Raw genomic sequence first — 56775 nt, 5'->3', positions numbered from 1 at the left:
CGTTAATCCGGACTTCCCTATGCTCGTGACGTCATACGATTCATTTACGGTTATCGTTTCAATTATTGTGGCCATGCTGGCCTCATTTACTGCGCTGGATATGGCCGGCCGGGTAGCTTCCTCGTCAGGTCGCGTCGCGCTCATCTGGCTGCTGGGCGGCGGTTTTGCCATGGGCGTAGGCATTTGGGCGATGCACTTTATCGGCATGCTCTCCATGAACCTCGATATGGAGATGAGCTACGATCCCGTACTCACTGCAGCATCGATGCTGGTCGCCATTCTGGCTTCAATTTTTGCCCTGCGGCTGGTTTGCGTGGGAGAACTGCCGTGGCAGCGGCTGGCAGGCGGAGCGCTGGTCCTGGGGTCGGGTGTGGTAGCCATGCACTATACCGGCATGGCAGCGCTGATGTTTATGCCGGGTATTATCTGGAACCGGGGCTGGATCGCAATTTCTGTGCTGATTGCGCTGCTCGCGTCAGGGGCCGCGCTCTGGCTGGCCTTTCACCTGCGCCACAGCTATGGCCGGGTAACGCTGTTGCGTTTTGGCGCCTCTATTGTCATGGGGTGTGCCATTGCCGGCATGCACTACACCGGTATGGCCGCGGCCAGTTTTCCGGCGAGCAGCCACGTCACACACCACGGGGTAAACAGCGACTGGCTGGCGATGATTGTTACCGTTGTGACGCTGGCGATACTCGGCATTACGCTGCTGGTGTCTATGCTGGATGCGCGTATGCAGGCGCGCACGTCAATCCTGGCGCGTTCGCTGGCAGAGGCGAACCGTGAACTGGCTCAGCTGGCGCTGCATGACAATCTGACCCGGCTGCCCAATCGCATTTTGCTGGAGGATCGGCTCGATCAGGCTATCAGTAAAGCCAATCGTGAGAAGTCGCAGTTTGCACTGATGTTTATGGATCTTGATGGTTTTAAAGCCATTAACGATGCTTTTGGGCATCATACCGGTGACAAGCTGCTGGTCAGCGTGACGGAACGCATGATGGGTCAGATGCAGGGGCACTATACGCTGGCGCGAATGGGCGGAGATGAGTTTGTGCTGCTGCTGGAGATTGACGATCCTAACGACGCCGCCTCGGTGGCAGATATGCTGGTTAAGGCCGTCGATCGGCCATTCGCCATATCGCGTTATGAATTAATGGTCTCTTTAAGTCTCGGGATTGCTGTTTATCCCGGCGACGGCAGAGATGAGCGTGAGCTGATGTTTAACGCCGATGCGGCGATGTACCACACCAAACACAATGGTCGCAACGGGTACACCTTCTTCCAGCCCTCAATGAATATTCTGGCGCAGTCGCAGCTGCAGCTTAACAACGATCTCTGGCATGCGCTGGAGAATAATGAACTGCGGCTGTTTTACCAGCCGAAATATTGCGCACCCGGCGGGCCGATTCTCGGGTTTGAAGCGCTGCTGCGCTGGCAGCACCCGCAGCGTGGGCTGCTCACGCCTGATATGTTCCTGCCGGGGGCGGAAAAAACCGGGTTGATCATCAATATAGGCAACTGGGTGATCAACGAAGCGTGTCGCCAGCTGCACTGCTGGCATCAGGAGGGGCATATCAACTGGTCAGTTGCGGTTAACCTTTCTGCGCTGCAGTTTGAACAGTGCAGCCTGATTACCACCGTAACGCAGGCGCTGAAAACGCATCAGATCCCGCCAGAGCAGCTGACGCTGGAGGTGACTGAGACCACGGCGATGCGCGATCCGGAAGAGAGCGTGCGTATCCTGACTGAACTTACCAGCATGGGCGTAAAGGCGTCGATTGACGACTTCGGGACCGGCTACTCGAGCCTGCTCTATCTGAAGCGGCTGCCCGCCAGTGAACTGAAGATCGATCGCGCATTCGTGAACGAGCTGCAGGCACATTCTGAGGATGCCACTATTGTGGCCGCTATTGTCGCGCTGGCACAGTCGCTGGATCTCAAAGTGGTGGCTGAAGGGGTGGAGACGCCCGATCAGCAGGCTTTTCTGACCAGCCTCGGCTGCGACACGCTGCAGGGCTACCTGCTCGGCAGGCCGCTGCCACCTGAACGTGTGAATGAGCTACCCGATTTTGTGAGCGTGCGGTGTGAGCTGGATAAAACGGCCTGAATGCACATCCGCAACTTCCTTTCCGGATCGGGATCGCCATCACAAAGCGGTAAAACCGGAACGAAAAATTTGGCTTAAGTTACTAAGCACCTAATTAACAGAGACTTTTTCAGATATTGCCACATTGCATTGCCGCCTGAACTTGCCACAATTAATTAACATTATTTGTCGGAGCACGTTCATGGCGTCCTGTTCTTCCAGCCTGCTGTTATCGATGTCGTTTGCTGCCGGCACTTTTTCAGCAGGCGCCTCTTTTAACCCGCAGTATCTTCGTCTGTCCCACGCCAGCGGCGGCGTGCCGAACAGTCCGCTGCCGCTGATTATCTGGCCGCGCGTGGTGCCGGATGAAACTGAGGATAGCGCACGCTGGTTTGAAACGACGTTCACCGCCAGCGGCTGGCCTGCCGCATGGCGTGCACCGGTATTTCCTTATACGCACTATCACCCGAACACCCATGAAGTGCTGGGTGTCGGGGCGGGCTGGGCAGAGATTCTGCTGGGCGGCGACAGCGGCCGTATGGTGGTGCTGCGTGAAGGCGATGCGGTACTGATCCCGGCTGGCGTCGGACATAAACAGGTTTACGCATCAGAAGACTTTTTCATGGTGGGAGCCTATCCGGAAGGAATGACGCCTGAGACGATACGCGATGAGCCCTCGCGGCTGCGTGCGGCCAGAGAGCAAATTCAGCGCGTGCCCATGCCCCCGCGCGACCCGCTTACCGGCGGCAACGGGATGATGACCGATTTGTGGCTGCCGGTAATGCAGCAGCTGGCAGCCCGCTAGACCAGCGACAGCGTATTTCCTCTCTCTCCATGCCGGCTTTTCCGGCATGCTGTTTTTCTGCACACCCCTGTACGGCTGACCTGCCATAAATAGCAGGTAGCCACAGTGAATGATGCATTTCTCTGAACGTTTTCTCGCCACTGCCGATAACACCACTACCAGATTTCGTCTGAAATCGATTAGCGCTTGTCAGCGCTGCACTTTTGCGTTTAAGTCTGAAATAATTAAGAATCTTCTGAAAAGCCGATGCTGTATCAGGCCAGAACAGGCACAAAATATGAACAATAACTCTGACGTCATGTATCGGTTGCTGGTACAGAGCGTCGTAGATTACGCCATTTACATGCTCAAACCTGACGGTACCGTTACTAACTGGAATCCCGGTGCCCAGCGCGCCAAAGGGTATACGCCAGAGGAGATCGTGGGTAAAAATTTTGCGCTGTTTTATAGCGAAGAGGATCGTAAAAACGGCGCGCCGCAGCGCGGTCTCTCTGTTGCCGCCACCGTGGGTAAATTTGAAACCGAAGGCTGGCGCTATCGCAAAGATGGCAGCGCGTTCTGGGCACACGTCGTGATCGACGCCATCCGGGATGAGCAGGGTGAGTTACTGGGCTTTGCCAAAATTACCCGCGACTGTACGCAGCAGCAGACGCAGCAGCGCAGGCAGCGTGAACAGGAGCAGCGCTTTCGTTTGCTGGTAGAGGGCGTGACCGATTATGCGATTTATATGCTGGACCTGGAGGGTAACGTTGAAAACTGGAATGCCGGCGCTCAGCGGACAAAAGGTTACGTGGCGGAGGAGATTGTCGGACAACACTTTTCCCGTTTTTACAGCGCGCAGGATCGTCTGAAGCATATTCCGGAAAAGAATCTGGCGACCGCGTTTAAAACCGGACGTTTTGAGGACGAGGGGTGGCGCTACCGTAAAGATGGTTCCGCGTTCTGGGCGCACGTTATCATCGACGCAATTCGTGACGATGCCGGCAAACTGATTGGCTATGCGAAAATTACGCGCGACTGCACTGAACAGCAGGCGCTGCTGCGCCAGCAGCGCGAACATGAAAAAACGTTTCGGCTGCTGGTGGAAGGCGTCACCGATTACGCTATCTACATGCTGGACCTGAAAGGGCGGGTTGTTAACTGGAACGCCGGGGCGCAGCGCGCTAAAGGATACCGCGCAGATGAGATTGTGGGACAGCACTTTTCACTCTTTTACAGCGCGCACGATCGCCAGCTCCATCTGCCGGATGCAAACCTGGGCATTGCGTTAAAAACCGGGCGGTTCGAGGATGAGGGATGGCGCTACCGAAAGGATGGATCGGCCTTCTGGGCGCATGTGGTTATTGACGCAATTCATGATGAGAGTGGACACCTGATCGGGTTTGCCAAAATCACGCGCGATGTCACTGAACGACGTGAAAATGAGCAGCAACTTTTGCGCGCGCGCGATCTGGCGCAGGCGCAGAGTACCAGAATGTCCGAGCTGTCGACCTTTCTCGACACCATCATCAGCAACATTCCCTCCTGCGTGATCGTGGAGGATGCCATCAGCCGCGAAATTCTGATGGTTAACGCCAAGGCCGAGCAGCTGTTTGGGCTTAGCCGTTCGCTGCTCATGCATAAGCGTCCGCATGAGTGCATGTCTGCCGAACTGAGCGACTACTTTAATAGTCTGGCAGATATTGCGCTGCGCAGTGAAGGCATTCACGCCCGCGAGCAGCTGCTGCTGACCGCCAGCGGTGAGCGGGTACTGCATACCCGCGCCACCACCATCACCGGCAAAGATATGCGGCAAAATTATGTCATGCTGATTGTTGAAGATGTGACCGACCAGCGTGAAGCGGATGCACGTATTCATCACATGGCGCATCATGACAACCTGACCAGTCTGCCTAACCGGATTCTGTTCCGGCAAAAACTCAGCGAAGCGCTGCGTAACGGTACGGCACAGAACCAGATCAGCGCCACGCTTTGTCTCGACCTCGACAATTTTAAAAATGTGAATGATGCGCTGGGTCACCAGATTGGTGACGATCTGCTGCGCGTGGTGGCTAAGCGGCTGCGCAGCGTACTGCGTGAGCGTGATACGCTGGCACGCATCGGCGGCGATGAATTTGCTATTGTGCTGCCCGATATCCATAACGCCGGCGAAGCGGCCACAGTGGCCCGGCGTCTGATCGAGGCGATCCAGCCGCCAATGAATGTCGAAGGGCATAACCTTGCCGTGGGCCTGAGCGTGGGCATCGCGCTGACGACCCAGGCCATCAACACACCGGAACATATGCTGCGCTGCGCCGATATGGCGCTCTATGAAGCGAAGCGCAACGGCCGTAACCGCTATGAACACTTTACGGCAGAGATGGACGATCAGGCACGCAGCCGGCGCATCATTGAAAACGATCTGCGCGACGCCATTACCGGGCGGCAGCTCCGGCTCTACTATCAGCCTATTACCAGTCAGAACGGCATTATCGGTTATGAAGCGCTGATGCGCTGGCATCACCCGGTAAAAGGATTGATTATGCCGGTCGATTTTATCCCGATAGCTGAAGAGACCGGGCTTATTCATATGCTGGGTGCCTATGCGCTGTATGAGGCGTGTCGTGAGGCGCAGAGCTGGAACACTGAACAGTCCGTTTCGGTAAACCTCTCACCGCTGCAGTTTAAAAACAGCTCGCTGGTATCGGTAGTCGAAGGAGCGCTGCAGGAGTCCGGGCTGGCACCGCATCGTCTGGAAATGGAGATCACGGAGTCGGTCCTGCTGGATGATACGCTGGGCAATATCCGTACGCTGCAGAATCTTAAAGCGCTGGGCGTACAGATTGCGCTGGATGATTTTGGCACCGGTTACTCTTCGCTGAGCTATCTGCGCTCTTTCCCGTTCGATAAGATCAAAATCGATAAGTCCTTTATCAATGACATGGCCGACAGCCGCGAAGCGCTGGCGATTATCCGGGCAATAACCGGCATGAGTCGCAGTCTGGATATTCAGATCACCGCAGAAGGCGTGGAAAACAATGAGCAGTTTGTAAAGCTACAAGAAGAGGGCTGTACGCTGTTTCAGGGCTATCTGTTTGGCCGCCCGCAGCCTTCAGAGCTGCGGCTGAAAGCGCTGGAATAAGCCCATAAAAAAACGCCCGGCAAAACCGGGCGCTGCTGCTTGCTGTATGTCATCTTTTTTATGACTGACCGTGACCTTCGACGTTCATGCGGCCCAGATCTTTGTCCACCAGGAACAGACCTTCACCTTTATTACCCACCAGCGCCAGCTTATCCAGTACGGTTTTAAACAATTTCTCTTCTTCATGCTGCTCAGCAACATACCACTGCAGGAAATTAAACGTGGAGTAGTCCTGCGATGTCAGCGCGGTGTGCACCAGTTCGTTGATTTTCTTTGTGATCAGCTGCTCATGCTTCAGCGCTTCGCTCAGCACATCGCTCAGTGAATTCCAGCTGATGGCCGGTGCCGCTATGCTTCCCAGCACCGGCATTGAACCCGCGTCGCTGACGTAATCGAACAGGCGCTGCATATGCTCTATCTCTTCACGCGAATGCATTTTCAGGAAAGAGGCGGCCCCTTCGAATCCTTTATCGCTGCACCAGGCACTCATCTGCAGATAGAGGTTGGCAGAAAAGAATTCCAGATTGAGCTGGTCGTTCAGGCGAGAGGTCATTTCAGCAGTTAGCATCGCTGCGTCCTTATTAAGCAGTCAGAAAAATTACGGTGAATTATGCAGCAATGTCAGCTTTTTTGTGAAGGGTTTTTTGCACTAAATTTTAATTTATGCCATTGAATATAAATGGAATTATTCAACATGCTGAATGCGACGGATTCGCATTGTGAACTGATTGCCATTCGCCCCGGAACCTCCGGGCACAGCCGGGGCCGCACGGGGGCCTGCCCGGTACAGTCGTGATTTCCCCGCCTGCTGAAATATTGTATGCTATGCCGCCTCAACGCTGACCGGATAACCGGAGCACCGCCAGCGCAGCCGCGAACAGGCTGCTGTGCAGTGACGCCGCGGCGTTGCCACTGGCACTGTTACCCACCGGACAGGTTCCGGAACGATTTATCTGCCGCGCGTTACAGACGCGCCGCCCTGAAGAAGAACGCACTCATGTCTAATGCTCCCTTTTTAGAAGAAGTGGCGCGCCGCCGTACCTTTGCGATCATCTCGCATCCGGACGCCGGTAAAACCACAATCACCGAAAAAGTCCTGCTGTTCGGACAGGCTATCCAGACCGCCGGTACCGTTAAAGGTCGCGGCTCCAGCCAGCATGCTAAATCAGACTGGATGGAAATGGAGAAGCAGCGTGGTATTTCAATCACCACCTCGGTCATGCAGTTTCCCTATCGTGAAAGCCTGGTCAACCTGCTGGATACGCCGGGACATGAAGACTTCTCGGAAGATACCTATCGCACGCTGACGGCGGTTGACTGCTGTCTGATGGTTATCGATGCGGCGAAAGGGGTCGAGGATCGTACCCGTAAGCTGATGGAAGTGACCCGCCTGCGCGATACGCCTATCATCACCTTTATGAACAAGCTGGACCGCGACATCCGCGATCCGATGGAGCTGCTGGATGAGGTCGAAAGCGAGCTGAAGATCGCCTGCGCGCCCATCACCTGGCCAATCGGCTGCGGCAAGCTGTTTAAAGGGGTTTACCACCTTTATAAAGATGAAACCTATCTCTATCAGAGCGGTAAAGGCCATACCATTCAGGACGTGCGCATTGTAAAAGGACTGGCTAATCCCGATCTCGATGCGGCGGTAGGCGAAGAGCTGGCACAGCAGCTGCGTGATGAGCTGGAGCTGGTGCAGGGCGCCTCACACGAATTTGAGCAGTCGCTGTTTCTGAACGGCGAACTGACGCCGGTGTTCTTCGGGACTGCGCTGGGTAACTTTGGGGTCGATCACATGCTGGATGGCCTGGTCTCCTGGGCGCCTGCGCCGATGCCGCGCAAAACGGACTCCCGCATCGTGGAAGCCCGCGAAGAGAAGTTCAGTGGTTTTGTCTTCAAGATTCAGGCGAATATGGATCCCAAACACCGCGACCGCGTGGCGTTCATGCGTGTGGTATCGGGCCGTTATGAAAAGGGCATGAAACTGCGGCAGGTGCGTACCGGGAAAGATGTGGTGATTTCTGATGCGCTGACCTTTATGGCCGGCGATCGCTCGCATGTTGAAGAGGCGTTCCCCGGCGATATCATTGGTCTGCATAACCACGGTACTATTCAGATCGGTGACACCTTTACTCAGGGTGAGACGATGAAGTTCACCGGCATTCCGAACTTTGCGCCAGAGCTGTTCCGCCGCATCCGCCTGCGCGATCCGCTCAAGCAGAAGCAGCTGCTGAAAGGCCTGGTTCAGCTCTCTGAAGAGGGCGCGGTGCAGGTGTTCCGCCCGGTTCACAACAACGATCTGATTGTAGGTGCCGTCGGCGTGCTGCAGTTTGACGTGGTGGTAGCCCGCCTCAAGAGCGAATATAACGTTGAAGCTATCTATGAAGCGATCAACGTTTCCACCGCCCGCTGGGTCGAGTGCAGCGACGCGAAGAAGTTTGATGACTTCCAGCGTAAAAATGAAGTTAACCTGGCGCTGGATGGGGGAGATAACCTCACCTATATTGCGCCCACGATGGTTAACCTGAATATTACACAGGAACGCTATCCTGATGTGATATTCCGTAAAACCCGCGAACACTGATTCCCCTCTTATTATCAGGACCAGTCATTACTGGTCCTGTTTTTTTGGTTACAGACTCCTCTTAATTACGCTGCAATCCTGACTTTCTGGCGAGATATCAACCACAAAAGCCAGCAAAAGCTGTAATCCCTACTATGATTGTTCTGTCGGACGAAAAAACAGGCCTGCGAGTCTGGTTACGTCCATCTAAGCAACGGCGCCGTTAGCTGTTGTGCATTCGCGCTTGCGGGTGAATTAACTGATAGAAGGATCATATCGATGAATAAGACTAAGATTGCCAAGACCCTGATTGCTGCACTGGCCGGTACGGCGCTGTTAAGCGGTGCAGCATTCGCTGCTGATACCAGCTCGACGGGTTCCAAAATCGATAGTTCTATGAAAAAAGTCGATGGTTTTATGGATGACAGCGGCATTACAGCTAAAGCCAAAGCGGCACTGGTTGATGATGACGCAATTAAAAGCACGGATATCTCCGTCAAAACGCAGCAGGGTGTGGTGACATTAAGCGGTTTTGTTGCCTCGCAGGATCAGGCTGAAAAGGCTGTCGCCCTGGTGCAGAAAGTTGAAGGAGTGAAATCCGTCAGTGACAAACTACACGTCAGAGACAATAAAGAAGGCTCGCTGAAAGGTTATGCCGGTGATGCCGCCACAACCAGCGAAATTAAAGCTAAGCTGTTAGCAGACGACATCGTTCCATCGCGCAATGTGAAGGTGGAAACCACCGATGGCGTGGTTCAGCTGTCAGGAGAAGTGGCGAATCAGGCACAGTCTGAGCGTGCTGAGAAGATCGCAAAAGCCATTGAAGGCGTGAAAAGCGTGAAGAATGACCTCAAGGTGAAATCTTAACGCAGACGGAACGGCATCATTCCGATGCTGTTCCGTATTACAACAGTGAAGTGAAGAATAAGCAGTTCGATTTCTACTATGGTAAAGGAGAGGCTTATGTTTCGTTGGGGTATTATCTTTCTGGTCATTGCACTGATCGCGGCAGCTTTAGGATTCGGCGGTCTGGCAGGCACGGCAGCATGGGCAGCTAAAATTGTCTTTATTGTCGGTATTATTCTGTTCCTGGTTAGCCTGTTTACCGGGCGCAAAAAACTCTGACCAGACACATCAATTGCAGTAACCCGCTAGTGATGTAAAGCGGAGGCCAGTCATTGATGGCAGGGTCTGCCGTCGCAACTGCCCGTGCAGTGGGTCAGGGAATGACAATGACTGGTTCTCCGGGATGCCGCTCTGGCCTCCCTCAGAGCAGCAACGACTGAGGGCACATCATTGGGTATACGCATTCCGGTGTCACTGGGTTCATTCGAACCGCTGGCGCTTCAGCCTTTTAAATCCCGTAAAATTGCACTCGTATGCGAAGGTGGCGGCCAGCGCGGTGTGTTTACCGCAGGCGTACTGGACGAATTTCAGCGGGCAGGCTTCAATCCCTTTCATCTGCTGCTGGGCACGTCAGCTGGCGCACAGAACCTCTCTGCCTTTGTCTGCGCCCAGCCGGGCTATGCACGGCGTGTTATTACGCGTTATACCACCAGCAAACAGTTTTTTGATCCGCTGCGCTTTGTGCGTGGTGGCCATCTGATCGATCTCGACTGGCTCATCGATATCACCCGCAGTGAATTTCCGCTGGCACTCAGCAGCGCGCAGAAACTGTTTGCTGGCGGCAGCGAATTTTATATGTGTGCCTGCCGCAGTGACGATTACCAGGCGCACTATTTCAGCCCGGACGACCTGACCTGGCATGACATTATTAAAGCGTCCAGCGCTATCCCGGGCTTTTATCGCAGCGGCGTGCTGATGGATGGCGTCAGCTATCTGGATGGCGGCATCAGCGATGCGATTCCGGTGCGCGAAGCCGCGCGGCGCGGCGCGGATACCGTTGTGGTGATCCGGACAACGCCTTCACAGATGTTCTACACGCCGAAATGGTTTCAGCGGATGGAGCGCTGGCTGGGTGACAGTGCGCTGCAGCCGATGATCAACATCCTGCATCATCATGAAGCGAGCTATCGCGAGATCCAGCAGTTCATTGAACAGCCGCCGGGTAACCTGCGTGTTGTGGAAATTTGCCCACCGCGCCCGCTGGCCAGCATGGCGCTCGGCAGCCGCGTTGCCGCGCTGAATCAGGATTATCATCTTGGCCGGCGCAGCGGACGCTACTTTCTGGCTACGCTGGGGCAGTGGTTGAGTGATGCAGAGCCGGCACGCCGATCGCTGCCGATCGCGCCGCCCGCCGCGGCTGCAAACGCGCCGGACGCGCGGCCGTTACACACGCCGCCGCTGGCAGGGAATGATGCTGCATGGGATGAAGGATCGCTGGCATGAAATTTATCGACACGCACTGCCACTTTGATTTCCCGCCGTTTACTGACGATCCGGCTGCAAGCATTGCGCAGGCCGCCGCAGCCGGCGTGGAGCGCATTATTGTGCCCTCCACAGACGCAAGCCGTTTCGCACGCGTGATGCAGCTGGCAAAAAATTATCCGGCGCTTTATGCGGCGCTGGGGCTGCATCCGATCAATATAGTCCGTCATCATGACGATCATCTGGATCTGCTCGCTGAGTATCTGCAACAGGCAGACAAAGACTGTATAGCGATCGGTGAGATCGGGCTGGATCTCTATATGAGCGATCCCGATTTTGCAAAGCAGACGCGACTGCTGAACGCGCAGTTCACGCTGGCAAAACGCTTTGATCTGCCGGTGATCCTGCACTCGCGTCGTACTCACGATCAACTGGCGATGCTGCTGCGGCGACACAACCTGCCGCGGCGTGGCGTTGTGCATGGCTTCGCCGGCAGCCAGCAGCAGGCAGAGCGCTTTATTCAGCTCGGTTATGCCATTGGCGTGGGAGGCACCATTACCTATGAGCGCGCCAGTAAAACCCGCCATACCATTGCCAGCCTGCCGCTGGCGTCACTGCTGCTGGAGACTGACGCCCCCGATATGCCACTGCAGGGTTTTCAGGGTCAGCCTAACCGGCCAGAGCGGGCGCGTAATGTGTTTGAAGTCTTGTGCACACTGCGTCCTGAACCGGCTGATGTGATTGCCGATGCGCTGTGGCAGAACAGCCTGCGTATTTTTGCGTTTTCTTCCTGATCAGCCCTCTGTTGTTTATCAGGTGATACCATTCAGCGCTCTATTTTGTGATAATAATTACATCTGCATTGTGCGTCGTTTCGCCTTTTCTAAGCCTAAAAAAGCGACTTATGACGACATTTTCATGTAATGAGTGAATGATATCTCTTTTTTATGTGATCTGATTCGCAATGACAGTTCAGCAAAATTGTTAAAATAATCACATTACCCGGCAGCTTGCTGCTGGCCTGACCTCCGGAGCCTGTTATGACCGACCTTAATGCTGCTGCGCAGCGCGCGCTGCAACTGATGGATCTTACTACCCTGAATGACGATGACACTGATGAAAAAGTCATTGCGCTGTGTCATCAGGCAAAATCACCTGCGGGCAATACTGCGGCTATCTGTATCTATCCACGCTTTATTCCAATCGCGCGTAAAACGCTGCGCGAGCAGGGCACGCCTGAGGTGCGTATTGCGACCGTGACCAACTTCCCGCACGGTAATGCAGACGTTGAGATCGCACTGGCGGAAACGCGCGCGGCGATTGCTTACGGTGCTGATGAAGTGGATGTGGTGTTTCCCTATCGCACCCTTATGGCAGGCGATCGCGATACCGGCTTTACGCTGGTGAAAGCGTGCAAAGAAGCATGTGCGGCAGCGGGCGTACTGCTGAAAGTTATTATTGAGACCGGCGAGCTGAAAGAAGAGGCGCTGATCCGTGCGGCATCAGAAATTGCGATTGATGCCGGGGCTGATTTTATTAAAACCTCAACCGGTAAAGTGCCGGTGAATGCCACGCCGGACGTTGCCGCTATCATGCTGCAGGTTATTCGCGATAAAGGCGTGCAGCAGCAGGTTGGGTTTAAACCGGCCGGCGGTGTACGTACTGCAGAAGATGCCGCTCTTTACCTGAAGCTGGCCGACGATACCCTCGGTGAAGGCTGGGCGGATGCCCGTCACTTCCGCTTCGGCGCCTCCAGCCTGCTGGCAAATCTGCTCAACACGCTGGGCCACGCCACCAGCGGCAGCAAAGCGGGTTACTGATAGCGCCCGGGTTAAATCCCGTCGCGGCATCCGGCCAGGGGCGCATGAATGCGCCCCCTACGGGGTACGGAATCCAATATTTCCGTAGGGGCCGCATTTATGCGCCGCGTACATACCACCAATCACGGGAGGCAATCTTGTTCCTGCCACAGGAAATCATTCGTAAAAAACGTGACGGACAGCCGCTGAGCGAGGCGGAGATCCGCTTTTTCATCAATGGTGTGCGCGACGAAACCGTTTCGGAAGGACAAATCGCTGCGCTGGCGATGACCATCTATTTTAATGATATGAACCTGCAGGAACGCGTTGCGCTTACCATGGCGATGCGCGACTCAGGATCGGTCCTGAACTGGCAGTCACTGCAGCTCAACGGCCCGGTAGTGGATAAACACTCAACCGGTGGTGTAGGCGATGTGACCTCTCTGATGCTGGGCCCAATGGTCGCCGCCTGCGGTGGATATGTGCCGATGATCTCCGGACGCGGCCTCGGCCATACCGGCGGCACGCTGGATAAGCTTGAGGCCATTCCGGGCTTTGATATCTATCCCAGCGACGATCGTTTCCGCGACATAATCAAACAGGTGGGTGTGGCAATTATCGGCCAGACCCGCTCGCTGGCACCCGCGGACAAACGCTTTTACGCCACGCGCGATATTACCGCCACGGTTGACTCCATACCGCTGATTACCGCTTCAATCCTCGCGAAAAAACTCGCAGAAGGGCTGGATGCGCTGGTGATGGATGTCAAAGTAGGCTCGGGCGCCTTTATGCCCACCTTTGCCGCGTCGGAACAACTGGCGCAGGCGATTGTGCGGGTAGCGAACGGCGCGGGATGCAAAACCACTGCGCTGCTTACTGATATGAATCAGGTTCTGGCATCCACCGCCGGTAACGCGCTGGAGGTGCGCGAGGCCGTGCAGTTCCTGACCGGCGAGGCGCGTAATCCGCGTCTGTATGAGGTCACTATGGCGCTTTGCGCCGACATGCTGATTTCCGGCCAGCTGGCAGCGAATGACACGGAAGCGCGGCAGAAACTGCAGCAGGTGCTGGATAACGGTAAAGCTGCCGAGGTATTCGCACGCATGGTGGCGGCCCAGAACGGGCCGGCAGATTTTGTCGAGCGTATGGATCACTACCTGCCGGCACCGGCTTTCAGCAGACCGCTCTATGCAGAAAAAGCAGGGATAGTCAGCGCCATGGATACGCGGGCGCTGGGCATGGCGGTGGTGGCGCTGGGCGGCGGGCGGCGGCAGGCCAGTGATGCAATCGACTACAGCGTAGGTCTGAGCAATATGATCGCACTGGGCAGCCGTGCGGATACGCAGCGGCCGCTGGCAGTGATCCATGCCGCCTCGGAAGCGCAGTGGCAGGAAGCCGCGCAGGCGGTCAGAACCGCCATCGTATTGAGCGACCAGGCGCCTGAAACCACGCCCGTGGTGTATCGCCGCATCAGTGAATAGTGGCGTTACTGCGTGCCAGACAGCAGCCATTCAGGTATACTGATCTGATCGCTTTTTTTTGACTTGTCATCGCGCCTGGCGCGCAGGAGACTTGCATGAAACGTGCTTTTATTATGGTTCTCGACTCCTTCGGCATCGGTTCCAGTAAAGATGCTGATAAATTTGGTGATGCCGGATCGGATACGCTGGGTCACATCGCTGAAGCCTGTTTTGAAGGTCGCGCAAATGAAGGGCGGGAAGGCCCGTTACATCTGCCAAACATGACCGCGCTCGGTCTTGGCAAAGCGGCAGAGCTCTCGACCGGCCGCTTTCCGCTAGGGCTGGATCCAAATGCTGAAATTATCGGCGCTTACGCTTACGCCAGCGAACTCTCTTCCGGGAAAGATACCCCTTCCGGCCACTGGGAAATTGCCGGTGTACCGGTCCTGTTCGACTGGGGCTACTTTAGCGATAAAGAGAACAGCTTTCCGCAGGCGCTGCTGGATAAGCTGGTAGAGCGCGCCGGTCTGCCGGGCTATCTCGGTAACTGCCACTCTTCCGGTACAGTGATCCTCGATCAGCTGGGTGAAGAGCATATGAAAACCGGAAAACCGATTTTCTATACTTCAGCAGACTCAGTGTTCCAGATTGCCTGCCACGAAGAGACGTTCGGTCTTGAGCGGCTGTATGAACTGTGTGAAATTGCCCGTGAAGAGCTGACGGAAGGCGGCTACAACATTGGTCGCGTGATTGCCCGTCCGTTTGTGGGTGATAAAGCGGGCAGCTTTGAGCGCACCGGCAACCGTCACGATCTGGCCGTTGAGCCGCCATCACCGACCATGCTGAAAAAGCTGGTTGATGAGAAGGGCGGGGAAGTGATCTCGGTAGGCAAAATTGCCGATATCTACGCCCATCAGGGTATCACGCAGAAAGTGAAAGCCACCGGGCTCGACGCGCTGTTTGACGCCACGATTGAGCAGATGAAAAAGGCGCCTGACACCTCTATCGTCTTTACCAACTTTGTTGATTTCGACTCAACCTGGGGTCATCGCCGCGATATCGCAGGCTATGCCGGCGGACTGGAACTGTTTGACCGCCGTCTGCCAGAGCTGATGGCGCTAGTGCAGGAGGGCGACATCCTGATTCTGACCGCTGACCACGGCTGCGATCCCAGCTGGGAAGGCACCGAGCATACGCGTGAGCATATCCCCATCCTGATTTACGGTCCGGGCGTTAAGCCGGGGTCGCTGGGCTATCGCGACACCTTTGCTGATATCGGCCAGACCATTGCCGCGTACTTTGGCCTCTCCAGCATGGACTATGGCAAAAGCATGCTGTAAAACAGCGCACAATTTTTTGAAAAGGAATAAGAACCATGGCAACGCCACATATTAATGCAGAAATGGGTGATTTCGCGGACGTCGTACTGATGCCTGGCGACCCGCTGCGTGCAAAGCACATCGCTGAGACCTTCCTGGACGATGTTGTGGAAGTTAACAATGTACGCGGTATGCTTGGTTTCACCGGCACCTATAAAGGCCGTAAGATTTCGGTAATGGGCCACGGTATGGGGATCCCATCCTGCTCAATCTATACCAAAGAGCTGATTACCGATTTCGGCGTGAAGAAAATCATCCGTGTCGGCTCCTGCGGCGCGGTCCGCTCTGATGTGAAACTGCGTGATGTGGTAATTGGTCTGGGTGCCTGCACCGACTCCAAAGTAAACCGTATGCGTTTTAAAGATCACGATTTTGCAGCGATTGCTGACTTTGACATGGTACGTAATGCCGTTGACGCAGCAAAAGCGCTGGGCGTTGACGCACGTGTCGGCAACATCTTCTCTGCGGATCTGTTCTACACGCCCGATCCGCAGATGTTTGATGTCATGGAGAAGTACGGCATCCTCGGCGTTGAGATGGAAGCCGCAGGGATCTACGGCGTGGCGGCAGAGTTTGGTGCGAAAGCGCTGACCATCTGCACCGTCTCTGACCATATCCGCACGCACGAACAGACCAGTGCGGCAGAGCGTCAGACCACCTTCAACGACATGATCAAAATTGCACTGGAATCGGTGCTGCTGGGCGACTAAATTCGCCTGTGTCCGGGTGCGCCTAAAGGCGCGCCCGGCCCTCCCGCCGTAAACATCTGACACACTTTTACCCAGGCTTGTGCATCTTCAGGCTGGCTCTGACGCTCACGCTGTTTATCATTAGCGCGATAATAAAGAGATCCTATCCTGATGAATTTTCGTAATTTCGAAGCTGAAGAAAAACTGTTTGCCCGGCGGGCGCTGGTGGCCTTTGCGCTGGTGGTCACCTGCTTTATCGTTCTGGGCATCAATCTCTATCGTCTGCAGGTCCGTCAGCACCGCTACTATCAGACGCGATCCAACGAAAACGACATCAAAATGATCCCTGTCGCCCCCACGCGCGGGCTGATTTACGATCGCAACGGCATCTCGCTGGTACGCAATGTCACCTGGTATGACGTACTGGTCACGCCTTATAAAGTCAGCGATATGGCGGCAACCCTCCGCGCCCTGACGCCGCTGCTTGATCTGACACCCGATGACATTGATGCCTTCCGGCATGCGCTGCAGCACAGCAGCCGCTATAAGCCGGTCGAGCTGAAAGCAGAGCTTACCGATCGTCAGGTGGCGCGCTTTGCCGTGAACCAGTTTCGCTTTACCGGCGTCAGCGTGGCCACTTATCAGGATCGTGAATACCCCTATGGCGCCGACCTGGCGCACGTGGTGGGCTACGTCTCCAAAATCAACGACGGTGACTACAGGCGGCTGAATGAGGCGGGCACGGGCGAGAACTACGCCGCTGACCATAACATCGGCAAGCAGGGTATTGAAGGCTACTATGAATCTTTGCTGCACGGCAAAACCGGCTACCAGGAAGTTGAAGTCGACAACCATGGCCGCATCGTGCGCGTGCTGAAAGAGGTCCCGCCGGTGGCAGGTAAAAATATTTACCTGACCCTCGATCTGCATCTGCAGCAGTATGTTGAGCAGCAGCTGGCTGGCCAGCGCGCGGCGGTACTGATTGAAGATCCGCACGACGGCAGCGTGCTGGCGATGGTCTCCAGTCCCAGCTACGATCCCAACCCGTTTGTAAAAGGTATCAGCTATAAAGCCTACAAAGCGCTGCTGCAGAATAAAGATTTGCCGCTTATCAACCGCGTTACCCAGGGTCTCTATCCGCCCGCTTCCACGGTAAAGCCTTATATGGCGATCTCTGCGCTGATGACCCACACCATTACGCCCGCGACCACCTTTTTTGGTGCGCCCACCTGGACCCTGCCCGGCACGCACCGTACCTGGCGCGACTGGAAAAAATCGGGCCACGGTATGCTGGACGTGACCAAAGCGATTGAGGAGTCGGCAGACACCTTTTTCTATCAGGTGGCCTTTATGATGGGTATCGACCGCATTCACACCATGCTGAGCCAGTTTGGCTATGGCAAGTCAACCGGTATCGATCTCAACGAAGAGTACGCCGGTTTGCTGCCCGACCGCGCCTGGAAACAGAAGGTGCATAAACGAGCGTGGTATCAGGGCGATACGGTGTCGGTCGGGATCGGGCAGGGCTACTGGATCGCCACCCCGATTCAGATGGTCAAGGCGATGGTGGCGCTGATCAATAACGGCAAAGTGATCGCGCCGCATCTGCTGGCAAAAGCGCAGCGTGGCCACTGGCAGCAGCGTTATCAGCCCGTCAGGCCGCAGCCGCAGATTGGCGAGGCGACCTCACCCTACTGGGGGCTGGTGCGCCGGGCGATGTTTGGTATGGCTAACGCCCCTAACGGCACCGGTTATAAATATTTCCATACTGCGCCATACGGCATTGCGGCCAAGTCCGGGACGTCACAGGTGTTCAGCCTGAAGCAGAACCAGACCTATAATGCGAAAACGATCCCGATCCGGCTGCGCGATCATATTTTTTATACCGCCTTTGCGCCGTTCAGCGATCCTAAAGTGGCGATTGCGCTGATTCTGGAAAACGGCGGCAATGAGAACGTGACCGCCGCGCCGGTAATGCGCAATATTCTCGATCATATCTTCCTGCCGCCGGCGTCAGCCACGCCGCTGCAGACAGCAGGCCAGTAGCGGCTACTCCTCTTTCAGCGTCGCGGTGACGTGGCCGATCGCGCGGACCACCTCACCAGAGCTGTCGCGGATCTCCGCCATCATGTCGCCCGCCTCCTGAGCAAGCTGCACGCCCTGATCGGCACGCTTCAGATTAGATGCGATGCCCTGCAGCGCTTTCTCCGCCAGCAGATGGTTGTCGCGTACCCGGTTTTCGATTTCGGTGGTGGCGCGATTGATATTTTCCGCCAGCGCACGGACCTCATTCGCCACCACGGCAAAGCTGCGTCCATGCTGTCCGGCACGCGCCGCCTCAACCGCCGCGTTCAGCGCCAGCAGGTTGGTCTGTTCGGCAATACGGCGAATACTCTCCACAATTGCGCCAATGCGATCGGAGGAGTCGCTGAGGTTATTAATATCCCCGGAGATATCATGCAGTTCACCTGCCAGCGCATTGATGGTCTGCACGCTGTTCTCCAGTACCGTAGCGCCCAGCCGGGTGCTTTCGCTGGTCTGCAGTGCCGTCTGGTACGCCTGCTGTGCGGCGTCGCGCTCCTGCTGACTCTTCTCCACCTGCGAGGTCACATCGGTGGCGAATTTGACGATTTTATAGAGCGTGCCCGTTTCATTAAAAACCGGATTGTAAGTAGCACGCAGCCAGACGGTGCGGCCCTGTTTATCCACGCGCTGAAACTGTCCGGAAATGTATTCGCCCTGATTAAGCTTCTGCCAGAAGCGACGATAGGTGTTACTTTGCTGCATTTCCGGGGGACAGAACTGACTGTGGTGCCGGCCAAGGATCTCCTGCTCCCGGTAGCCCATGGTTTTAAGAAAATTATCATTTGCCATCAGCACTTCGCCCTGCAGATTAAAGGCGATGACTGCCATTGAGCGATCGATAGCCGCCGTCATGGCCCGCTGCTCCTGCGTATCCAGAATATGTGCCGTAATGTCACTCGCCAGCTTGACGATTTTTATCACCCGGCCGCTGCGGTCCTGCACCGGCACATAATTGGCTTCCAGCCAGACCGGACGGCTGTGTTTAGCCACGCGCAGAAATTTATCGCTGAACCCCTCGCCGCGGTTGAGCCGCTGCCAGAAATCGCGGTACTGGGGCGAATGCACCATGTCAGGTGTACAGAACAGTGCGTGATGCTGACCGGCAATCTCCGGCAGGGTATAGCCCATACGCTCCAGAAACAGATCGTTGGCGGTAATGATTTTGCCATCCGGCGTAAACTCAATTATGGCAATCACATCCTGCAATGAACTGAGCGTTGCGCGGCTGCGCTTTTGCCACGCAAGGCGTGACATAATACCTGATGCAATAGTGCTGAACATGGCGGACCTTTTTATGTTTATTGGATGTCAGCACGGTTATCGGCACCCGGCCGCAAAAATCCATCGCAGCAGCGCAGCAGAGTGTGTCAAAATTTAAGCAGCACGCACCGCGGCTGCTCTAAAAGTCATCAGTCAGCGCGTATTTGCTGAAAAGCGTTTGACGCTGCGGCCGGCGTAGGGTTTAATGCGCCCCGTTGCCCGAATAGCTCAGTCGGTAGAGCAGCGGATTGAAAATCCGCGTGTCCCTGGTTCGATTCCGGGTTCGGGCACCAAAATTCAGAAAACCCGGCCTTATGGCCGGGTTTTTGCTTTTCAGCACGCTCATACTTCGCTCTGCGCTTCAGCATATATCCTTCGCTCAACCCTCTGACGCTGTCAGCCTACGCTTACCTGCAGCTGCATAATTGCATGCAGACACAGGCAGCCCGGATGGCTGCGCATATTGCTTTCATTTGGTTACTTTTACGTTTCGTGACTTTTCCTGAATTTTTGCCATTACTTAACAGGCTGACTCTCACTAAAAAATCAGGAACACGAGCAATGCCGATACGATCGCTGCAGGCGCTTTGTCTGGTGAGCTTTTTTCTCGCTGACGTGCGAGACGGGCTGGGCCCTTTTCTGGGGATCTTTTTAACGCAGCGTGACTGGCAGCCAAACGACGTCGGTCTGGTGATGACAGCGGGCGGCCTGGCCGGGCTTATCGCCACGCTGCCGGCCGGTATTATTACGGATGCGACGCGCTACAAACGTCTGCTGCTGCTGTGCGGCTGCGCGCTGATCACCGTTGCCACGCTGTGGCTCTGGTACTCACAGCAAACCTGGGTGGTGGCCACTACGCAGATTATCAGCGGGGTTTCTGCCGCGTTTATTGCACCGGTGCTGGCAGGGATCACGCTGGGTCTGGCCGGGCAGCGCGGCTTTAACCGGCAGATGGGGCGAAACGAAGCGTTTAATCACGCCGGAAACATGAGCGCGGCGCTGATTGCCGGTGCAGCGACCTGGTACTGGGGTACCGGTTCGGTGTTTATTCTGATGACAGCAATGGCGCTGCTGACCTCACTGGCTATCCTGGCTATCCGCGGAAACGATATTGATCATCAGGCGGCGCGCGGTCTGGATGCATCTGCAGGCAGCGCAGTTCCGCGCCTCTCCGACCTGACGCGCAACGCGCCGCTGATGACCACAGGTATCACGCTGCTGCTGTTTCACCTGGCGAATGCAGCCCTGCTGCCGATGCTCAGTATGCGTGTGGCCGCTTCACCGGGTGGCATGAACCCCGGTGTCTACGCTGCGGCGACCGTGATTATCTCGCAGGCGGTGATGATCCCGGTGGCGCTGTGGACGGCCGCGCGCGCTGAGACGCTGGGGTATCAGCGTCTCATTATGCTGGCACTGCTGCTGCTGCCGGTACGCGCGATGCTCGCCGCCAGTTTTACCGATCCCTGGCTGATGATCCCGGTTCAGATACTGGACGGCATTGCAGCCGGTACGCTGGGCGTTGCGGTGCCAGGCTACATTGTGCAGCTGCTGCGCGGCAGCGGACACGTTAATGCCGGGCAGAGTGCGGTGATGCTGATGCAGGGCGCAGGTGCCGCATTGAGTCCGGCGCTGACCGGCATGATTGTCAGGCACTACTCCTATAGCGTGGCGTTTAGCACGCTGAGCGTGATTGCGCTGACAGCGCTGCTGATCTGGTGGCAGGGAAGACGATTAGCACTGGCCAATGAGGCATAAAAAAAGCCAGCACAGAAGCAACATTACTGTGCTGGCTGGCCAGCTGGCCGATAGATAATATGCAATGTCAAAGTCTGGGGAAGAAAATCAAAGCGCAGCTAACGCTATTTCTTTGCTTCTACGCCCGGTGTACTGGAGCGGATAAGAAACTGTTTTGTAACGTCGCCTAAGTGGTTGGCAGTCCAGTCGGCCATCGCCTGTTCCTGCTCGCGAATGCGGGTAAAAATTGACACGCTTTCACTGTCGTTAAGCTGTTCCGCCGCCGCGATCAGCGCGGTGTAATTCGCGATCTCAAAGTTCTCAAAAACGTTGCCGCTGATAGCGCCTTTAACCACCTCATCTTCAGTCATCATGCCACCGACTGCCTGGCCAAACGCCGACAATTTTCCTGCGGCATCTTTGATCACTGAACGGGACGTGTCATAACGGTCGATTACGCTCTGCACCAGCTGCTGCTGCTCACGTGTTTCATCGATATGCTGCTCAATACGCGCTTTAAGATCGGGATAGTGCTCGAGCCGGGCTGCCATTTTTTCCAGCATGCTCTCAGCCTGCTTCTCCATAGCGTGTGCATCTCTGACCCAGTCAATAAAGTGTTCTTCGTAAGTCATTAGATTCTCCCGTTAATGTTAAGCCTGTGCACTCTGTGCAGCGTCTTTATCTGTGGTACGACGACTTTTCTTACCCCCCTTGCGGCCCGCTTCAATTGCGCGCTCAGGGTTATTGCGAAAGTTACCGCCGCTGACCTGACCGCCTTTTTTCCCCGCCTCGCGGGCGCGTTCAGGATTCATGGCAAAATTGCCGGCACCACCACGTGGATTGCTCATCATTTACTCCTCAGAGGGTAAGGCATATTAAAGTATTTAGTTTGCAACTTAAGGTTAGCGTTATTTCCCGGATTCACAAGTACACCAGCCAGGAATAATCTTAATTGGCTTTTTTATATTTTTTTGTTTTTTTGCCGGCCTGATTTATAAGAGCTCAATTCTTTTTCTGTACAAAGAAATATTATTTGTACAATCAATTACGCTTCGCTTTTTTTTGAAATTTGTTGTTTATTTTTATTGTTTTACATCCGTTAGCAGTGTTTCTGCTAACTTGTACAATTTTACCATGTACTGTACAGATTTATATTACCGGGTGAGAGCATATCGTATGAGGAAAATTAAGCGCAGCGGTGGGGAATATTGCAGAAATTTAACATGTCACTTTTTATCCGTTGATTTTGTCTGACTGAAATCATTCCAGCGAAGGCAATAATATATTCTGGAGTGGCCATTACATAAATAGCAACTTTCAGGTTGTGCAGTGACTTATCGGGTCTCTGCCCCTTATGATGGCACTATCACTTATGCTCAGCCTGGTGAACAACCATGCAGGAACCACTACGTAATGAACTTACTCAACGATCTTGATTTGCGTCAGCTGGAAGCGTTCGCGGCGGTCATTGCAGCGGGCAGTGTTACCGCAGCAGCCAAAGCGCTGAATCGCTCACAGCCTGTGGTTTCACGCCAGCTGCAGGAGCTGGAACTCTCCCTGGGTTATCCGCTGTTTATCCGTAATGGCCCGCGCATTCATCCTTCAGAAGAGGCGCTGCAGCTACATCAGTATGTGCAGAAAGCACTGCTCTCTTTGCAGCAGATCCGGCTGCGCGCGCAGGAGATAGCGCAGCAGCAGCAGCGTCCGCTCAGTATTGCGGCTACGCCAGCGCTGGCGGCAGGACTGCTGCCGCAGGCGCTGGCAGCGATTGGCCTGCACAACAAAGTACAGATTATCAGTGAGTCTGCTGCGCAAACGGCGCACGCGGTGATCACCGCCGAGGCGGACATCGGCCTCTGCAGCCTGCCGCTGGAGCATGATGCGGTGGTACTGCACTGGATTGGCCACGCGCGCTGTGTGGTGGCGCTGCCGGATAGCGATCCACTTGCGGCGCAGCCGCAGGTGTCGCTCAGCCAGCTGGCAGGCCGGCGACTTATCGCACCCTGGAATCCGCAGCGCCTGCGCGGGCGTTATGAAAAAGCGCTAAAGCGCGTGAATACGCCGCTGCCGGAAACCATTGAAACAAATTCATCAGCAAATATTCTTGGCTGCGTTCGTGCCGGGCTGGGCGTGGCGATTCTGGAACCGGTATCCGGCTGGGGAATACCGCTGGCAGGCGTCACTATTTGTACGCTGGAAGAGGATATTCCCTACTATTTTGGCGTGGTCACGCCACAGGGACGTCAGATCACCGCAGCCGCACAGGCGCTGGTAGAGGCGCTCGCTACTGCGGCTGCCTCCCTGTTACCCGATTTTCAGCGGCTGGCCTCCAGCGAACACACCCGCGTCATGCGGCTTATCAATCAGCTTTAGCACGGCTGAATGGCGCAGTGACGGGCTTATAACTATTCCGGCATAAGATATAAGAAATCCATTGGTTAAATGCTGAGCGCTATTATTGACTCCGCCCGGTCGCAGGAGGAGTATGCAAAGCCTCAGCTTTTACTATGCGTATTAACAATCATTAGCCGGTAACTATGTGTTATCAGGATAATAAATCCGGCGGTTGTGGGTATGCGTTTGACAGCGTTTTTTGCGCTGACATCAGGGGATACTTATATGACTTCAGCTGCCGATGGTCTGGCTGCGCTGGAAGCTCAGCTACAGCAGGACCTGGAATACCTTGAACTGCCCGCAAAACCCTGGGTGCCTGTGCACACGGCTTATGACCAGCCGGTGCGCGATGTCGTCGTGATCGGTGCCGGAATGTGCGGCCTGGCGGCGACGGCCCGGCTGCAGCTGGCGGGCATCACCAATAGCATCGCTTACGACACTGCACCAGCAGGAGAGGAGGGGCCGTGGGTCACGTTTGCCCGCATGGAGACGCTGCGTTCCCCTAAATCGCTGCAGGGACCGGCACTCGGTCTGGCCTCGCTGACCTTTCGCGCATGGTACACCGCGCAGTGGGGAAAAGCGGCATGGCAGGCGCTGGACAAAATCCCGAAAGAGATGTGGATGAACTATCTGGTCTGGTACCGGCAGGTACTCAATCTGCCGGTACAGAACGGCGTCCGCGTTACCGCCATTGAACCTGCCGGATCGCTGATTGCGCTGACGCTGGAAGGCGCCACGCCGGCACGCGTTTATACCCGCCGGCTGGTACTGGCAACCGGCCGTTCCGGCCTGGGCGGCGTTGCCGTGCCATCCTTTTTACAGGGTGTCGATCGCCGCTTCTGGGCACACTCCGCCGACAACATCAACTTCAGTGCGCTGCAGGATAAGCGGGTTGCGGTGATCGGAGCCGGTGCCTCTTCGATGGATAATGCCGCAACCGCGCTGGAGCAGGGCGCTGCCAGGGTGGATCTGCTGATTCGTCGTCAGGCGATGCCGCGCATTAATAAGATGACCGGCATCGGCAGTCAGGGCGTGGTACACGGTATGTATCAGCTGCCGGATGCGTGGAAATGGGCGTTTGTAGAGTATACCGCCACCACCCAGACGCCGCCGCCGCGCGCCTCCACCCTGCGCGTTTCACGCCACACCAATGCCCGTTTTCTGCTGAACTGCGCCATTAATGCCGTCAGGCCTGAAGGCGATGAGCTGGTGATTGAGACAACCCAGGGGCCGCTGCGCTATGACTACCTGATCGCTGCCACCGGCTTCAGCAATGACTTCAGCGGCAGATCCGAATTTGCTGCCATCGCCCCGCATATCCGTCGCTGGGCAGATGGTCGTTATCAGCCTGCCATGGGGCCGGCCCGCCAGAACATGCTGGAAGCGCCCGACCTCGGACCCGGATTTGAATTTCGCGAGCGTACGCCTGGTGCCTGCCCAATGCTTTCACACATTCACTGTTTCAATGATGCCGCCATGCTGACGCACGGCAAAGTCTCCGGTGATATCCCTGCGGTAAGCGCCGGTGCCGATCGACTGGTGCGGGCAATTGCCGCCTCGCTGTTTGCCGAGGACGTGGAGCAGCACTATGCCAGCCTGCAGGCGTATGACATCCCTGAATTACAGGGAGATGAATGGGTGGACGCCACCCCCTTACTGAATCAGGAGAATGCGTTATGAGTGACGCTATCGATCGCGCCGCCGGGCTGACCCCTGACGCGGCGCTCTACCAGACGCGGCGCCTGCGACCGGAATTTGTTGATGGCGCAGAGGCATGCCGTCGCTCCGTGCTGACACCGGAAGATGACCAGGGCCTCTCCGCAGCCCTGCGGCTGGCGCTGGCACAGCGTATGGCACGGCTGAATCAGGATAGCGCGCTGGAGCAGGCGTATCAGCATGAACTGGCGCAGCTGCAGCCGGCAGATGAGCTGCTGGCGCTGGCAGAAGGCGCGATGCCGGCAAGTGAACCGCTGGCGACGATTGTCCGTCATACCGATCTGATTACATGCCAGCCGGTGCAGGCCACAGAACAGCATATCCGGCTGCTGGAGCAGGCGGGACTGAATAATCCGCAGATTGTGGCGCTTTCTGAGCTTATTGCCTTTATTAACTTCCAGACGCGCGTTGCGGCTGGTCTGCGCCTGCTGAGGTCAGCATGATCCCTTCTGTTTCCCTGAAGCCGCTGCACTGGCACCCCTATATTGCGCCGGTGAGCGTAGACGACGCCACGCCTGCCCAGCGCGATGCGATGAAAATCACACCGTCTAACAAGAAGGTGTCGGAGTATGTCCGCACGCTGGTACACGATCCGGAAAGCTACACCGCACGCACCGGGCTGTTCAACGCCATCATGTATGTTGAGGGCGGCCTGGATCGCGCCGATCGTGAGCTGGGTGCGCTGGGCGCGTCAATCGTGAACGGCTGCCGCTACTGCGCGGTGGTGCATGCGCGCCGGCACGTGCAGCTGGCTGATAACGACGCGGTGGTCAGTGCAATCTATTTTGACCGCGCTGATGCCCTGGGCGAGCGCGATGCAGCGATCTACCGCTTTGCCCGCCGCCTGTCGGTCACGCCAGCCGAAGCGACGGCAGAAGATATTGCGCCGCTGCGTGCGGCCGGAATGGACGATCGGGAGATTATCGACCTGATCCATGCTATCGCCATCTTTGGCTGGGCCAACCGTCTGATGCATGTGCTGGGCCATGCTGACCTGAATAAATAGGGCAACGCCATGTTAGAACTTAATAATATTACGCTCGCCTATGGCAACAACCCGATTCTGAAAGGGGTCGATCTGACGGTAAAGCGGGGCGATGTGGTGTCAATTATCGGGCCAAGCGGCACCGGTAAAACCACGCTGCTGCGCTGCATTAATTATCTGGCGAAACCCTCAGCGGGGACGATCGCGCTCGATCAGATCCGCATGGACTATCGCAAACCGGATAAAGCGGCGATCCAGGCGATCCGCCTGCGGACCGCGATGGTTTTTCAGCAGTTCAACGTCTTTAAGAACATGACGGTGCTGGAGAATGTGATGGATCCGCTGATCGTGATCCAGCGCAAAAGCCGCCAGGAGGCGCGGACCATCGCGCTTGAGGAGCTGGAACGGGTCGGACTCGGCGCGAAAGCCGATCACTATCCTTCCCAGCTCTCCGGCGGACAGCTGCAGCGCACCGGTATTGCCCGCGCGCTGGCGGTGCGGCCGGAGGTGATCCTGTTTGACGAACCGACGTCCTCACTGGATCCGGAACTGGTGGGCGAGGTGCTGAAGGTGATTAAAGATGTCACTTCTTCAGGCATTACCTCGCTGCTGGTCACGCATGAAATGCAGTTTGCGAAAAGTGTCTCTAACCGCATTGTATTTATGGATCAGGGTGTGGTCGCCGCGCAGGGAACGCCGGCGGAGATGTTTGAAAACCCGACCCTGCCACGGCTTGCCCAGTTTCTCAGCTCAGAACGCGTATTCTAATAATCAGAGGAGTGAAGATCATGCCTGCACTTAAAACAACATTACGTCGCCTGGCTGCGCCCGGCATCATCGCACTGGCGCTGGTCAGCGGCAGCAGCTTTGCCGACGCGGTACGCACCGTCAAAATCGCTACCGCTGCAGAGTCCAAGCCGCTCTCCTGGGGCGCGATTGGTCATGAGCCGCAGGGCTATGAGCCCGACGTGCTGAAAGCGATTAATGCCAGACTGCCGCAGTACAAATTTGTGATGGAAGGCGCAGCGGATATCGCTCAGGAGACGGGGCTGGCAACCGGCAAATATGATATGGCAACCGGCGGCTATTATAAGGCCCCGGCGCGCAGCAAACAGTTCCTCATCCCGGACGCACCGATGGGCGCCAGCCTGATGAAGATCTACAGCCGCAGCGACAGCACCATTCAGGGCATGAAAGATCTGGTGGGTAAAAAAATTGTCCCGGTGACCGCGGGGGGCGGGGTCTATAAGTTTGTGACGCAGTGGCAGCAGGATAATCCGGACGACAAAATCGCCATCAAAGCCTCCAGTGCTGGCGTGCCTTATCCGGATCGCCTGAAAGAAGTGCAGAACGGCAAGTATGATGCGCTGATCCTGCCATCAAACCTCGGCGAGCAGACGGTTATTGATAACCAGAAGCTGGCTATCAAAGCGAGCGAGCCGGTGGCGATTAACAACACCTATGTGCTGCTGCATCGTTCAGCAGAGAATCAGGCGCTGAGCAAAGACATTACCAGGGCGCTGCAGGACCTCAAAGCGGACGGCACGCTGGATAAGCTGGCGCAGAAGTGGTTTGGTGAAGACGTCACGAAATATATGCAGTAACGGATTCACAAGCAGATACCGCGCCGGCTCTCTGGCAGGCGCGGCTCTATAGTAAGCAGGAGTGTTTCACCGTGAATCTATCCGCCATGATCCCCGAGCTGTTATCAGCGCTGCCGCTGACGCTCGGTATTATGTTTGTTGCGATGCTGGCTGGCTTTGTCCTGGCGCTGATCGCGACGCTGTTCCGCGTCCGTCGTATTCCGCTGGTGAGCCAGCTGGCCGATCTGTACGTCTCCTATGCGCGCAGCGTGCCGGTGGTTCTGCAGCTGTTTGTCGCGTTCTATGGCCTGCCGCTGATGACACAGCAGCTTGGTTTTACTGATTTTGTCTCTCCCAATCTGGCGGCCATGATTGGCCTGAGCTTCTACCATGGCGGCTATCTTTCCGAAGTCATGCGTCCGGCATTTCTGGCGGTAGAGCGCGGTCAGCACGATGCGGCGGACAGCCTGGGTTACGGCTTTCGTCACAAGATGCTGCGTGTGGTAGGACCGCAGGCGGTGCACTTTGCGCTGCCGGGCTACGGTAACGCGATCATTTACCTGATCCATAACGTTGCGCTGGTGATGTATATCGGTGCCGCCGATGTGATGGCAACGGCGCATCTGATTATGGAGCGCGACTATAACCAGTATCAGTTTGGGACCTATCTGGTACTGGCGGTGATCTATTCGCTGCTCTGTCTGGTCGCCTGGCTGATTATTCGTTTCTTTGAACAGCGTCATGCGAAGTACAGCGCCAAAGCGGCGCGCGTCAAGCTGACCGCCAGCGTCTGAGCAGGAGAGCGCGCATGTTTGATACTGAAGTACTACTGCCCGATTTCTGGAGCATTCTGGATGCAGTCCCGGTTACGCTGCTGATGGCGGTAACGGTGTTTATCTGTTCCACGCTGCTGGGCGGACTGTTTGCGTATATCGAGCATCAGCGTATTCCGCTGCTGCGTCAGCTGGTGACGGTTTACAAAATTGCCTTTAAAGGCGTGCCGATGGTGGTGGTGATTTTTCTCGCCTACTACGGCCTGCCATCCGCGCTGCACTTTTTCGCTACGCTGTTTAACGTTGAGGTGAATGCTCACTCCCTGCCTAACTGGGTGATTATCATCGTCGCGCTGAGCGCCTGCGTGGCCGCGTTTCAGGCGGAAGTGTGGAAAGGGGCGCTGAACTCGTTTGACAGCGGTCAGTCCGACGCCGCGCTATCGCTGGGCTACAGCGGCGGTCAGCTGTTCCGGCGCGTGATGTTCCCTCAAATCATCGTGGCGGCGATCCCGGATCTGGCCAACGCCTTTATGGTGATTATGAAAGCGCTGTCGCTCGCTTTTGCTATCGAAGTGGTGGATATCTTTGCGCAGGCGCAGCTGACGGCGGCGCTGAACTTCTACTATCTCGAAGCGTTTCTGATTGCCGTGGTGTTTTATATGGTGATCGCCTGGGTGGTGACAAAGGTCGCCGATCTGATTGAAGCGCGGCTGCGCGTCAGGACCTGAGAGAAGAGGGCATTCGCCACGGGCGCCGGTTCCGGGACGGGCGCCGGTTCCGTTCGGCACGGGGGCCGGTTCCGTTCGCCGTCAGCGGCGGCAGCTGCCTCTGCCCCGGCACGGCGACCGGGCAGAGGACGCCTGGCCGCGCCCTCTGCACTCCCCGGCCCTGCGCCAGCCCCGCCCGCCGCTGCGCGGTTCCCTCGCTCACGCCCGCTTCCCGGGGACCGGCCGCCATTCGCTCCTGCTCACCGCGCCCTTTCGCCGACGTCCTGTCGGCTCATCCCGGAACCGCGCCCTCCCCCGGCGGACCCGGATGGCGCTTCCCGCCGCTGCCACATTTTTCTCTTTCTTACGTTTTTTATGGCTGAGGGTTTGGCGAAGAAGTTTCAGCGCACACTAAACCAATTTTAAAAAAGAAACGGAGAATTTGCAGACGGGGAGGGGGCGCCATCCGCAGCGCCGGGCGCAGCGTGACGGCCAGGGCGAGCCGGCAGGACGCCGGCGAGAGTGCGGGGTGAGCAGGAGCGAATCCGCGCGGTCCGTTAAGGCCGGAGGGATGAGGCCGGGAATTCGCGAGGACGGCGCGGGGCGCGGATTGCTAAGGGGCGCGCCCACCCGCCCCTTAGCCCGTCCGCATGCGGAAATGCCGCTGAAACTGCCAGAAGCCTGGCGGGCGGAACCCTCTCAGTGCCGCGCACTGCCGCCTACACCCCTGCGCTGGCGGGCGGAACCCCCTCAGAGCCCCGCGCTGCTCAGCGCATAACCCCCGCGCTGCCGCGTCCCTCCCCAGCAGACAAAGCAAACTGAAAACCGGCCAATAATGCGCCATTACTCCTGCGGTTGGGACAATTTTCCGAAACTCGTCGGCTTTTCACCTGTTCTGTTTACAGGAAATTCAGGACAGGCAAAATAGCGTTTATTTTCTCACCATAATTGACTATGTCTGAAGAAGCCCTGCGTCAGCAGATCCAGAACCTGAAAAAACACAACGCGCGCCTGAAGCGTATTGCGCATGATGCGCGCAATAAACTCAGCGCCGCGCTGGATGGCACCGGACTCTGCCTGTGGCAGCTGGATATTCCCAGCGGCAAACTGGTGATTTTCAACCGGCGCTGGGGGGCAATGCTCGGCTTTCAGCCTAAGGAAACAAAAGCGCGCTTTGAGGCCTGGCGGGAATGTCTGCATCCGGAGGATGCCGATGAGGTGCTGCGGGCGTTTTACGATCATATCGAAGGGCGGGCGCCGTGGTATGAGGCGCTGCACCGCATGATTGGGAAAGATGGCAAAATCACCTGGGTGCTGGACCGCGGTCGCGTCAGCGACTGGGATGAGGCGGGTAATCCGCTGCGTGTGACCGGTACGCATATCGATATGACCAAAGAGAAAAATTATGAGGCCCAGCTTGCGCTGCTGGCGCATCACGATCCGCTGACCGGCCTGGCCAATCGCCATGCGCTCTCTGTTCAGTTTGCGCAGATGCAGGCCGAAGGGCCGCTCTGCGTGGCGTTCATTGATCTGGACAACTTCAAACACGTCAATGATACGCTTGGTCATCGCAGCGGTGATGAAGTGCTGATCCAGCTCAGCCAGCGAATGCTGGATTGTCTGCCGCCTGTGGTGCTGGCGGGCAGGCTCGGCGGTGATGAGTTTGTGCTGCTGATGCCGTTTCTGATCGAGTATTCCAAAGTGCGGCTTCTGGCGCAGGCCGTGCTGGAGGCAGCGCTGCAGCCGTTTGATGTGGACAACGGCCTCGCACAGATTGGCGCCTCAATCGGGGTGGCACCGGTACGGGCAAAAGAGAGTTTTGATGATGCGCTGAAGCGGGCCGATGAGGTGATGTATCAGGTGAAGCGCAACGGAAAGCAGGGCATCAGGCTTGCTGCCTGCGGGCAGGAGAGACGCAACATTTAATCATTAAACGCTTCCGCTGCGATCCCTGTCCGCTTAAAGCGCCTAAACTTGCTTGTGGATACTGTTACGGCGCCCTCCCGCCGGCAGTAAAACGGCCTGTTATCGACCACGCACGGAGAATGATATGAGCACCTTTCAGACTAAAGATGGCGTTACGCTCTGGTTTAAAGACTGGGGCAGCGGCCAGCCAGTGCTGTTCAGCCACGGCTGGCCGCTGGATGCAGATATGTGGGACAGCCAGCTTAACTTTCTGGCGGAGCGGGGCTATCGCGTTATCGCATTTGACCGTCGCGGTTTTGGCCGCTCAGAGCAGCCGTGGGAAGGGTACAACTATGATACCTTCGCTGATGATATCCATGATCTGATTGAACATCTTCAGCTGGAAGAGATTACGCTGGTAGGGTTTTCAATGGGCGGGGGCGATGTCACGCGCTACATTGGCCGCTACGGCAGCGCGAAAGTAAAATCGCTGGTGCTGCTGGGTGCCGTGACGCCGGTATTCGGCAGGAAAGCGGATCACCCGGAAGGGCCGGAACAGGCAGTATTTGATGATATCCGGGCGGGATTACGTCAGGACCGCGCACAGTTCATCAGCGATTTCGCCACGCCGTTTTATGGCCTGAATGCCGGACAGCAGGTATCAGACGGGGTGCTGACCCAGACGCTCAATATCGCGCTGCTCGCTTCGCTGAAAGGCACTATCGACTGCGTTACCGCGTTTGCAGAAACGGACTTCCGGGATGATATCGCTAAGGTCGATGTGCCCACGCTGGTGATCCACGGCAGCAACGATCAGGTCGTACCCTTTGAGGCGACGGGCAAGCTGGCGCATGAGATGATTAAAGATTCGCAGCTCAAAGTGTATGACAACGCACCGCACGGCTTTGCTGTCACCCATCAGGATCAGCTGAACGCCGACCTGCTCGCCTTTTTGCAGCAGCAGAAATAAAAAAAGGTCGCCTGCGGGCGACCTCCTCTGAACTGCAGGGCAGAGTTAATCTGCCAGCAGATGACCATACATCGTCAGCAGACGACGCGTCACGCCGTTGGTCCAGCCAAAACCGTCCTGCAGCGGATATTCGCCGCCGCCGCCCGGACGCGCCCGATCGCCGCTGATATCATATTTCTCAACCAGCTTGTGATGCAGCGAGTAGAAGTTTTTCACCGTCGTCAGCCAGTTCACCGCAATCTCAGTGGCCAGCGTCTCTTCACCGTAATGATTCAGCCCCACTACGGCCATCCACTGCAGCGGTGCCCAGGCGTTAGGCGCATCCCACTGCTCGCCGCTTTCAACCATAGACGTCAGCAGCCCGCCCTGGGTCAGCAGCAGCTGGCGCAGCGCAATCGCCTGCAAATGCGCCTGCTCAGGTGAGGCCAGGCCGAGGAACAGCGGCACGACTGCAGCTGCAGTAAATGCGCCAAACCGCTCATTGCGCCAGTCGTAATCGCGATAGACGCCTGCGGTGGTATCCCACAGATAACGGTTAATTGCCTGCTTGCGCGCATCCGCTTTTTTCTGCCACGCCAGTGCCGTCAGCTCTTCACCCCGGGCGTGCGACAGCGTCGAGATCATCAGTTCCAGTTTGTAGAGAAACGCATTGAGATCGACCGGGATAAACTGCGTAGTACGGATACTCGCCAGCCGCTGCGGATCGCGCAGCCAGCGCGAAGAGTAATCCCAGCCGGATGCAGCACCGGCGCGCAAATCGCGGTAAACCTCATTAGCCGGACGGCTCGACTTGCTGGCCGTCTCCACATCTTCCATCCAGGATTCATCACGCGGCGTATCACGATCGTCCCAGTAGCGGTTGAGCAGCGAGCCATCAGGCATGCGCACAACGTGACGATAAGCCTGATGCGGCATCAGCTCACCTGCACCATCCATCCAGAACTGATACTCTTTCATCAGCTGGTCAAGGTAGCGTTTTGCACCGCGAATGCCATCCTCTTCAAACAGCTCCACCATCAGAGCAAATACCGGTGGCTGCGAGCGGCTGAGATAGTAAGTGCGATTCCCGTTAGGAATATGACCGTAGTTATCAATCAGCCAGGCAAAATTGTCCGCCATATGACGCAGCAGATCGTCACGTCCGGCATCCGCCAGTCCCAGCATGCTAAAATAGGAGTCCCAGTAGTAGGTTTCACCAAAGCGGCCACCGGGCACGACATACGGTTTGGGCAGCGGCAGCAGTGAAGAGTGCGGCATATGCTGCTGAGGCATTTTAGTCAGCACCGGCCACAAGTCATCGATATGCTCTGTCAGCGTTTTATCCGGATTAGAGACATAAAAGCTCTCATTTACCTGCGGCAGATAAAAATGTTCATGAATGAACTTTTCCAGATCGAGATCGCCTGCGCGCTTACGACGACGATAGCGGATAAGAATATCCAGCGGATCGAATTTAGGCGCGCAGTCAGGAAACGTTTTGCTGTCAGCAAAAATATGCGATGTCTGAACATGCTCAAACATTTCCAGATAGCGATCGGCAGGTGTCAGCGCATCCGGTGCCGGCAGTCCCTGAATCAGCTCAGGTTCTGGCTCCGAATCTTCTGCGCCTTCACGTACAAACTCATGAGGATCGTATTGATACTCCAGATCAGCATGGGCTTCGTGTTCCCCGAACACATGGCGTGGCTGGTGGTTAGTATTAATAACGGCCTCCTGAAATTCCTGGTTGCTCAAAAGACAAATTATAGAGGGTTCGCGGTGGCAGACAACAATGCGAAATATCTATGAACGTAATAAATATTGTCGATGGATCGCCATTTTTACCTTTTTTGCAATATTAACAACGGCCTGTATTTAAAGATATTTAAGGTGTTTCTTAAATATACCTTCAGAAAGTGCACCGGATTAATCTGCAAATAAGAAAATCGCCAATTTCATGCGCCGCTTGCTCGTTTTTCTTGATCAATTTATGCGATTTTTTTCCGCTTCCGGCAGTAAAATAGCGATGCTTTAGCCGTCCGGATGCCTGTACGTCTGTAAGCTGTCAAAAGGAGTCGCGGCGGGAGATGCTGTACAACATGAGCAAGGGTGAGAACGGTGGTTATTAATTACCTTTCGTTATAACAGGATTTTTTTTAATTTTAATTTAACTAAAAATCTGGCGTGCAATAATTTTTACACTGCGCTGGTGCCTACATCAGACTGCCGTTTTGGTTGTTACCTTAATTAACAATTAAATGAACTGCTTAAACAAGTATTGCCTTTTTTAACCGCTACTATTAATAACAACATTGTCACAATAGAGCAGGATAATTAACCTTAACTCAGTGATTTTAAACAGATAGTTTCTCGCAAAAACAATGATCTTAATCAAGATTTACTGGTATAGTTTTATTCACTCCTTCTTTTCCGTTTGTTCCTGCCGGGTTCCTTACATTTGGCGGGAATCGATGACGGCGTAGCAGAAATTATTCTGCGCGCCATCTTTGTTAATAATAAGTAAAAATTCCGCGTAATTTTGTGGCAATGAGGTAAGCAATGTTTGGATTAGATGCTTTTCATCTGGCCAGGATACAGTTCGCGTTTACTGTCTCCTTCCATATTATCTTCCCGGCCATCACTATCGGGCTTGCCAGCTTTCTGGCGGTGCTTGAAGGGATGTGGCTGAAAACCCGTAATGAAACCTACCGCGATCTCTATCACTTCTGGTCGAAAGTGTTTGCGGTGAACTTCGGCATGGGGGTGGTCTCGGGTCTGGTTATGGCCTATCAGTTCGGGACCAACTGGAGCGGGTTCTCACAGTTTGCCGGGAGTATTACCGGTCCGCTGCTGACCTACGAGGTGCTGACTGCCTTCTTCCTTGAGGCGGGCTTCCTCGGCGTGATGCTGTTTGGCTGGAACCGCGTCGGACCGGGCCTGCACTTCTTCGCCACCTGTATGGTCGCGTTGGGTACGCTGATCTCCACGTTCTGGATCCTGGCGTCAAACAGCTGGATGCATACGCCGCAGGGCTACATCATCCAGAATGGCATTGTGGTGCCGGAAGACTGGTTCAAAATTGTCTTTAACCCCTCATTCCCTTATCGCCTGTTCCATATGTCGGTTGCGGCATTCCTCGCCAGCGCCTTCTTTGTGGGCGCGTCCGGGGCATGGCATCTGCTGCGCGGCAATGACAATCCGGCAATCCGCAAGATGTTCTCCATGGCGCTGTGGATGGCGCTGATTGTTGCTCCGATTCAGGCGATGATTGGCGATGCGCACGGTTTGAACACGCTGGAGCATCAGCCGGCAAAAATTGCCGCCATTGAAGGACACTGGGAAAACCCGCCGGGTGAAGCCACGCCGCTGATCCTGTTTGGTATTCCGGATATGGAAGAGGAGCGTACAAAATATGCGCTGGAAATCCCTTATCTCGGCAGCCTGATCCTGACGCACAGTCTTGATAAACAGGTTCCGGCACTGAAAACCTTCCCGAAAGAAGATCGGCCTAATTCGCTGGTGATCTTCTGGTCGTTTCGCGTCATGGTGGCGATGGGGCTGCTGATGATCACGCTCGGCGTGTTCAGCCTGTGGCTGCGCTATAAACAGCGTCTCTACAGCTCACGGCCGTTCCTGTGGTTTGCGCTGCTGATGGGACCCTCGGGCCTGATCGCGATTCTTGCTGGCTGGTTCACCACTGAAATCGGACGTCAGCCGTGGGTGGTTTACGGCGTGCAGCGCACAATTGATGCGGTCTCAGCACACGGCGACCTGCATATGAGTATCAGCCTGCTGGCCTTTATCCTGGTCTACTCCTCAGTGTTTGGCGTGGGCTATGTCTATATGATGCGCCTGATCAAAAAAGGTCCGCACACCGGTGAAGGGAAAGATGTCCGTCACGGTGGTCCGGGTCAGGATAAGACGCCAGCGCGCCCGCTCTCTGCTGCACATGAGAGCCTGGATGCTTCGCAGGAGGGTAAATAAATGATCGATTTTTCCGTTATCTGGTTCGCCATCATCGTCTTTGCGACGCTGATGTATATCGTGATGGATGGCTTCGACCTGGGCATCGGTATTCTGTTTCCGTTTAACAAAGATGCTGTTGAGCGCGACATGATGGTGAACACCGTGGCGCCGGTCTGGGATGGTAATGAAACCTGGCTGGTGCTGGGTGGCGCAGGGCTGTATGGCGCCTTTCCGCTCGCCTATGCGGTGATTGCTGACGCACTGGCTATCCCGCTGACGGCAATGCTGATCGGCCTGATTTTCCGCGGTGTGGCGTTTGAGTTTCGCTTTAAGGCGACCGAAGAGCATCGTGCATTCTGGGATAAATCGTTTATTGCCGGCTCGCTGCTGGCAACCTTCAGCCAGGGCGTGGCGGTGGGTGCGATGATCAACGGTTTCCCTGTTAAGGGACGTGAGTTTGCCGGTTCAGCTCTCGACTGGCTGGCCCCGTTCCCGCTGTTCTGCGGCGTGGGTCTGGTGGTGGCCTATGCGCTGCTGGGCTGCACCTGGCTTATCATGAAAACCGAAAACGAACTGCACCGTAAAATGTCTGCACTGGCTACGCCGCTGGTGATTGCGCTGCTGGTGATCGTCGGCATTATCAGCCTGTGGACACCGTTTGCTCATGAAGCGATATCGCAGCGCTGGTTTACCCGGCCAAACCTGTTCTGGTTCCTGCCGGTTCCGGTACTGGTTCTGCTCTGCTCGTGGGGCATTATGCGCGCCATCAAACGCGAGGCGCACTACTCGCCGTTCCTGCTGACGCTGGCGCTGATTTTCCTCGGCTTCTCTGGCCTGGGCATTAGCGTCTGGCCGAATATTATTCCGCCGTCCGTAACCATCTGGGAAGCCGCATCGCCACCGCAGAGCCAGGCCTTTATGCTGGTCGGTAGCCTGCTGATTATTCCGATGATCCTGGGCTACACCTTCTGGAGCTACTATGTGTTCCGCGGAAAAATCAAAGCTGATGCAGGATACCATTGAGATGCAAACGGAGGTCAGCAACATGAAACAGCACACTGAACACAAAGCGCCGCTCTGGAAGCGGGTGATGTGGCTGGTGATCATCTATGGTGCAAGCGTGCTGGCACTTGGCGTGGTGGCATCTCTGTTTCGTATGATGATGACCGCGGCAGGTATGCGCTCGCATTAATATCTGGCTGTAGCAGAGCGGCACGGTACAGCGTGCCGCTCGCATTACATCAAAAAAAGTTAGTAACCTAAGCAATTAGTGCGCCGCCCTGACCGGATCCTTTACTCTTCCTTACGTTTGTTAGGCGATTTTGTTATATTTATGTGACAAATAACGCATTAATACGCGCTTTCCTGACTCATTCAATTAGAACCATGCTTAGTCTGAACCTGAAAAAGCAGTATATCTCTGACCTGGTTGACTGGATTGAAGCCAACCTGACAGATGAGCTTAATATCGATCTTATCACCCTGAAATCAGGCTATTCCAAATGGCATATGCAGCGTATGTTCAAGGAGATGACCGGCCAGACGCTGGCCTCCTATACGCGCAAGCGTCGCCTGACCTTATCTGCTATGGCGCTTCGCTTAACCAGCATGCCGCTGATCGACATCGCCGTGCGTTTTGGCTTCGACAATCAGCAAAATTTCACCCGCGTGTTCAAAAGCCATTTTTCGCTGACGCCTGGCGCTTATCGTCGTATTCCGGAAATGCGCATGAAAGCATTTCACAGCCGTATTTCTGCGCCGCGTCCTTGGGTCAAAACACGGCTGGCCGAAAAGCCGGAAATTCGTCTGAGCGGGGAAGTGGTGGAGTGGGAGTGCCGCTTTGGTGAATATATTGACCATCATAATCATATCGTGGCGCAGTATACACGCGACTTCATCGCCTTTGCCGGCCAGCACGCCACGCGCGGCTGGCTCGGTTTCCAGTTCAGTCCGGGCGTCAGCTCGCTCGATCAGCAGCATATCAGTCTGTTTCAGGCGCTGGAGAGTGAACACGCTGCTGTTTTACCGCAGCACGTGCAGAACTGGACCGGCGAGAGCGGGCTCTATGCAGAGATCGACTGGCATGGCGCACCGGAAGAGATCAACGCCTTTACCGCTGAGATTTATTACAACCATCTGCCGGCACTCGGTGTGGCGCGCCGGCCCGGTAAAGATCTGCTCAGGCTCGATTTGAAATACAGTACGCCACAATTGCTTCAGGGCACCTTTCATATTCCGGTTGCACTGGAATAAACAGCAAATTGTGCGGTGAAATGTGACAAACCGCAAAATTTTATAAACCCTGCGGCGGTAGCGGCGTAAAATTCTGCTTCGAAGCCCGGTCTGCCGCGTTACGCGCGGGTAGCACAGCATCAGGCTGGATAACGCTCTGCATTCCCGATCCGCTCCGGATCTTTAAATGAAACCCTAAATTATCATGCGACTTTTACCGGTGTTACTTTCCGCGACGCTTGCCGTTGTTTCCTCGCTGGCACACGCACAAATGGCTGAACCCTTTTCGCCCCCCGATGGCCTGCATCCGCACCAGCAGCGCTGCGCTCAGCAGGAAATTGTGGGTGATAATGCATTGCCTCAGTATGAAAACAGTGAGAATGCTCCACTCTGCTGCAGCGATCTGCACGTCTGACATCTTCCGCCCGTCGTTCTCTGCTGAGGCGGCAACCGCATTTTTCGACATTGTGTCCGGGCGCGGTCACCGCTATCGTTTCGCCACGTAATGAGAATTATTTACATTAAATAAGCGTGGCGGCGCGAGCAGAGCGTGTTTCAGCCGCTGCCGGGAGAAGTGAAGTGTCACAGAAAAACAGTCGTGCACCACAGCGCGTGCGTAATGAACTGCGCTTTCGTCATCTGACGGTAGCCAGCAAAATCCAGGTCGCCGGCGTGTTCTGGCGCATTGTGTTTACCGGAGCCGATCTGGCAGGCTTCCATTCACCCTCGTTTGACGATCATATCAAACTGTTTTTTCCGCCCGAACCGGGCTGTGACCTCGCACTGCCGCAGATGGGAGAAGAGGGCATTATCTGGCCTGAGGGCGTTCGCCCCGCCGCGCGCGACTACACGCCGCTGGCGTTTAACGGTATTGATTCGCTGACGCTGGATTTCTATATGCATGATGATGGCGTGGCGAGTGGCTGGGCAGCGGCGGCTAAGCCTGGCGATCGGATTGCGATGGGCGGACCGCGCGGTTCCTGCATCATGCCGGCGGATTACGCCTGTCAGGTGTATGTCTGCGATGAAACCGGCCTGCCTGCTTTTAAGCGGCGTTACGCCGGGCTGCAGGCGCAGCGCGTTCACCTGCTGGCGTTTACGGATGCCGCTACCGGACACAGCTATCTGGGAGAGATGGAAGGGGTGACCGCTCACTGGCTGGGAAGCAACCGTATGGCAACTACCACGCCGGCGCAGCTGACAGCCGAACTGGCTGCCATCGATTTTACCGGGGGTGACTATTTTGTCTGGCTGACCGGGGAAGGAAACGCGGTGAAGCAGCTCAGCGACTATTTTACGCAGCAGCGCGGCGTGCATACGGATTTCATTCGCGCTGTCGCCTACTGGCATCAGAAATCACCTGAGAAGTAAGCCACGGCAGACGCATCGCCTGCCGGCAGACAGGGACGCTCTAACGCCGCCTGTCTGCATGGCCCAGCGAGCGATCCGGCCAGCAGTAGTCGCGTACGCGCTGTTTTAGCGTAACCGCATCCGGAAATCCGCCGTCGCGTTTGCGCTCCCAGATAACCTGACCATCCACGCTGATCTCGAAGACGCCGCCGGTGCCGGGCTGCAGCGTGACCGCGCTGAGATCGTCGCTGAAGGTCTGCAGCAGCTCCTGAGCCATCCACGCGGAACGCAGCATCCAGTTGCACTGGGTGCAGTAGTGCAGGGTAATGGCGGGCTTAGACATCGGCAACGCCCTGACGGCAATCCACTATCAGCCGGCCGCGCACGTTGCCCGCCAGCAGCTGTTCGGCACCCGCCTGCGCTTCGCTTAGCGGGATGATGCGGGTTATCTGCTGCAGCAGCGCGCTGTCGGCCTGTTCTGCCAGTCGCTGCCATACCTGCTGACGCAGCGGCTGCGGACACATAACGCTATCGATTCCGGCCAGCGTGACGCCGCGCAGAATAAACGGTGCCACGCTGCCCGGCAGATCCAGCCCCTGCGCCATTCCGCACGCGGCTACCACACCGTCGCGGCGCATCCCTGCCAGCACGTTGGCCAGCGTGTGGCTGCCCACGGTATCAATGGCGGCGGCCCAGCGCTCTTTTGCCAGCGGTTTACCCGGTTCGCTGAGTTCAGCACGATCGATTACCGCTGTGGCGCCCAGCGTATTGCACAGGTAGTCGCGCTCAGCCGCGCGTCCGCTGGCGGCGACCACTTCATATCCCTGGCGTGCCAGCAGGCTCACCGCAAAACTGCCCACGCCGCCGCTGGCGCCTGTCACCAGCACCGGGCCGTGCTGCGGGGTGATGCCCTGTTTTTCCAGCGCCATCACACAGAGCATTGCGGTGAATCCGGCCGTGCCTATCGCCATTGTCTGCTGCGGGCTCAGCGCATCCGGTACGCTGACCAGCCAGTCGCCTGAGACGCTGGCTTTCTGCGCCAGTCCGCCCCAGTGCTTTTCACCCACGCCCCAGCCGGTCAGCAGCGCCAGATCGTTCTGCTGCCAGGCCGGATGGCGGCTGTGGGTAACACGGCCAACAAAGTCGATGCCTGGTACCATAGGAAACTGGCGTACGACAGGCCCTTTATTACAGATGGCGAGCGCATCTTTGTAATTCAGTGTGGAGTAGCTGATATCGAGGATAACATCCCGATCGGGAAGCTGTTGCTCGGAGAGATCCTGAAGGGAGGTGCGATACCCCTGTGCATCATTTTCAATGACTAATGCTTTGAACATGCCGCCTCCGGCGATAGGAAGTGTGCAGCCAATAGTACCCCTGATTGTGAGCCGCAGCAAAAAATGCCATTATCGCGACCGGCGGGTGTCCTGCACCGGTCACGCCGTTCCTTTCTGTGCCACTGGCACCCACTCATCCTGTTATGCCGGGGATTTGAGTTATGAACCCATTGAAAATAGCCGCCAGCGTCGCAATTGCGCCGGGCCTGAGCCTGAATACCACCCGCGATGTCGTGACGCTCGACACGACCGACTTTACTGACGTTGCCGCGGTGGTGCTCTCGCTGGCGGATACGCGCAGCGGCGTACTGATGCTGCTGCGCCAGACCGGATTTAACCTGCCGGTATTTGTGGCTAACGCGTTTGATACCGCAGTGCTGGATCTGCCTGGCGTGACCGGAGAAATCAACGGCGCAGCTGAAGAGTGGCAGGCGCTGGAGCAGGCTGCGCAGCAGTATGAGGCGGCACTGCTGCCGCCTTTCTTTGATACCCTGACGCGCTACGTCGATATGCAGAACAGCACCTTCGCCTGCCCGGGCCATCAGGGCGGGGCGTTTTTCCGCCGCCATCCCGCCGGGCGGCAGTTTTATGAATTTTATGGGGAAAACCTGTTCCGCTCTGATATGTGTAATGCAGATGTCCGGCTGGGCGATCTGCTAATCCATGAAGGCTCGGCGAAAGATGCGCAAAAGTTTGCAGCCCGCGTTTTTAACGCCGACAAAACCTATTTTGTGCTGAACGGAACATCAAGCGCTAATAAAGTCGTCACCAATGCGCTGCTGACGCGCGGCGACCTGGTTCTGTTCGATCGCAATAATCATAAATCCAACCATCACGGCGCGCTGCTGCAGGCGGGCGCCACGCCAGTCTACCTGGAGGCGGCACGTAATCCGTTTGGCCTGATTGGCGGCATCGACGCGCACTGTTTCGATGAAAGCTATCTGCGGGCAGAGATCGCAAAGGTTAACCCTGAACGCGCCAGGCAGGCGCGGCCATTCCGGCTGGCGATTATCCAGCTCGGCACCTATGACGGCACCGTTTACAACGCGCGTCAGGTGGTGGACCGCATCGGTCATCTGTGCGACTACATTCTGTTTGACTCCGCGTGGCTCGGCTATGAACAGTTTATTCCGCTGATGGCAGCGGGTTCACCGCTGACGCTTACCCTGACGGAAGACGATCCGGGGATCTTTGTCACCCAGTCAGTACACAAACAGCTGGCGGGCTTTTCGCAGACCTCACAGATCCATAAAAAGGATAATCATATCCGTGGTCAGCAGCGCTTTTGCCCGCATAAGCGGCTGAACAACGCCTTTATGCTGCACGCCTCAACCAGCCCGTTTTATCCGCTGTTTGCCGCGCTGGATATCAACGCGCGTATGCACCAGGGCGAGGCAGGACGCAGCCTGTGGCACGACTGCGTCATACAGGGCATTGATGCGCGTAAAGCGATCCTGCAGCGCTGCACCATGATTAAACCGTTTCTGCCTGCTCAGGTACACGGCGCGCCGTGGCAGCAGGCAGACAGCGCCGCTATCGCCCGCGATCCGGCTTACTTTAGCTTTGAGCCCGACGCAGAGTGGCACGGCTTCAGCGGCTATGCGCCGGGCCAGTATCAGATTGACCCCTGTAAGCTGCTGCTCACTACACCGGGTATCGACGCAGGCAGCGGCGCATACAGCGACTTTGGCATTCCGGCTACCATACTGGCGAACTATCTGCGTGAAAACGGCATTGTGCCGGAGAAGTGCGATCTGAACTCCATTCTGTTCCTGCTGACGCCGGCAGAGAGTGCGGAGAAGATGTCGCATCTGGTGGCGATGCTGGAGCAGTTTGAACAGCAGGTGCGCGAAGATGCGCCGCTGGCGGAAGTGCTGCCGAGCCTGTATCGCAAGCATGCGGAGCGCTATCGCGGCTATACGCTGCGCCGCCTCTGTCAGGAGATGCACGACCTCTACGTCAGTTTTGCCGTTAAAGATCTGCAGAAAGCGATGTTCCGCGCTGACTGTTTCCCGCCGGTAGCGGTGAATCCGCAGGATGCACATCAGGCTTATATCCGTGGTGACGTGGAACTGGTGCCGGTCGCAGAAGCGGAAGGGCGCATCGCGGCGGAAGGGGCATTACCCTATCCACCGGGCGTGCTGTGCGTCGTACCCGGCGAGGTGTGGGGCGGGGCGGTACAGCACTACTTCCTGGCGCTGGAAGCGGGGATCAACCAGCTGCCGGGCTTTTCACCGGAGCTGCAGGGCGTTTATATTGCGGAAGAGAGCAGCGGCTATAAGCGGCTGGTGGCCAATATGCTGGCGTAAGCGTATCGCGCCCTGACCCGATGGGGCAGGGCGCGACGATCAGGCACTTAATAGCGGTGATAGCTGCGCTGCGCCTGGTTAACTTTGTAGAGATAACGGCGCGACTCGGCGGAGGGATGGCTGGTGGTCAGCGTCTGATAGACATCGGCTGGCGACATGCCGTTGATCCGCGAGAATGCGCGATCTTTATCGCTGGAGAAAACGCGCAGTACGCTGCCGGCTCCCCCGTTATACGCGGTGATCACCGCATAACGGCGCGACGTAGGATCCTGAATGCCGCCCAGGTAGCTTTTCTGCAGCAGCGACAGATAAGCCGTACCGGCATCGATGTTGTTTTCCGGGTCCAGCAGATAACTGCGGCTCGGCTTGCCCCATTTACCTTTCATGCGGAAGACATCAACGCCGGCAGTATGCTGCACCACCTGCATCAGCCCCAGCGCATCAGCGTGGCTGACCGCATAGGGGTTAAAGCTCGACTCAGTCTGCATAATCGCCAGAATCAGTGAGGCATCGACACCATACTGCTCAGCAGATTTGCGTACCATCGGCAGATATTTATGCGCACGCTTGTCGAGATGGTTTGGCACCATAGGAATGGTTACCGACCAGATCACATGCAGCCCGGCGGTACGTTTTTGCAGTTTATTCTGGATCAGGTAGTCCGCAAAGCTGGCGGCGCGCCCCTGCCAGCGAATGGGCTGACCGGTATTATCCAGCACCTGGCCATACAGCAGCGGCTCTTTACTGATCTTAATATCGTTGGCGTCAGAGTAGAGATCGACATTACCCGGATCGTCGCCGATCAGCAGGGTGGTGACGATCGCCTGACGCAGACTGGCCATGGGATCGGTACCGGAGATGGTCTCAATCGTGATACTACCCTTGTCGAAGTTAATGTGACTGCGGGTGTAGTAGCTGTCACTGTACTTCACATAATCTTTCGGCCCGGCGATGAGGACTTCATTAATGCCCCAGATATTTTCAATATTGGCGGCAAACTGCCCCATCAGAATGTCAAAGCCGTTGGTATCTTTCACCCACTCTTCGTGATACTGCGATTTTTTTTGTCCGGAGCAGGAGATCAATAGCGGCGCGATCGCCAGCAGGGCTATCAGTTTTTTATTCATCGTGAATCTGTGCCTGACTCAAAAAAGCGGGCCTCAAAGGAAGGCCCGGAACGGTTATTTTTCTGGCGGGGTAAAACCTTCGATATGCACATCTTTGCCTTCAAACAGGAAATTGACCATCTCCTTTTCCAGCACTTTGCGATCTTCCGGATTCATCATGTTGAGCTTTTTCTCGTTGATCAACATGGTCTGTTTCGACATCCACTGCTGCCAGGCTTCTTTAGAAATCTCATTATAGATGCGCTTGCCCAGCTCACCGGGATAGAGCTGAAAATCCTGGCCCTCAGCGTCACGCTGCAGATAGGTACAAAAAATAGTGCGGCTCATTACTCTTCCTCTTTAATCGCGCGCGATGACAGTGACAGTTGCTGCGGATGGCGTAATTCATGCAGTAAACGCTCTACCGGGGCAGCAAGGCCCACTGACGGTGGTTGCGCTAAGTTATACCAGAGACCGCCAGCTTCATCCATCAGCGACCCCGCGGATGGCCCTGCCAGCCACATAGGCACAATATCCAGATGGAAATGGCTGAAGGTATGGCGAAATGCGGTGAGCGGCTGCGGATCGCCGGTGATACCGTGCTGTGTCAGCCACTCCCGCAGTGCATCCTCGCTGGAAAACTGGGGAAAGCAGTAAAGACCGCCCCACAGTCCCACAGGCGGACGCTGCGCCAGCCAGACGTTATCGCCATCCTGCATCAGCAAAAACCAGCCGCTGCGTACCGGCAGAGTGACTTTGGGCTTTTTGCCCGGATAGTCAGCCCAGCTCTGGCTGGCATACGCTTCACAGCCGCTATTAAGCGGGCAGATTTCACACTTTGGTCGCGAGCGGGTGCAGACCAGCGCGCCGAGATCCATCATCGCCTGATTAAACTGGCTGACACCCTGCGCTGGCGTCACTGCTTCGCTAATCTGCCACAGCTGCTTTTCGACCTCTTTTTTGCCAGGCCAGCCACCGATTGCGTAACAGCGCGCCAGCACGCGTTTGACGTTGCCATCCAGAATCGGAAAATGCAGGCCAAGCGACAGTGAAAGGATCGCCCCGGCGGTCGAGCGACCCACGCCCGGCAGGGCAGCAATTGCCGCGAAGTCCGGCGGGAACTCACCGCCGTGCTGATCCACGACCTGTTTAGCCGCTTTATGCAGGTTGCGCGCCCGCGCATAGTAGCCGAGGCCGGTCCAGAGATGCAGCACTTCATCCAGCGGCGCGGCAGCAAGATCGCGCACGGTGGGAAAACGTGCCATAAAACGGTCAAAATAGGGGATTACCGTGGCAACCTGCGTCTGCTGCAGCATGACCTCTGAAAGCCACACTTTGTAGGGCGTCTTTTCCAGCTGCCACGGCAGCGTTTTACGGCCAAAGCGGTCATACCACTTCAGCACCTGTTGCGCGAATTGCGACGCCTGCATCATATGAAGGAAATTTTCCGTGTTTACTCTACAATCAGGCAGGAATTGCAGCACAGAGCGTCAGGGGTGTAAACCGGAAGATTGCAAAGGCTTGCTTCTGACCTTTAACTTTGCATAATGCCCGTTTCCCCGAACAGGCTAACCAGCAGGCTTCAACATGATAAATGACGTCATCACTCCGGAATTTGATGAAAACGGGCGGCCGCTGCGCCGTATCCGCAGCTTCGTACGCCGCCAGGGGCGGTTAACGAAAGGTCAACAGCTCGCGCTGGATCAATACTGGCCGGTGATGGGCGTAGAGTATCAGCCCGCGCCGCTGGACATGACCGCGCTGTTCGGGCGCGACGCACCGCTGGTGCTGGAGATCGGTTTTGGTATGGGCGCCTCACTGGTGACCATGGCGCAAAACAACCCGCAGCAGAATTTCCTGGGCATTGAAGTGCATGCGCCAGGCGTGGGTGCCTGCCTGGCATCGGCAAAAGAAGCGGGCGTAGAGAATCTGCGGGTCATGTGTCATGACGCGGTAGAAGTGCTGGAGCATATGATCCCGGATAACTCCCTGCGCATGGTGCAGCTTTTCTTCCCCGATCCGTGGCATAAAGCGCGTCACAATAAACGTCGTATTGTGCAGGCGCCGTTTGCTGAGCTGGTTCAGCGCAAGCTGAAGCTCGGCGGCGTATTCCATATGGCCACCGACTGGGAAGATTACGCTACTCATATGCTGGAAGTCATGAACAGCGTGGCGGGTTACGTTAATCAGTCAGCCACCCAGGATTACGTGCCGCGTCCTGAGACGCGTCCGTTGACTAAATTTGAGCAGCGCGGGCAGCGACTGGGCCATGGCGTGTGGGATTTGATGTTTGAGAGGGTAAAATAATGGCCGTACAGCGTAGTCGTCGTTTACGTAAGAAACTGCATATTGATGAGTTTCAGGAACTGGGTTTCTCCGTAGCATGGCGTTTTGCCGACGGAACCACTGAAGAGCAGATTGATGCCACGCTGGATCAGTTTATCACTGAGGTGATCGATCCAAACGGCCTGGCCTATGACGGTAGTGGCTATCTGGTGTGGGAAGGCCTGGTCTGCCTGCAGCAGACCGGAAAGTGCACCGATGAGCACCGTGAGCAGGTGCGCAAGTGGCTGGAAGGGCGTGAATTGTCTGATATCCAGATAACGGAACTCTTCGACGTCTGGTGGGACTAAGCTGTAGTGCGACATGCGGGTGCGCATTTCTGCGCGCCCTGTACTGCACTGCACCAGGGGCGTATTAATGCGCCCCCTGTGATGTAATGCGCCCCCTGCGATGTAATGTGCCGCCGGGTCGCCATTGGAACATCGCGCCGGCACGCAAAACCTGTAGGGGCGCCATTAATGGCGCCCGTTGAAACACTGCGCCAGGGGCGCATTAATGCGCCCCCTGTGATGTAATGTGCCGCCGGGTCGCCATTGACCGCACAATACTCACCCCGCACAGCACATTCAGGAGATTTCATGATTCGTAAGGCTCTTTTTGCTGCGCTGCTGGTGACCGCCGCGCAGGCACACGCCGACTACCAGTGCAGCGTTAACCCGCAGGATGATGTGGTGATCACCGCGCAAAGCGTTCAGGTTGTCGGCAGCAACGGCAATCTCACGATGACTCCCCAGGGTGATGTCACCTTTAACGGCAAAGCAGTCAGCGTTGATAATGCGGCACGTCAGCAGGCAATTGATTACCAGAATGCACTGCGTCGTGATTTACCGTGGGTCAACAGCGGCGCAAAAACGCGCCTTGAGCGCGGACGCGCCGCACTGGATAACGTGATCGTTGAGAAGCTGGGCAGCGACAGCAACGTACGCAACCGCCTGACCACGCTGGATGGCCAGCTGAAACAGCAAATGAACCGCATCATTGAGCAGCGCCAGGATGGCCTGACGTTCCACCATCAGGCGATAAACCAGGTGCGCGCTGACGGGCAGAAGCTGGTACAGAGCACGCTGGGTGGCGTACTGCAGGATAGCCTGAATGAGATGGGCACGCAGCAGGCGACCAGCGGTGGTAATCCGCTGCAGGCGCTGATGGGCAACCTGGGGGGGCTGCAGCAGTCGATTCAGACGGAATGGAATAACCAGGAGCGGGATTTCCAGAACTTTGGCCATGAGGTCTGTAACCGGGTCATCGCACTGGAAAATCAGCGTAAAACGCTGGTGAAAAGTATTAACAAGTAAAGAAAGAGCGGCCACCGGGCCGCTCTGATTACATAAACAGTTCCAGCAACGAGTTCAGAAAGAGTTTGCCCTTCTCCGTGATCTGCCACTCGCTGGCGCTCTCTGTGACATAGCCTGCGGCGATAGCCTGATCCATTTGCGCGCGGATCGCCTGCTCATCCAGCCCGGTATAGCGCTGAAACTCCGCGCGCGGTGCCGCTTCCAGCAGCCGGAACCGGTTCATAAAGAACTCAAACGGCTTATCTTCGTTTGCCACCTCATGCTGTTTATCAAGGTAGTTGCTCTTCATAAAGCCACGCGGGTGTCGGGTTTTTACCGTCCGCACAATGCGACCATCAGGCTGCGTCAGCTTGCCGTGTGCACCGCAGCCGATACCGAGGTAATCTCCGAAGCGCCAGTAGTTGAGGTTGTGCTCACAGCGATAGCCCGGTTTCGCGTAGGCTGACGTTTCATACTGCTGATAGCCGGCAGCCGTCAGCAGCTGGTGTCCCTGCTCGTAGATATCCCACAGCGCATCATCATCCGGCAGCTGCGGCGGTCGGGAACCAAACAGCGTGTTCGGCTCAATGGTCAGCTGATACCAGGAGAGGTGCGGCGGGTTAAGCGCGATCGCCTGCCGGAGATCGTCCAGCGCCTCTTCCAGCGACTGGTCGGGCAGACCATGCATCAGGTCCAGATTAAAACTGCGCAGCCCAAGCGCGGCGGCCAGTTCGGCGGCGCGCTTCGCCTCCTGCGGGCCATGAATACGCCCCAGCCGCTCCAGCTTCTGCGGGCTAAAGCTCTGCACGCCGATGGAGATGCGATTGATCCCCGCGGCCTGATAGCCGCTGAAGCGATCGGCTTCTACCGTGCCGGGGTTCGCTTCCATAGTGATTTCCGCATCAGCCGCCAGCGGCAGGCGTGCCCGCACGCCATCCATCAGCGTCTGCATCGCGTGACTGCTCAGCAGGCTTGGCGTCCCCCCGCCGATAAAGATCGTGCGCACCTCCCGTCCGGCGGTCAGAGGCAGATCCTGCTCAAGGTCCTGCAACAGATGCTGCACATACTCCAGATGCGGGACTTCACCTTTCAGTGCGTGCGAGTTGAAGTCGCAGTAGGGGCACTTCTGTACGCACCACGGAATATGGATGTAGAGGCTCAGCGGCGGTAACTCAGCCATTGCGCATCGCGTCCAGCAGCAGCGTTAACGCTTTACCCCGGTGAGAGACGGCGCGCTTCTCCTCTTTGCTCAGTTCAGCCGCGGTTTTACCCAGTGCCGGCACAAAGAAGATGGGATCGTAGCCAAAGCCGCCTTCACCGGCCGCCGTACGGGTAATTTCGCCTGCCCAGCTGCCGTGGAAGACCAGCGGCACCGGGTCAGCGGCGTGACGCACATAGACCAGTACACAGTGGAACTGCGCCTGACGCGCGCCATCCGGCACATTCTCCAGCGCCAGCAGCAGTTTCTCCAGATTTTGCTGGTCGCTGGCCTCTGCGCCAGCATAGCGGGCGGAGTAGATGCCCGGCGCGCCGCCCAGCGCATCCACGGCCAGACCGGAATCATCCGCGATAGCCGGCAGGCCGGTTATCTGTGCCGCATGACGCGCCTTCAGCAGCGCATTTTCAATGAACGTCAGACCCGTCTCTTCGGCTGAGTCCACGCCGAGTTCAGTCTGCGCCACGATATCCAGGCCAAAATCAGCGAGCAGGCCGGCCAGTTCGCGAACCTTGCCGGGATTACCGGTTGCGAGAACAACTTTTTGCATAACAGTTCCAGATTAACAAATTACAGCAGATACCAGAGACCCGGGAACAGGTCCATGCCAAGGAAATTCAGCGCGTAGAGCACCAGAATCACAATCATGGCGGAGAAGTCGATACCGCCCATAGCGGGCAGCATACGGCGGATAGGTGCCATCAGCGGCTCGGTAAGCTGTACCAGCACATAATCCAGCGGGCCGCGCCCCTGACTGATCCAGCTCATCAGCGAGCGAATGATAATGACCCAGAACACCAGATTACCGGCTGACTTCAGCAGCGACAGCAGCCCCACCAGCAGATTAGTAGGATCAACCGAGAAGGCGCCAACCTGAATCAGCAGCAGAATCGGATACTTCAGCGTGGTCAGCACAAACGCCAGCAGCAGCGAGGCGGTATCGATGGGGCCGATAGCGGGCAGCACGCGGCGCAGCGGTTTGATCACCGGCTGCGTAATCTTCACCACAAACTGCGCCAGCGGGTTGTAAAAATCGCAGCGCGACCACTGCATCCAGATACGCAGCAGCAGTACCATGACGTAGAGATCGATCAGCGTTTTGACTAAAAACGTCAGTGTTAACATGGAGTTCCTCAGTTATTGTTGTGAAGGTCGCGCATAATCCCGCGCGCCAAACAGGGCGGTGCCAATTCTTACCATGGTGCTGCCTGCCGCGATCGCCGCTTCCATATCGTCGCTCATGCCCAGTGAGAGCGTATCAATAGCGGGATAAGCGTGCTGCAGCGCATGAAACGCGCTGGCCATCTGCTGGCAGACCGCCAGCTGGCGCGCATAATCCTGCTCCGGAGCAGGAATCGCCATCAGACCGCGCAGGTGTAAGCGGGGCAGGGCGGCGATGGCCGCGGCCAGCGCCGGAACAGCCTCCAGCATGATGCCAGATTTACTGTTTTCGTCACTGATATTTACCTGAATTAACACGTTCAGCGGCGGCAGATGCGCCGGACGCTGATCGTTAAGCCGCTGCGCAATACGCAGGCGATCAACGGTATGACACCAGGCAAAATGTTCAGCGACCAGACGGCTTTTGTTGGATTGCAGCGGGCCGATAAAGTGCCACTGCAGATCGCCCTCTGCCGTCAGCGCCATTATTTTATCTACCCCTTCCTGTACGTAGTTTTCGCCAAACGCACGCTGCCCGGCGGCAACCGCTTCTGCGACAGCGCTCGCAGGTTTGGTTTTGCTGACCGCAAGCAACGTGATCTCTTCTGGCGCCCGGCCGCAACGCACGGCAGCGGCAGCGATACGGTCGCGTACCTGATGTAAGTTGTGCTCAATGGAAGTCATAGTCAGGAGAAATAAATGGATTTAGATGAAATTGTGGCCCTTAGTGTAAAGCATAACGCCGCCGATCTGCACCTGTGCAGCGGACATTTACCGCACTGGCGGCGGCAGGGCGTGCTGGAACCGGTGCCGCAGCAGCTGCCGCTGCCGTCCGGGTGGCTGGAGACGTTTGTCACGCAGTTTCTCAGCGCTGCGCAGCAGTCAGAACTTGATGTTACCGGACAGGCTGATTTTGCCCTGACGCTCAGCAGCGGCGTACGGCTGCGTGCCAATCTTTTCACCCAGCGTCACGGATTGTCACTGGCGCTGCGGCTGATTGCGCAGACGATCCCGCCGCTGGCGCAGCTGCGCCTGCCGCCAGCCGTGCAGCAGCTCCTGCAGCTGCAGGATGGACTGGTGCTGATCAGCGGCGCAACCGGCAGCGGCAAGTCGACCACGCTGGCCGCACTGGTACAGGCGCTGAACCAGCAGCAGGCGCGGCACATCATCACGCTGGAAGATCCGATCGAGTTTGTGCACCGGAGTCAGCGCTCGCTGATTCAGCAGCGTGAAGTGGGAACGCACTGCCTCTCTTTTCAGCATGGGCTGAAAGCGGCGCTGCGTGAAGATCCTGACGTGATACTGCTGGGCGAACTGCGCGACAGTGAAACGATCCGCCTGGCCCTGACCGCGGCTGAGACCGGACATCTGGTGCTGGCCACGCTGCATACCCGTAGCGCGGCGCAGGCGGTTGATCGTCTGGTGGATGTCTTTCCGGCCGAAGAAAAAAATCTGGTGCGTACGCAGCTGGCGGGCAGTCTGAAAGCGGTAGTGGCACAGCGGCTGGTGGCGGCGAAAGCGGGCGGGCGTGTCGCGCTGTATGAAGTACTGATTGCCACGCCTGCGGTAGCCAGCCTGATCCGCGAAGGCAAAGGGCATCAGCTGCCGGGCGTGCTGCAGACCGGCGCGCAATCTGGCATGCAGACCTTTGCGCAGAGCGAGCTGGCACGCCGCGCGGAGGGCATTATTGACCAGGCAAGCGGGTAGCTGACCTGAAGCAGAAGTCACGCTGCAACAGCAGTGCGCCCGGCCAGCGCCGGGTACACTCGCTGAGCGGCACGTTATCCATCGCCTTTACGCCGCTATCAGCGTCAGTGGGTTTCGAACCAGTCCTGCAGAATAATCACGGCTGACTGAGAATCGACCTGTCCTTTCTGCAGCGCACGAAAGCCACCGCGCTCAAAGAGATCGGCGCGCGCCTCAACGGTACTGAGGCGCTCATCCTGCAGCTCAACGCGTACACCAAAGCGGCCGTGCAGGCGACTTGCAAATTTGCGCGCGCGGGCAGTCAGCGGCTGTTCGGTGCCGTCCATGTTCAGCGGCAGGCCGACCACCACATAGTCGGGCTGCCACTCCTTCAGCAGTTTCTCAATCAGATTCCAGTCTGGCGTGCCGTCCTGTGCTTTTAGCGCCGTCAGCGGACGTGCGGTGCCGGTGAGCTGCTGACCCACGGCAACGCCAATGCTTTTGGTGCCAAAATCAAAGCCGAGCAGCGTTGCATTCTGCATCAGGCGTGTCCCGCATCGCTGGTCATATTATGAATATCAACACCCATACTGCGGGCGGCTTCGCGCCAGCGTCCGGCAATCGGCGTATGAAATAAAATATGCGTATCAGCCGGGGTGGTAAGCCAGGCATTTTCCAGCAGCTCGTTCTCCAGCTGATCTTTTTCCCAGGCGCAGTAGCCAAGTGCGACCAGCACATTCTCAGGCTGCTGCGCGGTGCCGATCGCTTCCAGCACATCACGCGAGGTCGTGATCACGGTGTTGTCTGAGATGCGAATACTGGAGGCATAAGTATGCTGCGCAGAGTGCAGAATAAAACCGCGATCTTCCGCCAGCGGGCCACCGGCAAATACCGGTTTATCGAGCTTAATCGCCGGATCGCGCTCTGACGGAGTGATTTTTAGTTTCTTCAGAATACCTTCTACCGTCAGGTTCTCCATCGGTTTATTAACAATCAAACCCATTGCACCCTCTTCATTATGCTCGCAGATATAGACAACAGAGCGTTTGAACAGAGGGTCCTGCAGAGAGGGCATCGCTATCAAAAAATGATGCTGTAAATTCATTGTCACTCATTTACCGAAGAGAACCGGCGCCAGTGCGGCAGCGCCGGTATCAAAGGGGTTAGGGAGTTTGCACTCCGGCTGCGTCCTCAGCCCAGACGTTTTTCGATTGCGTCCATCAGCATACCGGTAACCGAAATCGGGAACGCCGCTTCAATTTCCCGTACGCAGGTTGGGCTGGTGACATTCACTTCAGTAAGTTTATCACCGATGATATCCAGGCCAACAAAAATCAGCCCCTTCGCTTTCAGCGTGGGGCCGACGCGCCGTGCAATTTCCCAGTCGCTGTCAGAAAGCGGACGCGCTTCGCCGCGACCACCGGCGGCAAGATTGCCGCGCGTTTCGCCGCCCTGCGGAATACGCGCCAGACAGTAAGGCACGGGCTCGCCATCCACGACCAGGACGCGCTTATCGCCCTCTTTAATCGCCGGCAGATAATTTTGCGCCATACAGAAAAACTGGCCATGGTTGGTCAGGGTTTCTGTAATTACGCCAAAGTTGGCATCATCCTGCTTAACGCGGAAGATCGATGCGCCACCCATGCCGTCGAGCGGCTTCAGAATGACATCACCGTGCTCCTGCCAGAAAGCGCGCAGCTGCTCTTTATTGCGGGTGACCAGCGTATCCGGTGTCAGATCCGCAAACCATGCAGTATAGAGCTTTTCGTTACAATCGCGCAGACTCTGCGGCTTGTTGACAATCAGCGTACCCTGCTCCTCAGCCCGCTCCAGCAGATAAGTCGCGTAGATAAACTCGGTATCAAAAGGCGGATCTTTACGCATCAGCACGACATTGAGATCGGCCAGCGGAATGGTCTGCTCGCTGCCGAACTCATACCACTGCGAAGCATTCTGCTCCACGCTCAGCAGACGCGTACGGGCGTAAGTCACGCCACCGCGCAGAGAGAGGTCGCCCATCTCCATGTAATGAATTTCGTAGCCACGACGCTGTGCTTCCAGCAACATGGCGAAGCTGGTGTCTTTTTTAATATTGATGGACGAAATCGGGTCCATCACAATGCCAAGCTTAATCATTATTCTCTCCTCAGAGGGGATATCAGCGACGTCCTTCCATGCGAAAGCGTCGTGCTGTTTAGTAGTCTGCGTCTCTTTTACGGCCAGAATTATCCCTTAACCGAGATCGCCAAACCTCACCTGAAGTGCCGTTATCGCGGTGAGGGCAGTGGTTTCCGTGCGCAGAACGCGCGGCCCCAGCAAAATATCTGTAAAGCCCTGCTGCGCCGTCATGGCGATCTCTTCAGCAGATAAACCCCCTTCAGGGCCAATCAGCAGCCGCACCCGTTCAACCGGTTGTGGCAGGGTGTTGATACTGTGGCTGGCACGCGGATGAAGATTCAGCCTGACGCCCTCATCAGCCTCTGCACACCAGGCTTCCAGCGTCATCGCCTCCCGAATCAGCGGCACGCGGTTGCGGCCACACTGCTCGCAGGCGGCAATAGCAATCTTTTGCCACTGCTGGATCTTCTTTGCCAGTCTTTCTGCATCCAGCTTCACGCCACAGCGCTCAGAAAACAAGGGCGTAATCACGTTTACGCCCAGCTCTATCGATTTCTGGATGGTGAATTCCATTTTTTCACCACGCGACATCACCTGGCCCAGATGTAAATGCAAGGGCGATTCCCGGTCATCAGGCTGACCGCTAAGAACCCTTACTTTTACACGCTTTTTATCCGCCTGGGTGATTTCGGCGTTAAAAGTCAGATTAGTGCCATCAAACAGTTCAAGCATCTGCCCGGCGCCCATGCGCAGTACGCGGCCAACGTGGTTAGCGGCATCATCTTCAAGAAAGATTTCACTGTCGACAGAGAGCGGTTCGGGGTGATAAATGCGGGGTATACGCATGCGGTTCCTGCCAGCGTTATTGCCGCATCCCGTGATGCGGCGCAAAAATAATAAGCTAGTTTAGGGTAGCGCTTTTAGCGCTGGCAAGCGCGCTGTACATACGGATTATGATTTCCCTGTACCTGAGCAATGCGGCTGTCGCGCTCGCACTCCCAGACGCTGACCGGATAGAGCTTGTCCCAGGCGCTGAACAGCTGCGTTTGCTGGCGCGAGAGACGCAGCTGATAACGATCGCGCATGTAAAAGTAGGTGCGCGCGATGGCGCCGCGCGCGCGGGCTGGCGGTTCAGCCAGTTTCTGTTTGAAGTCGACTTTCATCGCACACTGGCCGTAAGGCTGCTCGCCACCGTTCCACTGGCTGTACTGGAAATTGTTGCGGTCGCCGTTAACCTCGCCGATGGCGGGCTGAAGATTATGCAAATCGCTCTCTATACGGCGGTACACCTGATCTTTGGCGCAGTTTTTTCGTCCACCCTCCTGCCAGCACTGGCGCTGATGGCCAAATTCCCACGCCGGAACCACATGCTCCCATTCGATGCGCCCGGCGCGGTTGGCATTTTTTCGTACGCTATAGCCGCAGCTTTTGAGATCCGGTACACCTTTTTTCCCGTGCCAGCTGATTGTGCAACCGCAGTAGAAGTCAGGCGCATCCGCATTGATTTGCGAAGCCACCACCTTTGCCTGGCGAAAATTATTCTGATGAAACGAAGAGAAGCTGAGGCTATACGCGCTAAGCGGTGCCAGCAGCAGGGGAAGAAGTAACAGCGTTTTGCGAGACATATTCCAGAAATTTACCCGATACCCGAAAAAGGGCGGCAGGGTAGCAGAATGACCGGAGCGGGGAAATGGGATTAGCGCGCTATATGTTGCTGAATTCGCCAGGCTGCAGCAGTGAGCCACAGCGGACACAGCGATAGTCACTTTCACCGCGCAGTACGCGATTATGCCGGCGCACGGTAAGCTGATGCTGCTGACAGCTGCAGCGATAGGCGAAGGTATTGGTACGCACTGAGCTCAGGGCAAACTGATGCGTACGGCGTGCCGGCACGCCCAGCACCGTCTCCATCATCCACTTCCACTCTTTGCCATGCGGCGCGACGCGCCCGAAGCGCTTCCACACCAGCAGATGCGCCAGCTCATGCGGCACGACTTCATCGGTGAACGCCTGCAGGTTTTCCTGCAGCAGCACCGGGTTCAGCCGGATCTCCCACTTCTCCAGCCAGGCGGTGCCCGCCGCGGTGCCGCGCTGCTGATAAAGCAGTGCGGGTTCATCAAACGTGCATTCAAGGCGCTGTGCGGCAAGCTGCAAAAAGTGCCGCAGCGATCGCATGACCGCCTGCTGAAAGGCAACAGGTACGCGGGAAGTTTTCATGGCGCGCAGCATACCATACGCTGCGCTGGCGCGGCAGAGCACTGTCGCGGCCATAAAAAAGGGCCGCCCGCAGGCAGCCCTCATCACTCAGAAGACGATTACTGCTGACCGATATCGCGCAGCTTCTTCCCTGCCA

At 56.5% G+C, this 56775-nt stretch carries 56 protein-coding genes and 1 tRNA gene (1 of these 57 running past the window's edge); 35 read left to right on the top strand and 22 right to left on the bottom strand.

The window, feature by feature from the left end; genetic code table 11:
- Window positions 1-19 precede the first annotated feature (19 nt).
- The 3 genes from SB719_RS06550 to SB719_RS06540 all read left to right on the top strand — a co-directional run bounded on the left by SB719_RS06550 (window position 20) and on the right by SB719_RS06540 (window position 6012).
- Window positions 20-2107 carry a putative bifunctional diguanylate cyclase/phosphodiesterase gene (locus SB719_RS06550; protein WP_412159054.1) on the top strand — a complete coding sequence of 696 codons (2088 nt, stop codon included), beginning with the start codon at window positions 20-22 and terminating at the stop codon, window positions 2105-2107.
- A 181-nt stretch (window positions 2108-2288) separates the two neighbouring features.
- A complete protein-coding gene (locus SB719_RS06545) occupies window positions 2289-2891 on the top strand; it encodes a hypothetical protein (protein ID WP_292977132.1) in 603 nt (200 codons plus the stop codon).
- A 277-nt stretch (window positions 2892-3168) separates the two neighbouring features.
- Window positions 3169-6012, top strand: a complete 2844-nt coding sequence (locus SB719_RS06540; protein WP_304235343.1) for a bifunctional diguanylate cyclase/phosphodiesterase — start codon at window positions 3169-3171, stop codon at window positions 6010-6012.
- A 58-nt stretch (window positions 6013-6070) separates the two neighbouring features.
- On the opposite strand, the gene ftnA is transcribed toward SB719_RS06540, so the two are convergent.
- The gene (ftnA, locus tag SB719_RS06535) at window positions 6071-6580 is read right to left on the bottom strand and encodes a non-heme ferritin (protein ID WP_412159053.1); all 510 of its coding nucleotides are present in this window, start codon (window positions 6578-6580) and stop codon (window positions 6071-6073) included.
- Window positions 6581-7009: 429 nt separating this feature from the next.
- Here ftnA and prfC point away from each other — a divergent pair, with 429 nt between their 5' ends.
- The 10 genes from prfC to mrdA all read left to right on the top strand — a co-directional run bounded on the left by prfC (window position 7010) and on the right by mrdA (window position 18279).
- Window positions 7010-8599 carry a peptide chain release factor 3 gene (gene prfC / locus SB719_RS06530; RefSeq protein ID WP_065648195.1) on the top strand — a complete coding sequence of 530 codons (1590 nt, stop codon included), beginning with the start codon at window positions 7010-7012 and terminating at the stop codon, window positions 8597-8599.
- A 258-nt stretch (window positions 8600-8857) separates the two neighbouring features.
- Window positions 8858-9445: a molecular chaperone OsmY gene (gene osmY / locus SB719_RS06525; protein WP_065648196.1), complete on the top strand. Its 588-nt coding sequence runs from the start codon at window positions 8858-8860 to the stop codon at window positions 9443-9445.
- Between the two features lie 96 nt (window positions 9446-9541).
- Window positions 9542-9703 (top strand): DUF1328 domain-containing protein, encoded by a 162-nt coding sequence (locus SB719_RS06520; RefSeq protein ID WP_065648197.1) that lies wholly within the window; start codon window positions 9542-9544, stop codon window positions 9701-9703.
- Between the two features lie 171 nt (window positions 9704-9874).
- Window positions 9875-10927, top strand: a complete 1053-nt coding sequence (locus SB719_RS06515; RefSeq protein WP_412159052.1) for a patatin family protein — start codon at window positions 9875-9877, stop codon at window positions 10925-10927.
- Window positions 10924-11700: a TatD family hydrolase gene (locus SB719_RS06510; protein WP_065648199.1), complete on the top strand. Its 777-nt coding sequence runs from the start codon at window positions 10924-10926 to the stop codon at window positions 11698-11700. The genes SB719_RS06515 and SB719_RS06510 overlap by 4 nt, the downstream gene beginning before the upstream one ends.
- 246 nt (window positions 11701-11946) lie before the next feature.
- Window positions 11947-12726 (top strand): deoxyribose-phosphate aldolase, encoded by a 780-nt coding sequence (deoC, locus tag SB719_RS06505; protein ID WP_304235334.1) that lies wholly within the window; start codon window positions 11947-11949, stop codon window positions 12724-12726.
- Between the two features lie 137 nt (window positions 12727-12863).
- Window positions 12864-14186 (top strand): thymidine phosphorylase, encoded by a 1323-nt coding sequence (gene deoA, locus SB719_RS06500; protein ID WP_304235332.1) that lies wholly within the window; start codon window positions 12864-12866, stop codon window positions 14184-14186.
- Between the two features lie 95 nt (window positions 14187-14281).
- A complete protein-coding gene (gene deoB / locus SB719_RS06495; RefSeq protein WP_412159051.1) occupies window positions 14282-15505 on the top strand; it encodes a phosphopentomutase in 1224 nt (407 codons plus the stop codon).
- 35 nt (window positions 15506-15540) lie between these two features.
- Window positions 15541-16254: a purine-nucleoside phosphorylase gene (gene deoD / locus SB719_RS06490; RefSeq protein WP_412159050.1), complete on the top strand. Its 714-nt coding sequence runs from the start codon at window positions 15541-15543 to the stop codon at window positions 16252-16254.
- A 150-nt stretch (window positions 16255-16404) separates the two neighbouring features.
- Window positions 16405-18279 carry a penicillin-binding protein 2 gene (gene mrdA / locus SB719_RS06485; protein WP_412159049.1) on the top strand — a complete coding sequence of 625 codons (1875 nt, stop codon included), beginning with the start codon at window positions 16405-16407 and terminating at the stop codon, window positions 18277-18279.
- 3 nt (window positions 18280-18282) lie between these two features.
- Here the strand turns inward: mrdA and SB719_RS06480 are convergent, their stop codons facing one another.
- Window positions 18283-19599, bottom strand: coding sequence for a methyl-accepting chemotaxis protein (locus SB719_RS06480; protein WP_304235323.1), 1317 nt, complete (start codon window positions 19597-19599; stop codon window positions 18283-18285).
- A 196-nt stretch (window positions 19600-19795) separates the two neighbouring features.
- Between SB719_RS06480 and SB719_RS06475 the strand changes: the two genes are divergently transcribed.
- Together SB719_RS06475 and SB719_RS06470 are read left to right on the top strand one after the other, a co-directional pair.
- A tRNA-Phe gene (locus tag SB719_RS06475) sits at window positions 19796-19871 on the top strand.
- A gap of 268 nt (window positions 19872-20139) precedes the next feature.
- The gene (locus SB719_RS06470) at window positions 20140-21333 is read left to right on the top strand and encodes an MFS transporter (protein WP_065648205.1); all 1194 of its coding nucleotides are present in this window, start codon (window positions 20140-20142) and stop codon (window positions 21331-21333) included.
- A gap of 104 nt (window positions 21334-21437) precedes the next feature.
- Here the strand turns inward: SB719_RS06470 and SB719_RS06465 are convergent, their stop codons facing one another.
- Both SB719_RS06465 and SB719_RS06460 read right to left on the bottom strand, forming a co-directional pair.
- Window positions 21438-21944, bottom strand: a complete 507-nt coding sequence (locus SB719_RS06465) for a ferritin-like domain-containing protein (protein WP_039380127.1) — start codon at window positions 21942-21944, stop codon at window positions 21438-21440.
- 18 nt (window positions 21945-21962) lie between these two features.
- Window positions 21963-22160, bottom strand: a complete 198-nt coding sequence (locus tag SB719_RS06460; protein ID WP_065648206.1) for a general stress protein — start codon at window positions 22158-22160, stop codon at window positions 21963-21965.
- A 565-nt stretch (window positions 22161-22725) separates the two neighbouring features.
- Here SB719_RS06460 and SB719_RS06455 point away from each other — a divergent pair.
- The 10 genes from SB719_RS06455 to SB719_RS06410 all read left to right on the top strand — a co-directional run bounded on the left by SB719_RS06455 (window position 22726) and on the right by SB719_RS06410 (window position 32345).
- Entirely contained in the window at window positions 22726-23685 is a 960-nt protein-coding gene (locus tag SB719_RS06455; protein ID WP_065648207.1) for a LysR family transcriptional regulator, read from the top strand.
- Between the two features lie 246 nt (window positions 23686-23931).
- A complete protein-coding gene (locus SB719_RS06450; protein ID WP_412159048.1) occupies window positions 23932-25386 on the top strand; it encodes an NAD(P)-binding domain-containing protein in 1455 nt (484 codons plus the stop codon).
- Window positions 25383-25865 carry a CMD domain-containing protein gene (locus SB719_RS06445; RefSeq protein WP_293006111.1) on the top strand — a complete coding sequence of 161 codons (483 nt, stop codon included), beginning with the start codon at window positions 25383-25385 and terminating at the stop codon, window positions 25863-25865. The genes SB719_RS06450 and SB719_RS06445 overlap by 4 nt, the downstream gene beginning before the upstream one ends.
- Window positions 25862-26428, top strand: coding sequence for a peroxidase-related enzyme (locus tag SB719_RS06440; protein ID WP_304236382.1), 567 nt, complete (start codon window positions 25862-25864; stop codon window positions 26426-26428). The genes SB719_RS06445 and SB719_RS06440 overlap by 4 nt, the downstream gene beginning before the upstream one ends.
- A gap of 9 nt (window positions 26429-26437) precedes the next feature.
- Complete coding sequence (locus tag SB719_RS06435; RefSeq protein WP_065648210.1) at window positions 26438-27175, top strand: amino acid ABC transporter ATP-binding protein; 738 nt, start codon at window positions 26438-26440, stop codon at window positions 27173-27175.
- 20 nt (window positions 27176-27195) lie between these two features.
- Complete coding sequence (locus tag SB719_RS06430; RefSeq protein WP_304236386.1) at window positions 27196-28011, top strand: transporter substrate-binding domain-containing protein; 816 nt, start codon at window positions 27196-27198, stop codon at window positions 28009-28011.
- 86 nt (window positions 28012-28097) lie between these two features.
- Entirely contained in the window at window positions 28098-28784 is a 687-nt protein-coding gene (locus SB719_RS06425; RefSeq protein ID WP_206099892.1) for an amino acid ABC transporter permease, read from the top strand.
- 14 nt (window positions 28785-28798) lie between these two features.
- Window positions 28799-29491, top strand: a complete 693-nt coding sequence (locus SB719_RS06420; RefSeq protein ID WP_065648213.1) for an amino acid ABC transporter permease — start codon at window positions 28799-28801, stop codon at window positions 29489-29491.
- A 933-nt stretch (window positions 29492-30424) separates the two neighbouring features.
- Window positions 30425-31396, top strand: a complete 972-nt coding sequence (locus tag SB719_RS06415; protein ID WP_412159047.1) for a diguanylate cyclase domain-containing protein — start codon at window positions 30425-30427, stop codon at window positions 31394-31396.
- Window positions 31397-31520: 124 nt separating this feature from the next.
- Window positions 31521-32345: an alpha/beta fold hydrolase gene (locus SB719_RS06410; RefSeq protein ID WP_065648215.1), complete on the top strand. Its 825-nt coding sequence runs from the start codon at window positions 31521-31523 to the stop codon at window positions 32343-32345.
- A gap of 45 nt (window positions 32346-32390) precedes the next feature.
- On the opposite strand, the gene treF is transcribed toward SB719_RS06410, so the two are convergent.
- Window positions 32391-34049: an alpha,alpha-trehalase TreF gene (gene treF / locus SB719_RS06405; RefSeq protein ID WP_304236063.1), complete on the bottom strand. Its 1659-nt coding sequence runs from the start codon at window positions 34047-34049 to the stop codon at window positions 32391-32393.
- A gap of 834 nt (window positions 34050-34883) precedes the next feature.
- Between treF and SB719_RS06400 the strand changes: the two genes are divergently transcribed.
- From SB719_RS06400 to SB719_RS06385, 4 genes are all read left to right on the top strand, one after another.
- The gene (locus SB719_RS06400; protein ID WP_039380115.1) at window positions 34884-36308 is read left to right on the top strand and encodes a cytochrome ubiquinol oxidase subunit I; all 1425 of its coding nucleotides are present in this window, start codon (window positions 34884-34886) and stop codon (window positions 36306-36308) included.
- A complete protein-coding gene (gene cydB, locus SB719_RS06395; RefSeq protein WP_039380114.1) occupies window positions 36309-37313 on the top strand; it encodes a cytochrome d ubiquinol oxidase subunit II in 1005 nt (334 codons plus the stop codon).
- 22 nt (window positions 37314-37335) lie between these two features.
- Window positions 37336-37482, top strand: coding sequence for a DUF2474 domain-containing protein (locus tag SB719_RS06390; protein ID WP_369826793.1), 147 nt, complete (start codon window positions 37336-37338; stop codon window positions 37480-37482).
- 194 nt (window positions 37483-37676) lie between these two features.
- The gene (locus SB719_RS06385) at window positions 37677-38543 is read left to right on the top strand and encodes a helix-turn-helix domain-containing protein (protein ID WP_065648216.1); all 867 of its coding nucleotides are present in this window, start codon (window positions 37677-37679) and stop codon (window positions 38541-38543) included.
- 202 nt (window positions 38544-38745) lie between these two features.
- On the opposite strand, the gene SB719_RS06380 is transcribed toward SB719_RS06385, so the two are convergent.
- Window positions 38746-38988 carry a hypothetical protein gene (locus tag SB719_RS06380; protein WP_292968511.1) on the bottom strand — a complete coding sequence of 81 codons (243 nt, stop codon included), beginning with the start codon at window positions 38986-38988 and terminating at the stop codon, window positions 38746-38748.
- A gap of 113 nt (window positions 38989-39101) precedes the next feature.
- Between SB719_RS06380 and SB719_RS06375 the strand changes: the two genes are divergently transcribed.
- A complete protein-coding gene (locus SB719_RS06375; RefSeq protein WP_293005958.1) occupies window positions 39102-39893 on the top strand; it encodes a siderophore-interacting protein in 792 nt (263 codons plus the stop codon).
- A 40-nt stretch (window positions 39894-39933) separates the two neighbouring features.
- Here SB719_RS06375 and SB719_RS06370 read toward each other — a convergent pair whose 3' ends face one another.
- Window positions 39934-40215, bottom strand: coding sequence for a SelT/SelW/SelH family protein (locus SB719_RS06370; protein WP_065648219.1), 282 nt, complete (start codon window positions 40213-40215; stop codon window positions 39934-39936).
- Window positions 40208-41209 (bottom strand): MDR family oxidoreductase, encoded by a 1002-nt coding sequence (locus SB719_RS06365; RefSeq protein ID WP_412159046.1) that lies wholly within the window; start codon window positions 41207-41209, stop codon window positions 40208-40210. Before SB719_RS06365 ends, SB719_RS06370 begins: the two co-directional genes overlap by 8 nt.
- Before the next feature lie 161 nt (window positions 41210-41370).
- On the opposite strand from SB719_RS06365, the gene SB719_RS06360 reads away from it, so the two are divergent.
- Window positions 41371-43518, top strand: coding sequence for an ornithine decarboxylase (locus SB719_RS06360; protein WP_412159045.1), 2148 nt, complete (start codon window positions 41371-41373; stop codon window positions 43516-43518).
- A gap of 47 nt (window positions 43519-43565) precedes the next feature.
- On the opposite strand, the gene mltC is transcribed toward SB719_RS06360, so the two are convergent.
- From mltC to mutY, 3 genes are read right to left on the bottom strand one after another with little or no spacing between them, the layout of a single operon-like run.
- A complete protein-coding gene (gene mltC, locus SB719_RS06355) occupies window positions 43566-44645 on the bottom strand; it encodes a membrane-bound lytic murein transglycosylase MltC (protein WP_065648222.1) in 1080 nt (359 codons plus the stop codon).
- 54 nt (window positions 44646-44699) lie between these two features.
- Window positions 44700-44972: an oxidative damage protection protein gene (locus SB719_RS06350; protein WP_039380106.1), complete on the bottom strand. Its 273-nt coding sequence runs from the start codon at window positions 44970-44972 to the stop codon at window positions 44700-44702.
- Entirely contained in the window at window positions 44972-46057 is a 1086-nt protein-coding gene (mutY, locus tag SB719_RS06345; RefSeq protein ID WP_412159044.1) for an A/G-specific adenine glycosylase, read from the bottom strand. Before mutY ends, SB719_RS06350 begins: the two co-directional genes overlap by 1 nt.
- 154 nt (window positions 46058-46211) lie before the next feature.
- Between mutY and trmB the strand changes: the two genes are divergently transcribed.
- The 3 genes from trmB to SB719_RS06330 all read left to right on the top strand — a co-directional run bounded on the left by trmB (window position 46212) and on the right by SB719_RS06330 (window position 48262).
- Entirely contained in the window at window positions 46212-46931 is a 720-nt protein-coding gene (gene trmB, locus SB719_RS06340; protein ID WP_065648224.1) for a tRNA (guanosine(46)-N7)-methyltransferase TrmB, read from the top strand.
- Entirely contained in the window at window positions 46931-47257 is a 327-nt protein-coding gene (locus SB719_RS06335) for a YggL family protein (protein ID WP_292968517.1), read from the top strand. The genes trmB and SB719_RS06335 overlap by 1 nt, the downstream gene beginning before the upstream one ends.
- A gap of 288 nt (window positions 47258-47545) precedes the next feature.
- Complete coding sequence (locus SB719_RS06330; protein WP_065648226.1) at window positions 47546-48262, top strand: DUF2884 domain-containing protein; 717 nt, start codon at window positions 47546-47548, stop codon at window positions 48260-48262.
- A gap of 28 nt (window positions 48263-48290) precedes the next feature.
- Here the strand turns inward: SB719_RS06330 and hemW are convergent, their stop codons facing one another.
- Genes hemW through SB719_RS06310 form a run of 4 tightly spaced genes read right to left on the bottom strand, consistent with a single transcriptional unit; the run spans window position 48291 to window position 51302 of the window.
- Complete coding sequence (gene hemW / locus SB719_RS06325) at window positions 48291-49421, bottom strand: radical SAM family heme chaperone HemW (protein WP_314688887.1); 1131 nt, start codon at window positions 49419-49421, stop codon at window positions 48291-48293.
- Window positions 49414-50007, bottom strand: coding sequence for an RdgB/HAM1 family non-canonical purine NTP pyrophosphatase (rdgB, locus tag SB719_RS06320; protein ID WP_293005948.1), 594 nt, complete (start codon window positions 50005-50007; stop codon window positions 49414-49416). The genes hemW and rdgB overlap by 8 nt, the downstream gene beginning before the upstream one ends.
- 20 nt (window positions 50008-50027) lie before the next feature.
- On the bottom strand, window positions 50028-50582 hold the full coding sequence (locus SB719_RS06315) for a YggT family protein (RefSeq protein ID WP_065648229.1): 555 nt from the start codon (window positions 50580-50582) through the stop codon (window positions 50028-50030).
- Between the two features lie 12 nt (window positions 50583-50594).
- The gene (locus tag SB719_RS06310; protein WP_293005946.1) at window positions 50595-51302 is read right to left on the bottom strand and encodes a YggS family pyridoxal phosphate-dependent enzyme; all 708 of its coding nucleotides are present in this window, start codon (window positions 51300-51302) and stop codon (window positions 50595-50597) included.
- 15 nt (window positions 51303-51317) lie between these two features.
- Here SB719_RS06310 and SB719_RS06305 point away from each other — a divergent pair, with 15 nt between their 5' ends.
- Window positions 51318-52325, top strand: a complete 1008-nt coding sequence (locus SB719_RS06305) for a type IV pilus twitching motility protein PilT (protein WP_292968526.1) — start codon at window positions 51318-51320, stop codon at window positions 52323-52325.
- A gap of 104 nt (window positions 52326-52429) precedes the next feature.
- On the opposite strand, the gene ruvX is transcribed toward SB719_RS06305, so the two are convergent.
- From ruvX to SB719_RS06270, 7 genes are all read right to left on the bottom strand, one after another.
- The gene (gene ruvX / locus SB719_RS06300) at window positions 52430-52846 is read right to left on the bottom strand and encodes a Holliday junction resolvase RuvX (RefSeq protein WP_065648232.1); all 417 of its coding nucleotides are present in this window, start codon (window positions 52844-52846) and stop codon (window positions 52430-52432) included.
- The gene (locus SB719_RS06295) at window positions 52846-53409 is read right to left on the bottom strand and encodes a YqgE/AlgH family protein (protein ID WP_065648233.1); all 564 of its coding nucleotides are present in this window, start codon (window positions 53407-53409) and stop codon (window positions 52846-52848) included. The genes ruvX and SB719_RS06295 overlap by 1 nt, the downstream gene beginning before the upstream one ends.
- 86 nt (window positions 53410-53495) lie before the next feature.
- Window positions 53496-54440, bottom strand: coding sequence for a glutathione synthase (gene gshB, locus SB719_RS06290; RefSeq protein WP_039380084.1), 945 nt, complete (start codon window positions 54438-54440; stop codon window positions 53496-53498).
- A gap of 96 nt (window positions 54441-54536) precedes the next feature.
- Window positions 54537-55268 carry a 16S rRNA (uracil(1498)-N(3))-methyltransferase gene (gene rsmE / locus SB719_RS06285; protein ID WP_304236058.1) on the bottom strand — a complete coding sequence of 244 codons (732 nt, stop codon included), beginning with the start codon at window positions 55266-55268 and terminating at the stop codon, window positions 54537-54539.
- Between the two features lie 74 nt (window positions 55269-55342).
- Window positions 55343-56047, bottom strand: a complete 705-nt coding sequence (gene endA, locus SB719_RS06280; protein WP_314688889.1) for a deoxyribonuclease I — start codon at window positions 56045-56047, stop codon at window positions 55343-55345.
- A gap of 79 nt (window positions 56048-56126) precedes the next feature.
- Window positions 56127-56639 carry a SprT family zinc-dependent metalloprotease gene (locus SB719_RS06275; RefSeq protein ID WP_314688890.1) on the bottom strand — a complete coding sequence of 171 codons (513 nt, stop codon included), beginning with the start codon at window positions 56637-56639 and terminating at the stop codon, window positions 56127-56129.
- 98 nt (window positions 56640-56737) lie between these two features.
- On the bottom strand, window positions 56738-56775 hold the 3' end of the coding sequence (locus SB719_RS06270) for a sugar porter family MFS transporter (protein WP_065648236.1). Its footprint extends 1357 nt past the window's final position; 38 of the gene's 1395 nt are visible here — the last part of the coding sequence; its start codon lies beyond the right edge, outside the window — the gene reads right to left on this strand; it ends in the stop codon at window positions 56738-56740.

The sequence above is a fragment of the Pantoea sp. SIMBA_079 genome, from assembly GCF_046940275.1.
Lineage (GTDB): Bacteria > Pseudomonadota > Gammaproteobacteria > Enterobacterales > Enterobacteriaceae > Pantoea > Pantoea borealis.
The sequence above is the reverse complement of the archived record's forward strand: the minus strand, read 5'-3'. Positions and strand labels throughout refer to the sequence as shown.

Coding starts and splice junctions, on each gene's coding strand:
- SB719_RS06550 (WP_412159054.1), top strand. CDS start 20: ATGCTCGTGACGTCATACGATTCATTTACGGTTATCGTTTCAATTATT.
- SB719_RS06545 (WP_292977132.1), top strand. CDS start 2,289: ATGGCGTCCTGTTCTTCCAGCCTGCTGTTATCGATGTCGTTTGCTGCC.
- SB719_RS06540 (WP_304235343.1), top strand. CDS start 3,169: ATGAACAATAACTCTGACGTCATGTATCGGTTGCTGGTACAGAGCGTC.
- ftnA (WP_412159053.1), bottom strand. CDS start 6,580: ATGCTAACTGCTGAAATGACCTCTCGCCTGAACGACCAGCTCAATCTG.
- prfC (WP_065648195.1), top strand. CDS start 7,010: ATGTCTAATGCTCCCTTTTTAGAAGAAGTGGCGCGCCGCCGTACCTTT.
- osmY (WP_065648196.1), top strand. CDS start 8,858: ATGAATAAGACTAAGATTGCCAAGACCCTGATTGCTGCACTGGCCGGT.
- SB719_RS06520 (WP_065648197.1), top strand. CDS start 9,542: ATGTTTCGTTGGGGTATTATCTTTCTGGTCATTGCACTGATCGCGGCA.
- SB719_RS06510 (WP_065648199.1), top strand. CDS start 10,924: ATGAAATTTATCGACACGCACTGCCACTTTGATTTCCCGCCGTTTACT.
- deoC (WP_304235334.1), top strand. CDS start 11,947: ATGACCGACCTTAATGCTGCTGCGCAGCGCGCGCTGCAACTGATGGAT.
- deoB (WP_412159051.1), top strand. CDS start 14,282: ATGAAACGTGCTTTTATTATGGTTCTCGACTCCTTCGGCATCGGTTCC.
- deoD (WP_412159050.1), top strand. CDS start 15,541: ATGGCAACGCCACATATTAATGCAGAAATGGGTGATTTCGCGGACGTC.
- mrdA (WP_412159049.1), top strand. CDS start 16,405: ATGAATTTTCGTAATTTCGAAGCTGAAGAAAAACTGTTTGCCCGGCGG.
- SB719_RS06480 (WP_304235323.1), bottom strand. CDS start 19,599: ATGTTCAGCACTATTGCATCAGGTATTATGTCACGCCTTGCGTGGCAA.
- SB719_RS06470 (WP_065648205.1), top strand. CDS start 20,140: ATGCCGATACGATCGCTGCAGGCGCTTTGTCTGGTGAGCTTTTTTCTC.
- SB719_RS06465 (WP_039380127.1), bottom strand. CDS start 21,944: ATGACTTACGAAGAACACTTTATTGACTGGGTCAGAGATGCACACGCT.
- SB719_RS06460 (WP_065648206.1), bottom strand. CDS start 22,160: ATGAGCAATCCACGTGGTGGTGCCGGCAATTTTGCCATGAATCCTGAA.
- SB719_RS06455 (WP_065648207.1), top strand. CDS start 22,726: ATGAACTTACTCAACGATCTTGATTTGCGTCAGCTGGAAGCGTTCGCG.
- SB719_RS06450 (WP_412159048.1), top strand. CDS start 23,932: ATGACTTCAGCTGCCGATGGTCTGGCTGCGCTGGAAGCTCAGCTACAG.
- SB719_RS06445 (WP_293006111.1), top strand. CDS start 25,383: ATGAGTGACGCTATCGATCGCGCCGCCGGGCTGACCCCTGACGCGGCG.
- SB719_RS06440 (WP_304236382.1), top strand. CDS start 25,862: ATGATCCCTTCTGTTTCCCTGAAGCCGCTGCACTGGCACCCCTATATT.
- SB719_RS06435 (WP_065648210.1), top strand. CDS start 26,438: ATGTTAGAACTTAATAATATTACGCTCGCCTATGGCAACAACCCGATT.
- SB719_RS06430 (WP_304236386.1), top strand. CDS start 27,196: ATGCCTGCACTTAAAACAACATTACGTCGCCTGGCTGCGCCCGGCATC.
- SB719_RS06425 (WP_206099892.1), top strand. CDS start 28,098: ATGATCCCCGAGCTGTTATCAGCGCTGCCGCTGACGCTCGGTATTATG.
- SB719_RS06420 (WP_065648213.1), top strand. CDS start 28,799: ATGTTTGATACTGAAGTACTACTGCCCGATTTCTGGAGCATTCTGGAT.
- SB719_RS06415 (WP_412159047.1), top strand. CDS start 30,425: ATGTCTGAAGAAGCCCTGCGTCAGCAGATCCAGAACCTGAAAAAACAC.
- SB719_RS06410 (WP_065648215.1), top strand. CDS start 31,521: ATGAGCACCTTTCAGACTAAAGATGGCGTTACGCTCTGGTTTAAAGAC.
- SB719_RS06400 (WP_039380115.1), top strand. CDS start 34,884: ATGTTTGGATTAGATGCTTTTCATCTGGCCAGGATACAGTTCGCGTTT.
- cydB (WP_039380114.1), top strand. CDS start 36,309: ATGATCGATTTTTCCGTTATCTGGTTCGCCATCATCGTCTTTGCGACG.
- SB719_RS06390 (WP_369826793.1), top strand. CDS start 37,336: ATGAAACAGCACACTGAACACAAAGCGCCGCTCTGGAAGCGGGTGATG.
- SB719_RS06385 (WP_065648216.1), top strand. CDS start 37,677: ATGCTTAGTCTGAACCTGAAAAAGCAGTATATCTCTGACCTGGTTGAC.
- SB719_RS06380 (WP_292968511.1), bottom strand. CDS start 38,988: ATGTCGAAAAATGCGGTTGCCGCCTCAGCAGAGAACGACGGGCGGAAG.
- SB719_RS06370 (WP_065648219.1), bottom strand. CDS start 40,215: ATGTCTAAGCCCGCCATTACCCTGCACTACTGCACCCAGTGCAACTGG.
- SB719_RS06365 (WP_412159046.1), bottom strand. CDS start 41,209: ATGTTCAAAGCATTAGTCATTGAAAATGATGCACAGGGGTATCGCACC.
- SB719_RS06360 (WP_412159045.1), top strand. CDS start 41,371: ATGAACCCATTGAAAATAGCCGCCAGCGTCGCAATTGCGCCGGGCCTG.
- mltC (WP_065648222.1), bottom strand. CDS start 44,645: ATGAATAAAAAACTGATAGCCCTGCTGGCGATCGCGCCGCTATTGATC.
- SB719_RS06350 (WP_039380106.1), bottom strand. CDS start 44,972: ATGAGCCGCACTATTTTTTGTACCTATCTGCAGCGTGACGCTGAGGGC.
- mutY (WP_412159044.1), bottom strand. CDS start 46,057: ATGATGCAGGCGTCGCAATTCGCGCAACAGGTGCTGAAGTGGTATGAC.
- trmB (WP_065648224.1), top strand. CDS start 46,212: ATGATAAATGACGTCATCACTCCGGAATTTGATGAAAACGGGCGGCCG.
- SB719_RS06335 (WP_292968517.1), top strand. CDS start 46,931: ATGGCCGTACAGCGTAGTCGTCGTTTACGTAAGAAACTGCATATTGAT.
- SB719_RS06330 (WP_065648226.1), top strand. CDS start 47,546: ATGATTCGTAAGGCTCTTTTTGCTGCGCTGCTGGTGACCGCCGCGCAG.
- hemW (WP_314688887.1), bottom strand. CDS start 49,421: ATGGCTGAGTTACCGCCGCTGAGCCTCTACATCCATATTCCGTGGTGC.
- rdgB (WP_293005948.1), bottom strand. CDS start 50,007: ATGCAAAAAGTTGTTCTCGCAACCGGTAATCCCGGCAAGGTTCGCGAA.
- SB719_RS06315 (WP_065648229.1), bottom strand. CDS start 50,582: ATGTTAACACTGACGTTTTTAGTCAAAACGCTGATCGATCTCTACGTC.
- SB719_RS06310 (WP_293005946.1), bottom strand. CDS start 51,302: ATGACTTCCATTGAGCACAACTTACATCAGGTACGCGACCGTATCGCT.
- SB719_RS06305 (WP_292968526.1), top strand. CDS start 51,318: ATGGATTTAGATGAAATTGTGGCCCTTAGTGTAAAGCATAACGCCGCC.
- ruvX (WP_065648232.1), bottom strand. CDS start 52,846: ATGCAGAATGCAACGCTGCTCGGCTTTGATTTTGGCACCAAAAGCATT.
- SB719_RS06295 (WP_065648233.1), bottom strand. CDS start 53,409: ATGAATTTACAGCATCATTTTTTGATAGCGATGCCCTCTCTGCAGGAC.
- gshB (WP_039380084.1), bottom strand. CDS start 54,440: ATGATTAAGCTTGGCATTGTGATGGACCCGATTTCGTCCATCAATATT.
- rsmE (WP_304236058.1), bottom strand. CDS start 55,268: ATGCGTATACCCCGCATTTATCACCCCGAACCGCTCTCTGTCGACAGT.
- endA (WP_314688889.1), bottom strand. CDS start 56,047: ATGTCTCGCAAAACGCTGTTACTTCTTCCCCTGCTGCTGGCACCGCTT.
- SB719_RS06275 (WP_314688890.1), bottom strand. CDS start 56,639: ATGAAAACTTCCCGCGTACCTGTTGCCTTTCAGCAGGCGGTCATGCGA.